Source organism: Acetobacter sp. DmW_136 (assembly GCF_008690365.1).
GTDB classification, from domain to species: Bacteria; Pseudomonadota; Alphaproteobacteria; order Acetobacterales; family Acetobacteraceae; genus Acetobacter; species Acetobacter oryzifermentans.
In genome coordinates this window covers 1-57,671 of the sequence record NZ_VHON01000017.1, presented here as the reverse complement: position 1 = coordinate 57,671, position 57,671 = coordinate 1, and the positions used below count along the sequence as shown (strand labels likewise).

Here is a 57,671-nt window from a genome sequence, read left to right as displayed (position 1 = left end):
CCATGGTGCCACCCCAAGGGCAAAAAACCTTTACAACCCCTGCATCCCTCCGTCTGGCACATGCTTTGCGGCGCGTAACAGATGGTATTGTAACAGGCACAGGCACCGTGCTGGCTGATAGGCCCACGCTAACTGTTCGGCATGTTGAAGATCACCCTGAACGCCGCCGCCTGTTGGTGGTGTGTGGCCAGGAAAAACATGCTCCGGCTGAGTGGCTGGCCAGTGTTTCAGCCGCGTTCGATGTAAGCTTCTGCCCTGATATTGCACAACTGCCATATATTCTGGCGCAAAGTGATGCGCTGTGGGTGCTGGTAGAAGCCGGGCCAACTCTGCTGGAGGCCCTTAAAACCCATAATTTGTGGGATGATTGGCTGACCATCCGTCAGGATGCTTCAGGGCAGGATCATCTTGCTGTTTCAACCCAACATGATGTCACACCTCTTTCTTTGTTTCCTGAATGGATGCGGTGTGCGCAGGAGCAGGTATGTTTTCCGGTATCATAGAATCTCTCGGTCATGTGGTTAAGGTGGAGCACAGCCCCCAGTCTCTTATGCTGGAAGTGGAAACCGGGCTGCATGATGTGGCGGAGGGTGAAAGTATAGCCGTAAATGGTGTGTGTTTAACGGCAGTCGCGCCTTCGACAACTGGCCTTGTTCGCTTTTTTGTAAGCAGCGAGACACTGGATTGCACCACGTTGGGCGCGCTTAAAGCCGGGCACCAGATCAATCTGGAACGTGCCGTTACCCCCGCTACACGTCTTTCTGGCCATATTGTGCAAGGCCATGTGGATGCCGTGGCGCGGTTTACAGAATGTACGCAGTTTGGCGATGCGCGGCGCGTGGTGTTTGAAGTGCCAGCCCAGCTACGGCGCTACATGGTGGCCAAAGGGTCTGTAGCACTTGCGGGCATTAGCCTGACGTTGAACGAAGTGGGTGAGCCAAATGGCGAGACCTTTCCCATCGAACTGATGATTATTCCGCACACATGGGAGCACACCACGCTCGGCACATTGAGGGTGGGTGATGCCGTGAATGTGGAAGTGGATATCATTGCCAAATACGTGGAGGCACAATGCCGGACCAAGTAAAAACAGCAGCCCCTGTGGCAGCTAAGGCATCGGCAAGGCTTTTGCAGGCGGTTGAAGCCGTGCGTGCTGGCCGGATGGTCATTATGGTGGATGATGAAGATCGTGAAAACGAAGGCGATCTGGTCATGGCCGCTGAGTTTATGACGCCAGAAGCCATGAACTTCATGATCACCCATGCGCGTGGCCTTGTGTGCTTGCCACTTACGCCAAAACAGGTGGATCGCCTCGGTCTGGCCATGATGGTGCGGCAAAGCGACAATACCGCTCAGTACGGCACGGCGTTTACGGTCTCTATTGAGGCGAAGGAAGGCGTTAGCACCGGCATTTCTGCGCCAGACAGGGCGCATACTGTGCGTGTCGCGGCATCAGAAAACGCAACGCCAGCAGATATCGCCACACCGGGCCATATCTTTCCACTGCGGGCCGCCCCCGGTGGGGTGCTGGAACGTATTGGGCATACCGAGGGGTCAATAGATCTGCTGCGTTTGGCCGGGTTAAAGCCAGCTGCCGTTATCTGTGAAATTCTGAATGAAGATGGCACCATGGCGCGCCGTCCTCAGTTAGAAGTGTTTGCCCGCCAGCATGATCTGCCGATTGTCTCTATTGCAGAGCTGGTAACGTGGATTAAAGCACACGGTTTGTCATCCTTGGCTGCGCAGGCCGCCGAAGCAAATCCGCAAACTGCGCCAGAGCCTGCGGTGCCAGATCTGGCGCAGGCATCCTTACCCAGTGCTTACGGTGGGGACGATTTGATCATCCATGCTTTTCAGGATGAAAACGGCGTGGAGCATGTTGCCTTGGTAAAAGGTGATGTGCGCCGCAGCGGTGCTGTGCCGCTGGTGCGTTTGCATTCTGAGTGCGTGACAGGTGATGCCCTTGGCTCCCTGCGGTGCGATTGTGGGTCACAGTTGCATGCAGCGTTGCGGGCCATAGGGCAGGCGGAATGTGGCGTGCTGGTCTATGTGCGCGGGCACGAAGGGCGTGGTATCGGGTTGGTCAACAAAATCCGGGCCTATGAGCTACAGGATGCCGGGCTAGATACGGTGGATGCCAACCATCGGCTTGGTTTTGCAACAGATGCCAGAGATTGGCGTGCAGCCTCTGGCGTATTGCGCAGCCTTGGCGTGGGCGAATTGGATTTGCTGACGAACAACCCAGATAAAGTGCGCGCACTGGAAGCACGCGGGTTTATGGTGCGCCGCCGGATTGGGCTGGAAATTCCACCTACCGCGCATAATCGTGCCTATCTGGAAGCCAAACGCCGGCGCATGGGGCATCATCTTGGGCAGTTTATTGCCGTTGATGCCGAACCGGATGCGGTTGTCTGATTTTTACATAAGTGAATGATTAAAGGTGTTTAACTAATGGGTACACGTTCCCCCGTTTCCTTGCCGGATCTCAAGGCGCTTTCTCCTGCGCCGCGTTTGGCCATTATTGTCAGCCGATTTAATGAAACTGTGACAGGTGGCCTGCGTGATGGCGCAATGGCTTGGCTGGCAGAACATAACATTGCCGTGAAAGATGGTGATGTATTTGCTGCGCCCGGTGCCTTTGAAATGCCACTTCTGGCACAGACACTCGCCAAAACAGGTAACTATGAAGGCGTTATCTGCCTTGGGTGCGTGGTAAAAGGGGATACAGCGCATTTTGAATTTATTAGCCTGGGCGCCACAATGGGTATTCTTCAGGCATCTTTGGCCACAGAAACGCCTATCGCCTTTGGTGTGCTGACAACTTATACAGAAGAGCAGGCACAGGTACGTTCTGCGGATGATATCCATAACAAAGGGCGCGAAGCCGCTGCGGCGTGTGTGGAATCTCTGGCCTTGCTGCGCCAGATCAAAGGCTGAATAAATGAGGTGTGTTAGGCTGCACCAACCGAAAGTGTAAAAGCCAAGCCAGAAAAAGGATGGAGGGAGCATGAAGCGGGTCACTCTCATTGCCGGGATTTTCGGTTTGGGGTTGACCGTATGGATGCTGGCCCAGTTTGGGGTGTCCTCCATTTTTTCTCTTGTTATGACAGGCGGTTGGGGCATTTTAGCTGTTATTGCTTTTCATAGCGTACAGGTTTTTCTTTCTGCTTCCGCTTGGCGCACCATTGCGGGCCAGACTTTTGGCCCGGTTCTGCCGTTAAGAGCCTATTTCATGCTCCGCTGTGTGCGAGAGGGCATAAATAACCTTCTCCCCGTTGCACAGGTTGGTGGGGAGGTAATGTCCTCCCGCTTGCTCGCCCGGCGTGGCTTGGGCCTAAAACATGCGGCTGCCGCGACAATTTGTGATCTGACAATAGAGTTGCTCAGCCAAGTGGTATTTACCCTCAGCGGCTTGGTTATGTTGCTGTTCTTGGTCAAGCGCTCTGCCGTTACAGACCGATTGCTGGAAAGTGCATTGGTGCTTTTGGCTATCGGCGGCGGCGTATTTATCAGCCAGTGGCTTGGGGCCGTTGCTTTCATAGAGAAATTGCTTATCCGCATAGCTGCTCATCTGGGGTGGAGCGGTGTTGATGGTATTCGCGGCCTTAATAAGGAAGTGCTTGCGCTGTATAAATCAGGCCGCAATGCGGTTAGTGGCCTGATATTGCAGTTTTGTGCGTGGGCTTTGGGGGCTGTTGAGGTGTGGTTGATTCTGCACTTCATGGGGCATGGGTGCTCTCTTGCTACCGGATTTGTGATCGAAGGTGTGGGAGAAGCAGCTAAATCAGCCGGGTTTGCCGTACCCGGGGCCCTTGGTGTGTCAGAAGGGGGCTACATTATGGTTGGTAGCCTTTTTGGTATGCCGCCTGCAGTTGCCATCGCGCTTTCTCTTATCAAACGTTTGCGTGAAATTGCTTGGGGTTTGCCCTCTCTTATATTGTGGCAATGGCTTGAGCATACATGGCGCCCTTATGCCGAGCGTCTGCGTAAAATGCCCTTTTCCCGCACGGGTCTGTAAAAAGGAAAACAGAGCCCTGCTTACATCATCACTTGCTTCTGGCTGGGGGGTTGGGCAAACCATGACAGCCCCTTCTGCTGGGGCTGTGATTATTTTGGGATCCTGTCGTTCATCATGCTGTTTGCACCCATAGGTCGTTTTATTGCGTTTTGCGCCCGCCATGCCTGGGCTGTTGTGGCGTTGTTTCTCGTGCTTTCGGGGGCAGGCGTTTACGCTGGCATGACCCGTCTGGGAGTAACGACAGATACCAGCAAAATGCTTTCTCCTCGTTTAGAGTGGAAGCAGCGTTCCGATGAAATGGGGCGCTTATTCCCCCAGAAGGAAAACCTTCTGGTAGCTGTCATTCAGGCTAAAATGCCGGAAGAAGGACAGGAAACCGCGCGAGAGCTGGCCGCCAAGATAAGTGCCGATCATAAACACTTTTCCTTTGCGCATAGGCCAGATGCCAACCCGTATCTGCTACGCAACGGCTTGATGTTTCTGGAGCCGCAGCCGCTTTCCCAGGTGCTGAATGATACAATCGCGGCGCAGCCATTTCTGGCGGCGTTATCGCAAGATCCTTCAGCACGAGGGCTGTTTGGCGCTCTTTCCCTTATGGCAGAGGGCGTAAAGCAGGATCAGGCCAATCTGTCTGGCTTTCAGGCGCCTTTGTCCGGTTTTGCCAATACGCTGGAACAAGCCGTGGCAGGGCATGCCGAGGCTATGTCATGGCAGCAGCTTTTGGGCGGCAAACTTTCTGATCTGGCTGGAAATTATCAGTTCGTTATCACCAAACCGATATTGGATTATGGGTCTTTTCAGCCGGGTGGTGCCTCTGCAGATGCCATGCGGCAGGCTATCAGTTCTCTGGAATTTGTTAAAAATGGGCACGCCAAGGTTTATTTAACCGGGCAGGTGCAGCTGGATGATGAAGAGTTTGCAACCGTGGCAGAAGGCATGGTGGCAGGGCTTCTGGGGTCTTTGGCGCTTGTTACCTTGTGGCTTACGCTTGCTGTTAGAACATGGCGCGTGGTGCTGCCTATTGTGGTCACACTTGTGGTGGGCTTGTTGCTTACCACCGGATTTGCCGCTGTAGCTGTTGGTACGCTTAACCTGATTTCCGTGGCATTTGCTATTCTGTTTGTTGGCATTGCGGTGGACTTTGCCATCCAGTTTTCTGTGCGCTTTCGGGCTCAAACACCCACACACACGGGCGAAGAAGGCATGTTTGAAGCGCTGCGCCTTACGGGTGAAGAAACCGGGCATCAGATTCTTGTAGCTGCCTTGGCAACATCCGCAGGGTTTCTGGCCTTTACGCCCACAGCTTTTCTGGGTGTTGCGCAGCTTGGTCTTATTGCTGGTATTGGCATGTTGGTTGCGTTTATCTGCACCACCACGCTTTTGCCTTCACTGCTAAAAATCTGCCATCCGCCGCTCAACTGCCCAAGCATGGGCTATGCGTTCATGAAGCCGGTGGACATTAAAATCCGCCATATGCGCAAGCTGCTTTTAGGCTTTTTTGCACTGGTGGCTTTGGTGGGTTTGGCGCTAGTACCCAGCCTACAGTTTGATGGTGACCCGCTGCATACCAAAAATCCGAACTCGGAAGGGATGCGCGCCCTTAAACTGCTGATCAACAACCCGCAGACATCTCCTTATAGTGCAGAATTGCTGGTGCATTCCCTTGCCGATGCAGAAAAAGAAACAACACGCTTGTCTAATCTGCCAGATGTGAATGATGTGATGTGGCTGGGCTCCTTTGTGCCAACCCAACAGCAGCAGAAACTGGCTCTTATTCAGGATGCGGCTTCTATTCTGTTACCAACGCTTATTGTGCCACAGCCTAAAGCTGCTCCCACAGCGGATGATCTGCGTAAATCAGCACATGATACGTCTGTTGCTTTGGCTGGTGTGCTGGATAAACTGCCTGCTCAAGACCCGCTACGCCGTATTCAGGCTGCTCTGGCCAAGCTGGCAGAAGCTCCAGATGCCACAGTGCAGGCTGCTAACACCGCATTGGTGCGCTTTTTGCCGACAGAGCTGGATCAGTTGCGCACCATGCTTCAGGCAACGCCTGTAAGCATCAAGGATGTGCCTGCTGAAATTGCAGATGATTACTTGCTGCCAGATGGCCGTGCCTTGGTGGAAGTGCATCCTAAGGGAGTGATGTCCAATTCTGGCGCGCTGCGTAAATTTGTGGGTTCTCTCCAGAAAGTAGAGCCACAAATGGCTGGTACAGCGGTTGATATTGTGGAAAGCGCACGTTCTATTGTGAAGGCGTTTGAACAGGCCGCAGGCGCAGCTATTGTTATGATTGCTGTTATTTTGATGCTGGCCCTGCGCCGTGTTAAGGATATGGCGCTGGTGCTGGCACCGTTGCTGCTTTCTGCTTTGATGACAGTTATTTTGATTGTGCTGCTGCCTGAAACCCTAAACTTTGCAAACATTATTGCATTGCCCCTGCTGCTAGGGGTTGGGGTTTCCTTCAATATCTATTTTGTCATGAACTGGCGGGATGGTGTGAAATATCCGCTGGCTTCGCCCACTGCACGTGCCGTGCTGTTTTCTGCCCTGACAACGGGCACAGCCTTTGGTTCTCTGGCGCTTTCTCACCATCCGGGCACAGCAAGTATGGGGCGGTTGCTGTTGCTTTCTTTAGGGTGCACATTGTTGGCAACACTTGTGTTTGTGCCAGCCCTGCTGCCCAAGCGACCGATAGACGATGCCTGATAACAGGCATAAGAGTGAAGTAAAAAAAGCCTCCCGAAAATATCGGGAGGCTTTTTTTATGTCTGCTTTCTGAAAAGGGGGATCAGAAAGGCCGGAACTTATTTCTTCACCCATTCCGGATGGTGCGGCATTTCAATATCCCGCCCTTTCAACATCATATCCCAGTAAACACGCGGGAATACGGTTGTCTTAAGGAACCATGCAAAGCGGCTAGGCTTGCGCTGATCGTAAGGGAAGCTGGGGGCAGGTTTGCCGCCATACAGGAATTCCGCCAGAATAATCTTGCCGTAAGCAACGGTTAGCGGGCAGGCGCCGTATCCATCGTAGCTGCCTGTTAGCGGTTTGCCATCCAGAGATGCCAGAACGTTTGCTGTTACCACTGGGGTTTGCGCACGCGCAGCGGCCATGGTTTTGGCGTTGGATGTGCCGATAACATCGCCCATACCAAAGATGGAAGGATACTTGGCATGCTGGAGCGTGCTGGGGTCTACATCCAACCAGCCGCCTTCATTCGCCAACGGACTTTTTTTGATGAAGTCTGGAGCGCTCTGTGGTGGGGTGACATGCAGCATGTCAAACTCTTTCACCACATTTGTAACTTTTCCATCTGGCTCGGTAACAGCAAAGGTTGCCTTGTGTTCTGGCCCGTTTACGGCAACCAGTGTATGCTTGTACAGCACGTTAATGCCATAATAATCTACGGCTTCCTGCAAACCGGGGCGGTAGTAAGCCACGCCAAACAGCGCATCACCTGTCATGCAGAAATCTACATTGGTGCGGTTAAGTGTGCCTTGCTTGCGCCAGTAATCAGATGCCAGATAGGCAATTTTCTGTGGCGCGCCAGCGCATTTGATAGGCATGGGCGGCTGGGTGAACAGTGCCGTGCCACCGGAAAGGGATTGGATGCATGTCCATGTATATTCCACAGTATCTTTGGAATAGTTACTGCACACGCCATTGCGGCCCAGCGTATCTGTTAGCCCTTCAATCTTATCCCAATCCAACTGGAGGCCGGGGCAAACAATCAGGCGGTTGTAAGCAACGGTGCGGCCATCTTCCAGCGTAAGCATGTTATTATCTGGCTGGAAGGATGCCGCCGCCGCACGCAACCAGGTGCAGCCTTTGGGGATAACGCCACCTTCCTGATCCAGCGTGCTCCGCAGCTTCATGACGCCTGCGCCAACCAGTGTCCAGCCGGGCTGATAGGCGTGGGTGGTTGCGGGGTCTATAATGGCAATATCCAGTGTGGCCCGTTCACGCAGTAGGCGGGCTGCTACGGCAATGCCAGCAGATCCACCACCCACGACAACAACAGTGTAGCGTAGATCTGGTGTTGTGGAGTTTTCTGTTTGAGTCATGGAAGTCTCCCTGAATCTCACGTTGACGTGGGTGTACTATCCCAAACATCTACAATTTAATAAAGTATTTAATTGTATTTGGGATATGTGTGGAGGGCAGGTCAGTCCTTGACCCACACTTCAACCGGGCCACTCAGCTTCATGGTAAGGGGGTTGCCACGCCGATCTACCGTTTTGCCCACGGCCACACGTACCCAACCTTCGCTGATGCAATATTCTTCAACGTTTGTTTTTTCTACGCCTTTAAAGCGCACGCCAATGCCCCGGGCCAGCAGGTCTTCATTATAAAAAGGGCTTTCCGGGTTTACGGAAAGGCGGTCGGGCAGGGTATCAGACATTTAGAGAGTCCTTGATATATCGGTTAAAAGTGCACCGACGTTTTAAGGGCTTTCATATTGAAAGACCATGCTCGATCCGCATTTACAGCGCAGAATGCGGGCTAGTGGTTGCCTTGGGTTGAGGTTACAACAATTTTCCCTTTGCCATCACGCTCTGTGGCTAAGGTGCCGGTGGCTTTATCCACTAAAATATTGCCTGCATTTTCAACATGCAGGGCCGCCACGGATGTTTCACCGTGAAATACAGCATCTGCCGTGCTGTTAGAGGTGATTTCCAACGCCTCCAGCTTACCTTGTTGGGTTGTAAAGGAGGCAGAACCACCAAGATAAATAGCCAGGGCAGGAGCTTGCACCTTTCCGATCATGAACGGGGCAGAAAGTGTGGAACGCAAACGTGCAGAGTCAGCCAATACAGGAATGGTGATAGCGCCAGTGGAATCAGAAGTAACATTCAGTTCCGCAGTGCGCCCTAGTGTTACGGCTCCGCTGCCAGCCTGAAGAAAAACAGGGCCTTTACGGTCATCCACCTGAATGGCTGTTCTGCCTGTGCTGGTAATAACCAACGGCATATTGGGAGGCGTGGTGAGCGTAAGCTTGGTATCTGTCTGACAGTTTTGCCCTGCAAGAGACAGGCTGCCATCAGAGTTGGTGGCAAGCTGTAGGCCTGCTGGCCATTGGCCATTTGCTGGTTCAGGCTGCGTTACGCCTTTTTGGGCGCGGATATGCAGGCTGTTCAGACAGGGTGCTACAATATTGAGTGTCGGGGTTCTGGTTTTTTCTGCCCCACAGGCAGTAGAGGGCAGAAAAACCGCCAAGCAAAGAGCCATTGCAGCGCAAAGTTCTGAACGAAAAAAAGAATACAGCATGTCTTCTTTTTGCCAGTGCCAGAGGGGTGCGTCTATCTGTTTTAATGGCGCAGCCCACTGCCGCCAGTGCCACCCATTAAGGCATCGTGCATACGATCCAGTGCTTCGGTGAGTGTATCATGCGCGCGTTTGCCTTTGCTGCCCACAACAGTCACCGTGCTGGTCATGCCAGCAGCTAACTGGGTGCCGGGGGGAATACTGTCTATCTGCACACGCACAGGAATACGCTGCGCCAGACGCACCCATGTATAAACCGGATCAACTGATGGCAGGCCCTGCGTTGCTGTGGCTGCGTTGGCGGTTGCAATGCCGCGCGTAAGGCTGACAACATGGCCCCACATAGGCTCCCGATACCCCATCAGATCCAAGCGTACCCGATCCCCAACGTGAATGGAGCGAATTTTTGTTTCCTCAAAATATCCATCCACCCAGTAGGATGAGGCATCAATAACCTCAATATTGGATTTGCCTGCTGTTGCGTAATCACCCACACGCATGATGAGGTTATTGACGTAACCTGTTACCGTGCTGCGCACATACGTACGATCAAGGTTGATTTTGGCTTGGGAAAGATTGGCCAATGCCTGCGCATAAGCAGCTTTGGCAATGTCTGCCGTGGCTTGATAAACCTGCTTTTCTTCGCGGGAGGCCGCAGCATCTGTCAGCCTATCACGCCGAAACTCCTGCGTATCTTTCAGCGCCATATCCGCCTTGCGCTGGTTGACAACAGCCGTTGCTGTGGCCAGCGCTACCTTGAAGTCAAACGGATCAATTTCGTACAGAATATCTCCGGCATGAACGAACTGGTTATCTCTTACGCGCACAGCAATAATCTGGCCTGAAACACGAGGGGCAATATCTGCAACCTGTACACGCACTTGTCCGTTTCGGGTCCAGGGGGCGGCTGTGTAATAATCCCACAGTACAAAGCAAACAACGGCCGCAATGGCAAGAATGGTCACCGTTGTGATAAACTGCAGGACGCGGCGGGCGCGCTCAAACACGGTCGGAAAGCCCTTTCACAACAAAATAGTGTAAAGGCCGATAAGGCATATAAGAATGCCAAATTCAGCCAGAGGCAGGTTCCATACCACGCGGCGGGCACGTACTTTGGATAGAACCGGGTTAAGAGCCAGCAGGGTGGCAATAGCCAATCCGGCATGGACAACAAAGGACGAAACAAGCAGCCCGCCTATATCCAGAACAGGGCGTAATTCCATGTTAGCGGGCCTTCCATTGCTGATCTGGCACAGGAACAAGATCATACAGATGCAAAGCGGAACGGTTGTGTTCCAGCAAATGTATGGCGCCAACCATGGCGGATACGGCAGCAAGGGCCGTAGCCATCTGGCCATGTGGCAGGTTGATGGAGTGATCAAGCAGAACGCGGGCTTTGCGCTTCATGCGGTAAAGTGCTGAATCCACGTTGTAGATAATGGTGGCGCGGTAGGCAGATTCCGCATCCAGCCGAATGGCGGGAATAGTGGCGGCGCGTTGCAAATGGCGGCGTGCGCGGGCCAGTTCCAAGTTCAGTTCATCTAAACTGGCAAGGCGGGAGAAAACGCGCTGTTTTGCCTTGTTGTTAGGCAGGTAGCGGTTCCATTCCAGAATGCGGCAGAGCCGATCATAATGGCGGCTGATAAGGGCGGAACCGGCTTGTTCGCCATGCCCTTCAAACTGAAGCAGCAAATCGTGCCCGATGGTAATGCCAACTCGGAAGCGCCTGCCTGTGGCAGAAGGGGGCAACAACAGCACCAGTGAGATAAAGATAATAATGGCTGCAAACAGGTACAACACGTTGCGATCTATAAACGCAGAGGGCTCATAGTTCTGTTGGTTCGCCACTCCCAAAATCACAAAGAAAAAGACACCCGCGTTAAACCCAATAGTGGCTGTTTTGGGGTTCATCAGCAGTAAGCAACCGCCAAAGATAATGGGGAGAATAGCCATTGCCAGAAAAGGCATGTCTGCACCGTGGGGCAGCACTCCAAAGTTCAGCACTGCGGCCACGGCAATAGCCAAAGGCGTACCTATAAGGGCACCCATACCAAAACCGCGTGCATTGTACGTGGTGGCGGCCAAGGTGAGGATAATGGCAACCTGAGACAGCGCGCTGTAAGTGGCGGGAATATCAGAGATAATGCACAGCCCGGCCGCGACGGAAAATCCAATCAGGGTGCGCAAGCCATTGAGTAGGGCCGCAATAACATCATGATGCTGATCAATCTTGAGTTCTGGCGCCTGTGTGCGAGCACGTTGCCCATGTTGGAGCGCATCTATGCCATCTGCTGCCCAACGCGCATCGGACAGAAGCGCCATGGAACGTTCAATCAGCCACGCTTCATCTAGCGTTGGGCCAAGAGATGCTTCCTCTGCGTGGGCTTCCTTGGCCAGATCTTCCAGATCATGCACAGCTTGAAGGGGAGATTCTACCGGAGTACCGTCTCCAAATGATGTGCGAATATGTTTGAGTATGGGGCCAGAGATGTTGCCCCGGCGCAGCACATTGGCAATGGCACGGCTACAGGTTAGCATTTCCAGCAAGGCCACCATGGCGGAGCGCGCACCTGCAAGGCGCAGCTTGGCATCAGCAAGCTCGGTTTTGGCAAAGGAAACCTGAGATGTCAGGGCAATAATTTCGCCAGCCAGCCCCGCGCATGTCATGTCATCTGGTACGCCGTGGCCTGCTATGGCATCACGCGCAATACGTTGCACCATTTCACCCGTGCGGCGCAGATTGGCTGCCAGTTTTTCAAACGCGGTGGGAGACCCAAACACATCGTTAATGGCAGCGGTGGCTGCAATGCCAACGACAATGGTCGACACACGGTTAACGGTAACATCAAAAATAGAAGCCGGGTTATCAATACAGCTAATGCCCACAATGGCTACGGTGTAGCCAGAAAGCATGGCTGCATAGGCACGGAAGTCTCGCTCCAATGTCCCCATAATGGTGCATAACGTTAACCATAGCGCCACGCCGCCCAGAAAAACCCCACGCTCTTGATTAAAGCAAGCGGTTAAAAACAGCGCGACAAATGCCCCAATAATTGTGCCAGCCAGCCGGTAAAGGGCTTTGGAGAGCACCTGCCCGCGTGTGGGCTGCGCCAAGATCATAACAGTAACAGCAGCAGAACCGGGGGAGGAAAGCTGGAGCCAGAAAGCTGTGGCAAGCGCCAGAACAGCAGACAGCCACGTGCGCAGACAAAACAGAAACCAGCCATGTGCGAAGATGCTGCGTGGCAGGGGAAGAAACAGTGTCTTCCAAGATCCCATACGGAATGCTGCCGGTGTTTCTGTTGTCATGTCTGCTCTGTCTTTAACCTCTTTGCTTCATATTAGGGGGCATGCCATTTCCGGCCAGACAAGGCGGGTGAGAGCGAATCTCGCAGTATCAGCATGCTTCTTAAAATAAAATATAATCTTTGGCGTGATGCCATGAGTGATGAGGGGGGTTGCGCTTAACGCGGGTCAGGCCAGATGGCGAGGGTGTGAATTATATCTAACCTAATGATAAGATAAGATGAAGTGAGGTTAAGGGATGGCTGCTCACGATCTGGGTATGTCATGGAAAAGTGAAATTTTTCTGCCAGTTGCGTGATGGAGTGCGCCAGAATTCATGAAATTTATCCACACATCAGATTGGCAGATCGGCAAGACATTTAGTTTTGCAGATGATGATACACTGGGTGCGTTACAGGCCGCGCGTGTAGATGTTGTGCGCACGATTGGCGCTTTGGCGCGGCAGGAAGGGGTGACCTGCGTATTGGTGGCGGGCGATATTTATGAGCACGAAACACCAGAAAGACGCACATTGCATCAACCCATGGAGCGGATGCGGCAGTTTCCCGATGTGCAGTGGCATCTTATTCCCGGTAACCATGATGCGGATACGGCAGAGGGTGTGTGGGCACGTTTAAGGCGTGAAGATGCGGTGCCAGACAATGTGCATCTGCATACATGCCCACAAGCGGTGGAAATAGATAAAACATATAGTGCGTGGTTGCTGCCTGCTGTGCTCAAGCGGCGGCATACGCTTTCTGATCTTACCGATTATATGAATGATGCGGCCACCCCGCCAGAAGCCTTGCGTATTGGATTGGCGCATGGATCTGTTGTCGGGTTTAGTAATGGACAGGAAGCCGAGCATAACCCTATTGCGCTGGATCGGGCAAAGCAGGCTGGGCTTGCCTATCTGGGGTTGGGAGATTGGCATGGCTTTTGCCAGATTGATGCGCACACCTGTTATTCTGGCACCCCGGAAACAGACCGTTTTGTAACAGGTGGCGCAGGCGGCGGAGAAACGCTGGTTGTGTCAGTAGATGGTCCATGTGCTCAACCTGTTATTTCTCGGCATCGAACGGGTAAGTATCTCTGGCGCAAACTGGAAGATATTGTGCTGACCAATGGTGAAGATATTGAAGCATTGGAAGCCCGTGTAAGAAGTATAAACCCGGATAATCCTAGTGTTGTTATGGCATGGCTGGAAGTTTCTGGCCTGCTGGGTGTGGATGATTTGCGTAAATACGAGAGTGTTATTCTCTCGCGCTTACAAAGTGCGGTGGCGTGTTTACGTATAACCGGCGCTCCCCAACTGGTTGCAGGCGCACAGGATCTGGAGCGGCTTGAAGCCTCAGCAACGGTAAAGGTGGCTGCCCAAGAACTGCTACAAATGGTTGAGCAGGGGGGTGAGGAAGGTGCCGTGGCAAGGGAGGCCCTGCAAAGGCTGTTCCTGTTCTGGCACGAAGTAGAAGGTGCCGCAGCATGATTCTAACAGATATCCAGCTTGAATGTGTGCGTCGGTTTACATCACCAGTGCGTCTGGAAGGGTTGGGCGATGGGCTGAATGTGCTGGCCGCCCCGAATGAGGCCGGTAAATCCACATTGTTGATGGCTCTACGGGCAGCACTAACCTTACGTCATGGTTCCAAAGCCCAATCTGTAAAAGACATGCAGCCCTATGGCGGCGGTGCGCCCCATATTGGCGTCGGGTTTGAATGGAGTGGTAAATCCTGCTGGTTGGAAAAACGCTTCATGAAGGGCGCGTTTGCGCGTCTTGATCTGGGGCAGGAGCGTTTTGATGGGGATACAGCAGAAGAACGCCTGAATGCTCTGCTGGAGTTGGAGAAGAACGGCAAAAGCGAAGCAACAGGTTTGTGGAATGCTCTTTTAGTACGCCAAGGGGAAAGTTTTGCTGCACCCGTTCTGAACAATGCAGGCCGTTCCAGTATTCAGAACTGTTTGGAACAAGGTATTCAGGAAGTTACCGGTATTGCTACAGCGGGGGCTATGCTGGAGCGTGTAAAGGCCCGGTTGGGGCAGTTACAAACCGCCACTACAGGCAAACCCACAGGGCGTTATAAGCAGCTTCTGGAAGATCAGGCCAAAGCAGCAGAAACGTTGAAAAGCCTGCATGCCAAGCGTGCTACGCTGGAAGAAGATCTGGTTTTACTAGAACAAACTCGCCGTATGTTGCGTGAGCAGGAAAACCCAGAACGGCAAAAACAGGAAGAACAAGAACTACATAAACTGCGGGCCGTAAGAGACCGCCTGCGAAACTTGGATGCAGAGGAAAAAGCCGCGCAGGCCAGAAAAGCCGCAGCAGTGCAGCAGTTGCAGAATATTCGAGATGAAGAGGAACGGCGGCAAGAGCACCGGGCCGAATGCGCGCGGTTAGAGCAACTCATTGCGGCCAGTAAACAAGATCTTGCAGAACTGGCAGAATACGAAAAAGTTGCCAATTTGCGGTATCAGGCTGCTCAGGCTGAATGCCTTAAGGCAGTACAGCGCCATCAGGTGCGGCGTGCTGTTTTGCATCATGGCATGCAGCAGCGCGAAGTGCAGCACATGGAAGCAGCACTTTTGCGCCAGCGTGAAAACCTAAAGCATGTGCAGGAAACTTTTGCTCAAATAGAACAGGCGCAAGCCGTTTTTGATGCGTTGCCGATGGATGAAGCCAAAATCCAGCGCGTGCGTAAAGCAGCCCAGAAAGTGGCAACGCTGGAACAACAGTTGCAAGCGCAAGCCACTGTGTTGGAAATGGATTTGCTGCCGCAAGCTTCGCAACATGTTCTGTTAAATGGTCAAGTCTGCGCATCTGGTAAAAGCCTGCTGCATGCTCCTGCTGAACTTCAGATTGAAGGCATTGGCCGGTTTATTATTACCCCTTCGATTGGGGGAAATACGGTTGAATTGCAGCAGGCTCTTCAAACAGCCCAAGCAGCATTAGCAGATATTTTGCAACAGGCTGGCTGCCAAAATGCAGAAGAAGCCGAGCAACATTACGAAAAGCGCTGCTTGGCGGAACGTCAGCTTAAGGAAGCTAAGGCCGTTTTTGCCGCTACAGTGCCCAATAAAAAGAGCGCACCCCCTGATCAGGTTCTGTTGGAATTGCGGCAGGTTCTGGCCAGAGAAGAAGCAGCATGCACACAGAAAAAACAGGCCTTGGCGCAAAATCTGGCCAGCCAGATCGGAAGTGCTGAGGAATGTGATCTTAATTGCCAGCCAGATGAAGCCGTGCAGCAGGAGCAGGATGCAGCCGTAGCGGTAGATCAAGCGCGAGAAAAAGAGCGTGATGCGCAACAGGTGCTGATAACGGCCAAAACGGAGTTGGATAAAGCCAGTGCTGCGCAACAGCAGCAGGTATCCGGGCTAGCCCGTGTGCAGCGCGAACTGGCGCTCTGGCAGGAGCGTGAGCCGGATGCAGCATTAGTCCAACGCAAGCAGGCCTGCCAGCAGGAGCAGCAAACAGCACAAGCCGCCTTGGAGCATTGTGAGCAGGCACGCGAGCAAGAACAGCCTCTTAGCCTAGTGGAAAGTGGTATTCAACGGCGTGAACAGGCCCAGAAAACGGATGGCGAAACCATAGCCCGGCTGCGTGAAGATATACGTGAACGCGAAACCCGTGTGCGTGGAGCAGAAGGTGAAGGGCTGGATGAGCGCATAGCAGAGGCAGACCGGCACCAGCAGCGCTTGAATATGGAAGAGGCCGCCTGCACGCGAGATAGATCTGCCCTTGTTTTGCTGGATCAGGTTTTAAGCAAGGCGGAGCAGGAGCAAACAGCACGCTATATGGGGCCGCTGGTGAAAACCATGCAGCCTGCATTTTCAGCTCTGTTTCCTGGCGCTGCACTGGAAATGAATGCAGATTTTGGAGTAGCTGCCCTTTCGCGCACTCAGCGGGAAGATGTGGCAGATCTTTCTGATGGCACGCGCGAGCAGATAGCTGTTCTGGTGCGTTTGGGGTTTGCTGAAATGCTGCATGCACGCGGTGTTCCAGCTATTTTGGTGCTGGATGATGCGCTGAGTTTTGCAGATTCAATGCGGCTGGAACGTTTGTTTGATGTGCTGGCAGAAGCCGCAAAGCGCTTTCAGATCCTTATTCTCACATGCCATGCGGAACTGTTCGCGCCATTGCGGGGCAGGATGTTAAGCCTGCGCCCGCAAGAAAGTTTTACATCACCACGTTGAACTGAAGGGCCATAACGGCAGCATCATGGAACACGGTGGAACCACCGGGGCGGTTGATATACTGGAAGTCCGGCTGCAAAGACATGCCATTGGCAACGTGTGCGTTATAAAACACTTCGTAGATGTTTTCGTGGGTTTGAATACCCCACACCTTGCCCCACTGGTTATCGGGGAAGGGCACGCCAGCAGCTAATGCAGCTTCCTGTTGCAGAACAGAGGCGCGGCTCATAGTCATCCACTGGAACATGGCGCCAACGCTATCATTGGGGCGGCCCCATGCTGCGCCAGTTTCTGTCATACCGGCCCATACGTGGTGAGACATGGCTGTGGTTTTACCATCAGACCACATCCAACCGGCCAGTGCGATTAGGCCATTGGTTGGGCCATCACCATTCCGCATCAGCATCTGGTCAGCCATAAACCATGCACTTGCGCGGCCTGCCTCGTATTGCGGTTGTGCGCCGGTTTGCACCCATGCATTGCCGTTTACGTCATTCAGCAGATTTTTGTATTTGGAGTTATCGTAGCCAAACCCAGCCTTATAGTGGCCCACCAGATGGTTGCGCCCGAAAGAAGGCAGCCAGCCAATTTCAACTGGGGAGGAAAACTTGCCCAAGCCATCCTGCGCCCAAGCCCAGCCAGAAATGCCGCCGTTATAAGCATGGGGGGAAACAGCAAACAGGCCCGCCATAATATAGGTTTGTTTTGTGGGCATAACGCGCGCAACAAAGCCGAGGTTACCAGATGGCCAGTCTCGCGCGCCTTCTGTGTATTTGGTGGGGGCTGGGTTCCCGCACATGGCAACGTTCATGTACATACAAAACAGCGGGGAGGCGGCAAAAAAGCTGCCAACCGGAATCCAGCCAGCGCTGATATCGATATGGTTGTGCAGAAAAGCATGTTCACCATACAGGTAAACAAGATGGGCCACCACGTTACCACGTGCACCGTAAATCTGCTGCACGCCGCCGAGTGAATCCCCAATGTAATCTGTGCTCAGGTTACGGCCATGCCCGTTTACCACCATCATGTGGGTCCAGAACCCTTTCATGATGTCGGCATTGGTGAGTTTGCCCCAGTCTACATCAAGCTCCACACCCACCTGTCCGGCATTATCCACACCTTTTCTGCGGCCGCCCCTAAAGTTGCCTGCAAGTTCTTCATGCACATCTGCCAGAATATGAATGCCGTGGTTGAGCAGCCAAGGCTGCGCGCCCCACCAGTTTCCAAAAAAATGATCCTTGCCATAGGGTGCAGAAAAAAGCGGGCCGGGATCTTCTACCTGATCGGCTTCGTTATCTACCCGCAAGCTGGGCCAAAGGCCCACGGCGCTGTTTCCACCTGTCAGCAACTGTGCATGCGCAGGTAAAACAACAAAAAAAGACAGAATAAGCAGGCAGGTCAGCCATAAAGCGCGAAAAGGAAAATGGAGGTGAAGGTGTTTAATCATGTTCCCTTGATTTTTATTTCTTTCGGCCACCTCATATTTCAGCAGAAAAAAGTGTGGCCTTGGGTTTCGGGATACTGCGGTTCCCGTTTTCTAAAGCAATTTTTATGCGATTGTAGACGCTGTTGTGCAGTTTAATGGATTTTTTATATAAAAATAGGCCATTATTACGGCCATATGGTGCAGTTCTGCATCAGAATTATGGAGATAAGATTCTCTCAATGTCTAAAATCGATACCAACCTGCCATTTCTTCCTGTTCGTATTGCAGTGCTTACCGTTTCGGATTCGCGCACGCTAGAAACAGATACCTCTGGGGCAGCGCTTGTTGCGCGGCTTGAAGGTGCGGGCCATGTGCTGGCTGATCGGGCCATTATCTCGGACGATGCAGACAAGATAGCCACACAACTGCGCAAGTGGATTGCTGATCCGCAGGTGGATGTTGTTATTACAAATGGCGGCACAGGTGTAACTGGCCGTGATGTGACACCAGAGGCTTTTGAAAGCGTGTTGGAAAAACGCATTGAAGGCTTTGGCGAGCTGTTCCGTATGTTGTCTTATCGCAAGATCGGTACATCCACCATTCAGTCTCGTGCGTTGGCTGGTGTGGCTGGTGGCACGTATCTGTTTGCGCTGCCAGGTTCTACGGGGGCTGTGAAGGATGGTTGGGATGACATTCTGGTTTTCCAGCTTGATAGCCGCCACCGCCCTTGTAACTTTGTGGAGTTGATGCCGCGTTTGCGCGAAGGCTTGAAAGGGAACGGTCATCATGACTGATGATGTCAAACTGCTGATGCTGGCAGGTGATTACGTAGAAGACTATGAAATTATGGTGCCTTATCAGGCCCTGCTGATGGTGGGGTATAAGGTGGACGTGATCTGCCCCGGCAAAAAAGCGGGCGATAAGGTGCTGACGGCCATTCATGATTTTGAAGGTGCGCAGACATATAGCGAAAAGCCCGGCCATGCTTTTGTGCTCAATGCAGACTTTGATGCCATTGATACGGATGAATATCTGGGGCTGATTATTCCTGGTGGGCGTGCGCCTGAATATCTGCGTCTGAATGCGCGGGTATTGGAAATTGTAAAAGCGTTTTCCGATAGGCCTATTGCCGCAATTTGCCATGGGGCACAGCTTTTAGCCGCTGCGGGTATTATCAAGGGGCGTGAAGTTTCAGCTTACCCAGCCTGCCGCCCAGATGTGGAACTGGCTGGCGGCACTTACGCTGATATTCCGGTAACGGAAGCCGTAACGGATGGGGAGCTTGTAACAGCGCCCGCATGGCCCGCGCACCCAGCGTGGCTGGCTCAGTTTCTTAAGGTGCTGGGTGCAAACGTAAGTATTTAAGGCCCAAAGTCTTTTCTCTCCCATCTATTTTATAGTGGGAGAGAAGTCTTTTTTAGTATTCGCAGACGGCTGGGCGGTTCAGCATTGCCATGAGTTCACGCCGTGTGTCTGAATTTTCCCGAAAAACGCCCAGCATAGTACTGGTTACCATGGAAACACCGGGTTTATGCACACCGCGTGTTGTCATGCATTCGTGGGCAGATTCAATAATAACGGCAACCCCGTGCGGTTCCAATTCATCATTGATGGTATTGGCGATCTGTGCCGTGAGCCGTTCCTGAATTTGCAGACGCTTGGCATAGGCATCCACCACGCGTGCCAGTTTGGAAATACCTACAACACGCTGGCGCGGCAGATAGGCAACATGTGCCCGCCCAATAATGGGGGCTAAATGGTGCTCGCAGTGGCTTTCAAAGCGAATATCACGCAGCAGCACAATTTCATCATACCCTTCCACTTCGGAAAAGGTGCGGCGTAACAGGGCTGCGGGGTCAATTTCATACCCGCAGAAAAATTCGGTGTAAGCGCGGGCAACACGGGCGGGGGTATCGTGCAGGCCTTCACGATCCGGATTATCGCCAGCCCAGCGCAACAGGGTGCGTACAGCCTGTTCTGCTTCTGCTTGTGTTGGGCGCTTAGATGTATCAGATGGAGGCACGCTCATGCCACACTCCAGAAAAAATAGGGATATGAATGGGGCGGATTAGTGAATCTGGCGGAGCAGAAAAGGGCTGTCCAAGCTAAAAGCAGGAATGCTGACATCAAACCGTCTGCCGCTGCTTTTATCCTGCATCAGGTAGTGTCCGCTCATAAATCCGCCCGGCGTGGTAAGGGATGCCCCGGAGGTATATTCATAAAGCGCACCGGGCTGAATAACCGGCAGTTCTCCCACCACGCCAGAACCGTGCACATATTCTGTGTGCCCGGCTGTATCCGTAATGTGCCATGTGCGTTCCAGAAGTTGCACAGGCTGGGTACCATCATTGCCAATACGGATACGATAGGCCCAGCAGTAGGAATGCTCATCTGGTTCGGATTGATCTGGCAGCCAGAACACCTGTACCTGTACGCGCACATGCTCCGTAACGGCCTCATAGACGGGCAGTGAGGAGAATAGCTCGTTCATGGCTTCTTCTGGATCTTGCAAAAGGGGAGAAGTGGCCCAGTCGGGCATGGAATATCCTGTTTATGGTACGGGATGGTGGTTGCACCTATCACGAACCCATCTGTTATGCCAAGCATTCTCCCTCCCGATCCTGTTACGGCGGAGGGGAGGGAAAATGCTGGTATTGTTTAAAGAGCCTGAAGGGCGGCAACACCGCGGGCGAGATCATCTATCAGATCTGCGCTGTCTTCCAGCCCAACGGAAAAGCGAATGGCGCCATCCGTAATGCCCAACACTGCGCGGTCTTCTGCGCTCACTTTGGAATGTGTGGTTGTGGCAGGGTGTGTGACCAGAGACCGTGCATCTCCAAGATTGTTGGAAATGGCAATCAGCTTCAAGGCATCCATGAACGCAAATGCGCCTTTCTGGCCGCCCTTTACTTCAAAGGCAATCAGGCTTCCGCTGCCGCTCATCTGGCGTTTAGCCAGTTCATACTGCGGATGATCGGCCCGGCCCGGATAGCGCACGCTTACAATACCGGGGGCAGATGCCAGATAATCAGCAACGGCTGCGGCATTGGCTGCCATGGCGTTGACGCGCAGGGAAAGTGTTTCCAGCCCCTTGAGCATGACCCATGCGTTGAAAGGAGAAAGCGCGTTGCCCGTATTACGGGTAAAAGGCTGAAGTGTTTCTGTAATCCAGTCTTTCCGGCCAAGCACGGCACCGCCGAGCACGCGGCCTTGGCCATCAATATGCTTGGTGCAGGAATAGACAACAACATCCGCGCCCAACTGGAGAGGCTTTTGGAAAACAGGGGAAGCAAACACGTTATCCACCACCACAATCGCGCCTGCCTTGTGGGCGAGATCTGAAATAGCTTGGATATCCAGAATATCAAGCATGGGGTTGGATGGGCTTTCCAGCAGTACGGCGGCGGTGGGCTTGGAAAGTGCTTTTGCCCATTCGTCCAGATTACAGCCATCTACAAAAACGGTTTCTACGCCATAACGGGGCAGAAGGTTGGCAACAATCCAGTGGCAGGAGCCAAACAGTGCGCGAGAAGCTACCACTCGGTCTCCGGCTTTAACGTGGCTTAGCAGGGCGGAGGATACAGCACCCATGCCAGTAGCCGTTGCTACGCAGGCTTCTGCGCCTTCCAGATCTGCCAGTCGGCGTTCCAAAGCTGCAACCGTAGGGTTGCCAAAGCGGCTATACTGATAGTGGTCTTCCTCACCACGGAAGGTGCGGGCAGCTTGTTCGGCATTATCGTAAACAAAGCCGGAGGTCAGAAACACGGCTTCACTGGTTTCACCATATTCCGTGCGTTCCACACCAGCATGGAGCTGACGGGTTGCGGGGCGCCACGCTTCAGAAAATGCAATCTTGTTGTCACTCATGGGTCTTTGTATCCGGTTCTGGCGTGTCAGACCAAGCAGCAGACAGGCCCATATGTGCCTGCCAAAGCAGCTCAATCTCTTAAATTGACCGTGGAAACCATGACAGCCGGCTAAATGCCGTGTCAGAGCCTCTTTAGCGCGTTTCTTTTACCTCGCCGCAAGCCGGCCTTACAAATCACGAGGGCAGGGCTCAACACCTTGCTGGCAAGCAGGGTAAGCCCGGATATCCGCTATCGTCAAGTTCTGTGCATGCAGCCTTCACAAAACAGGCTTGCGGTGATTTAACTTGGACGAATATTTCAAAAATCTGATGGATTTATGCATGTCCGCTAAGAAAGAAACAGCCACTTCTGTGCATGTAGCCAATGGGCAGGAGGTTGTGCCTGTTATTCTTTCTGGTGGTTCAGGCAGCCGTCTGTGGCCAGTTTCTCGTGGAAGTTATCCCAAACAGTTTTGGCCATTGCTGACAGAAAAAACCTTGTTACAGGAAACAGCTCTGCGTGGCGTAGCCGCCAAATTGTGCGGGCCGGTTGTGATCTGCAATGCCGAGCACCGTTTTATTATAGCAGAACAACTGCGGGATGTGGGCGTGCAGGATGCCCGTATTGTGCTAGAACCTGTTGGCCGTAATTCTGCCCCAGCCATTGCGGCGGCTGCTTTTTTGGCAGCGGAAAAAGACCCGAATGCCGTGTTGTGGGTTATGGCGGCAGATGCCGCTATAACGGATACGCAGTGTTTGTATAAGGCGCTGGAAAGTGCTGTTCAGGCAGCCCAAGCTGGATATGTCGTCACGTTTGGCATGAAGCCCTCCCGCCCGGAAACAGGGTATGGATATATAGAGGAAGGAACGCCTCTTTCCGGCCTTTCTGGCGTGTGCCGTGTCGCTCGGTTTGTTGAAAAGCCGGATGCGCAAACAGCGCACCATTTTTTAGAGAGTGGCAAGTATTTGTGGAATTCGGGCATGTTTGTTGCCCGTGCGTGCACGTTTTTGCATGAGCTTCAAACATACGAACCCGAATTATACGAATGCGTGCGCCAAGCTGTAGAAAAACGCCAGACAGATATGGATTTTGAACGCCTGGACGTGGAAAGTTTTAAAAAATCTCCTGATATTTCAGTAGATTATGCAGTTGCGGAACGCACGGATAAAGCGGCTGTGGTGCCCGCCGATTTTGGGTGGTCCGATATCGGAAGCTGGGATTCCCTGTGGGAACTCAGCACGAAGGACAAAAACGCCAACGCAGTTTATGGCAATGTGATGCTGGAGGATGTGCATGATTCCTACATCCGTACAGATGGCACCCTAACCGTTGCGCTTGGAGTTGAAAATCTGACCATTGTGGTAACGCAGGATGCCGTTATGGTTGCCCGGAAGGATCGGGCGCAGGATGTTAAAAACATTGTTGAGCGTCTGAAATCAGAAGGCCGCACAGAGGCAACGCACCATGCGCGCACATATAGGCCGTGGGGGTTTTACGAGGGTCTTACCCAAGGGGATCGTTTTCAGGTTAAGCGTATTGTGGTGAACCCGGCGCAGAAACTTTCCTTGCAAAAGCATTTCCATCGCTCGGAGCATTGGGTGGTGGTGGAAGGCACAGCTCTTGTAACCCGAGGAGATGAGGAAATTCTCGTACGGGAAAATGAAAGCGTTTACTTGCCGCTGGGTATGCTGCACCGCCTTGAAAACCCCGGCCGTATCCCCCTTACGCTGATAGAAGTGCAGTCTGGCCCCTATCTGGGGGAGGACGATATTGTGCGTGTGCAGGATTTGTATAGCCGGGAGTAGGTAGGTATTACAGAGGGCCTGTAGAGAAGGCCCAATCTATTCCTGAATGTTTAAAGCAAAGCCTGAAGCAGCGGAATAAACGGTAGATCTGCTTCGGGCATAGGGTATTTGCGCAGGTCTTGCGGCGCAACCCATGCCAGTTTCTGCCCTTCCTTAGGGATAGGTGTACCTTGCCAGCGCCGACACACATAAAGCGGCATGAGCAAATTAAATGTCGGGTAAGAATGGGATGCGAAGGTAAACGGCGCCAAACAGGCGCGGGACATATCAAGCCCCAGCTCTTCATGCAGTTCGCGCACCAAAGCGGCTTCTGGTGTTTCGCCTGCTTCTATTTTGCCACCCGGAAATTCCCACAGGCCCGCCATGCTTTTTCCTTCCGGGCGGCGGGCAAGCAAAATATGGCCTTGTGTATCAATAAGTGCTGCGGCGGAAACCAGAACCAGCTTTTTGGGGGCTGATGATGTGGTGGCGGATGCAGAGCTGCGGCGTGCATCCTGCATATGGCGCGTGGTTTCAAAAACCAGCATAGGTTGTTCGCTGCCGCGGGAGGCAAAAACTTGTTTGTCTGTTCCGATTTGCTGAAAACCGATGTGCTCCAGCACGCGGGCAGAGGCAATATTATCAACCGCTACATTTGCGCGGATACAGGAAATTTCCAGATGCGCCAGCGCCCAACTGGTGATGCGTGCCGCTGCACATGTTGCAATGCCTTGCCCCCAATAGGGGCGGCCAATCCAATAGCCCAGCACCCCAATGCGTGCTGAATTGGCTGGGGTTTGAATACCCAAGCCAATACAGCCGATAAAAGTGCCATCCTTATCCAGAATGGCAAAATGATACCCTTCACCCTTTTGCTGCATCTGCTGTGTGGAAGCTATCCAGCTATCGGCCAGTTCACGCGGGTAGGGAAAAGGCAGGCGGCTGAGCATCCGCACCACTTCCCAATCATTCACCAGATGATGGAGGGCAGGAGCATCCTGCGCGCAAAGTGGGCGCAGGTGATAGGGTGGGGCTTCCAGTTCGGTCGGGGCAGTATCAGGCATTGGGTTGAGGTGTTTGCGCTGGTTCTGGGGGAATACCGCATTCGGTCAGAAGTTCACGCAGGGCGTTAATAACGGGAAAAACCTCTACGTTGTGGTCACCGCCCAGTTCGCGCCATGCATTTTGCTCCAGTTCCACAATCTCACGGTCTTCGGCAAAAATGCGGTTGGTAAAGGCAACAAGGAAAGGCCATGCAATATCCAGCAACCCACCTATTTTGGGCCGTTTAACGGACAGCAGGCCAAAGGTGCGGTTGGTCAGCTCATCTGCGCTTTGCGGTACATAAACAATCCACAAATCCATTACCGGGTCTTCATCTCCGGTTTGGATACGCAAGGTTTGATACGGATATTCCGTACGAATGGTCATGACATCGCGATGCTGGAATTTTTCCGAAGAATCGCGGCGTTCACCAAAAATCAGCGCTTCACCAAAAGGCTGTTTACCGCCGGTGCGGGCAAAGCTGTAACGGGCTTCCACTAGCTTTGGCTCACGCTTTTGGCCCAGAAAACGGGGTTTCATCTGCCCCATTTGTTTGGAGTGCATGAACTGATGATTCATATCCATCAGATTTTCATGCATGAAGCTGTAGTGGCAACCAATGGTGGTGCCAAAGTAGCGGGTTTTGTAAGCTGGGTTGCTGGCGCGTGCCAAATGTGTAGACAGGGGCACGGTGTCTGCTTTTTCCGGATCACCGGGGAAAACAAAGATCATGCCGTCCTGTTCCCGGCAGGGGAATGTACGCACCCCGTTAGGAAGCTTGCCTTTGCCCAGATAAGGCACATCAATGCACCGGCCAGAGCGGCCATAGGCCCAGCCATGATAGCAGCATTTCACAGAGGCACCTTCCACCGTGCCTTTGCTAAGCGGCACCTGCCGGTGGGCGCAGCGGTCTTCCAGCGCAAATACAGGGCCTTCATCCGGGCGCACCAAGGCAATAGGCATGCCAGCATAACGCGTGCCAATGGTTTTGCCGGGTTTTAACTCCCGCGACCATGCAACAGGGTACCAGTAGTCCGGATTGGATCTGACGCGCCGCAGATCTATTTTACCCTTTCTGGCTTCAACAGCCAGTGCAGGGGTGGAGGAATCGGTCTGAGCGGTCTGATCCATTTCGCCTCAAATCACAAAGAATACCTGTGCGGCGCCGTTTTGATGCCGCTGTTGCGAATGCTATCTCAACTCATCGTGACGCAAGAAGCAAGACAGGAGCGCATAGCTGACAGAAATTAATGTTCTGCAAGCTCTGCCGTCAGGTCCTCAATAAACTGGAAAGCTACCCGTCCAGAGCGGCTTCCGCGTGTAATCGCCCACTCATTGGCACGGGCCATCAGGTTCTCATCATCAATGGTCAGATTACGTTCACGCGCATAGCTCCGCACCATGTCTGCAAACGTATCCTGTTCACAAGCATAAAAACCAAGCCACAGGCCAAACCGGTCTGAAAGCGAGACTTTTTCTTCTGTTGCTTCGGAGGGATTAATAGCGGTTGCGCGTTCATTTTCAATCATATCGCGTGGCATCAGATGGCGGCGGTTGGAGGTTGCATAGAACAGAACATTTTCTGGCCGCCCGGCAATACCACCATCCAGAACAGATTTAAGAGCCTTGTAATCCCGGTCTTCCTTTTCAAAGGACAGATCATCGCAGAACAGAATAAAGCGGCGCGGGTTTTCCCGCAGCAGGCTGAGCAGCAGTGGCAGGGTTGCCAGATCTTCACGCTGGATTTCAATCAGAGCAATAGCGCCTTTACCGGGGGCACACGGTTTGTCATCAACCTGATTGGCCAAGGCATGCGCGCCTTTCACCAGTGAGGATTTGCCCATGCCGCGCGCACCCCAGAGCATGGCGTTGTTGGCAGGCAGGCCACGGGCAAAGTGCTCTGTATTTTCAATCAGGATCTTGCGTTGCAGATCCACCCCGCGCAGCAGATCAACCGGTACGTGTGCAACATGCGGAACAGGCAGAAGGCGCCCACGTTCTGGCAGCCAGACAAAGGCATCGGCTTTATCCACGCCTTCCAGCGTAGCGGGGGGAGGAGAAAGCCGCTCCAGAGCAGAGGCAATGCGTTCCAGAACAGGGAGTGTTGGTGTGTCCATCTGGGTATCTATCCTGTTTGTCGCCGATATTGGTTATAAAATATGGGCGGAAGGCGTTTTCATCCGCGCAGGTGCTTGACGCACGAGGATTGAAAATTATGGTCACTTTCTCTGTTTTCGCAACACGCCTTTCAGGAAAGTCTGCTTGATGTCCAATTTCCTTATTCCCGCCGCCTATGCCCAGAGTGCCGGAGGTGTCGGTGGGGGCTCTAGCCTGATGTCCTTCCTGCCGTTTGTGGCCGTTTTTGTGATTATGTATTTTTTGCTCATCCGCCCTCAGCAAAAGCAGCAAAAGCAGCTTAAAGCAGAACTGAGGGCCCTCCGCCGTGGAGACCGGATTGTAACGGCAGGTGGCGTTGTGGGCATTGTGCAGCGTTCCAAGGATGATTCGGAAGAAGTGGAAGTGGAAATCGCGCCAAACGTGCGTGTTATGGTGCTGCGCAGCACAATTTCCACAGTGCTGACAAGCACCGCTAAGCCTGCAAACGATACCGCAACAGCAAAAAAGTAAGCTTTTTTAGGCGAAGCGCTCAGAAACGTTAGAGAAAAGAAACGGGGTCTATATCCACGTCCACTTTGGCGTTTCTGGCCAGATTTACCATACCTAGCCAGCGGCGCAGGATAGGCTGTACCGCAATATTGCGGTGCGTGCGCAATAGCAGCCGCCTACGGTGCCGCCCGCGTAATACAGCCAGCGGGGCTGGGGCAGGGCCAAGCACCTGTATGCCCTCTCCATAAGGGGCGGTGCGGCCCAGTTGGGCTGCGGCTTCATCTGCGGCAACAGGTGTATCCGCACTTACAATTAAGGCAGCCAACCGCCCGTAAGGGGGCCAAAAACCCGGCTTACGCTGTGCGGCTTCTTGCTGCATAAAGGCATCAAAATCACCCGAAAGCAGCGCCTGCATAACCGGGTGTTCCGGGGTATAGCTTTGCAGAATAACCCGACCGGGTGAGGATGCACGGCCTGCACGCCCCGCCACCTGATGCAAAAGCTGAATGGTGCGTTCCCCAGCCCGTAGGTCTGCCCCACCAAGCCCAAGGTCTGCATCCACCACCCCAACAAGGGTGAGGTGCGGAAAGTGCCATCCTTTGGCAACAATCTGCGTTCCGATAATCAGATCCACTTCCCGGCGCGAGATTTTGGCCACGGCTTCCGCTGTGGCGGCTGGGCCTCCAAGCGTATCGCTAGACATCACCAGCAAGCGCGCATCGGGGAACAACTGTCGGGCTTCTTCCGTAATCCGCTCAATACCGGGGCCTATGGCGGTCAGGCTGTGGTCTGATCCACATTGCGGGCATGCGGGGGGCATGGGTTCTGTATGATCGCAATAATGGCAGGAGAGCACCTTGCGGTTGCGGTGTTCCACCAGCCATGCCGTGCAATGCGGGCACTCCATACGGTGCCCGCAGGATCGGCAAAGGGTAAGGGGGGCATAGCCGCGCCGGTTGAGAAACAGCATAACCTGCTCCTGCCGTTCCAGCGTGGCGCCAATATCTTCCACCAGCTCGGGTGAGAGAAAAAGCCCTCTGGGTGGGGGATGGTCGCGCAAATCCAGCACGCGGGTTTCTGGCAGTTCTGCTCCTCCGTGCCGGGTGGGTAGAACCAGATGCCGATACCGGCCAGCTTCTACATTTGCCAGTGTTTCCAAGCTAGGCGTGGCGGAAACCACAACAACCGGAAAACGTGCCAGTCTCCCTCGCACTACGGCCATATCGCGGGCATTGTAGATAACGCCTTCTTCCTGCTTGAACAGGGCTTCGTGCTCTTCATCTACAATAATCAGGCCGAGGTTATGGAAGGGCAGAAATAAAGCAGAACGGGCGCCGACTATCACAGAGGCAGAGCCATCTGCTGCGCCAAGCCAGGTGAGCCTACGTGCGCGTTGCCCAATTTCGGAGTGCCACACAGCAGGTTGCACACCAAAGCGGCGGGAAAAACGTTCCATCCATTGGGCGGAAAGCGCAATTTCGGGCAGAAGAATAAGGGCTTGTTTGCCCTGTTCCAGACAGGCTGCAATGGCTTCCAGATAGATTTCTGTTTTACCAGAGCCAGTCACCCCTTCCAGCAGGGTTACGGAAAAACGGTTTTCCGTAACAGTTTGGCGCAGAGCCATAGCTGCGCTCTGTTGCTCCCCTTCTAGGATAGGCGGGTTATAATGCGCATCGGGGTGGCCAAACGGGCGTTCTGGCCCCAAGGAAACAGGGCGCAGCACGCCTGTATTGGCAAGTCCCTTCACTACGCCAGCACTTACACCTGTGGCATTGGTAATATCTGTGGTGGTGCGATGGTTCCCATCAGCAAGAAGGTCCAACACTTTTTGGCGTGCAGGCGTAAGGCGTAAAGCCTCCAAATCAGGATTTTCTGCCAAAGCCCATCCCATAGTAGGGGTAGGGGCTGCCCGCATATGCAGCCGTAAGGTCATGGCCAGCACCATACCCGGAGGGGTGAGGGTGTAAGCAGCAACCCAATCTATGAATTGGCGCAATTCAGCGGATAGTGGAGGCAGATCCAGCCGACAGACAACCGGACGCAGGCGGGCCGCATCTACCTTTTTTTCTGTGGCCGGTGGGGCCAGATCGGCAGGGAGCGAAGATGTTGTATCCCACACCACGCCGGTTTCCTGCCGCTTACCCAGGGGGGCGACAACGATATCACCGGGTTGCAGATCCATATCTACTGGTGCGCGGTAATCAAAAGGCCCAGCAAAAGGCATGGGGAGCAGCACGGAAATGCGTGTGGTGCCAGAAGTGCTGGCCGTTAAGTTGCCAGAATCGTGCAAAAGTATATGGGGAAAAGGTTTCTGCGCCATCAGGATTTGGTTGTAATGCTGCCTACAGGGAAAGAACAGGGGAGAAAAAGCGTACAAAGCTTTCTGCCCGATAGAGGAAGATCATGACTGCTGAAGAAGCTGTTCAGAAATTTCTGGAGTGGATGGCTGTAGAAAAGCAGGCATCTCCCCTGACAATTGAAGCTTACCAAGGCGATCTGGCTCGTTTTTTAGGGTTTATGACCACCCATCTGGATGGTTTGCCAGATATGGTCGGCTTGGGCTTAATCAGCTTGCGGGATTTTCGTGCATGGCTGGCTTATGAGCAAGCCGAGGCCAGTAAACCAACAGCCCGCAAAACATCATCAGATCAGGCTACCCGCACACGTGCACGCCGTGTTTCTGCCGTGCGGTCTTTCTTTAAGTATCTGGCCCGCAGGCAAGGGGTGGAAAACCCGGCTATCCAGTTGCTCAGCACACCGCGCACCAAAAAGCCTCTGCCGCGGCCTTTGGCTAAAGATCAGGCCTTGGCGGCTCCAGAAGATATTTCTGATCTGGCACATACGCCCATGGAACAGCAGCGAGATGCGGCGTTGTTTCTACTTTTATATGGATGCGGTTTGCGTATTTCCGAGGCCTTGAACCTGAATATTGCAGATCTGGACGTAATGCGCAGCAGTAACGTGCTGCGTATTTTGGGTAAAGGCGGCAAGGAGCGGCTTGTGCCGGTGCTGCCTGTTGTGCAGCAAGCGCTGGAAGCATGGCGCGGGCGGCACCCAGCCCCAACCCCAGATGCACCGCTTTTTGTGGGGATAAGAGGCAAGCGGCTCCAGCCCGCCATAGCCCAAAAAGCCATGCGAGAATGGCGGCATCTTTCTGGCTTGCCAGATTACGTAACGCCGCATGCTTTGCGCCATTCTTTTGCAACCCATCTGATGGAAGGTGGGGCAGATTTGCGTGTTATTCAGGAATTGCTCGGGCATGCCAGCCTTTCCACCACACAGCGTTACACACTGGCAGATGAGGCCCGCTTGCTGGATGTCTGGACGCGGGCGCATCCGCGTGCACAATGAGCCCAGAATGCAAAATAAGGAACACACCGGCATGATACAGGCGTTGCGTGCACCGTGGCCCGAAATCGAACCCTATGCTCATGGTTATCTGGATACGGGGGAAGGGCATCAGATTTATTGGGAGCAGTGTGGCAACCCCGATGGTGTGCCGGTTGTATTTTTGCATGGTGGCCCAGGTGGGGGGTGCTCGCCTTCTCAACGGCGGCTGTTTGACCCGGCGCGCTACCGTATTGTGCTGTTTGATCAGCGTGGATGTGGCCGTTCGCTTCCTCATGCTTCGTTGGAAGCAAACACAACGTGGCATCTGGTTGCGGATATTGAGCGTCTGAGAGAAATGTGCGGGATAGAAAAATGGGCTGTATTTGGTGGCTCATGGGGTTCTACGCTTGCACTGGCTTATGCCGAAACACATCCGAACCGCGTAACTGCGCTGATGCTGCGCGGTATCTTTACCCTGCGGCGGGCCGAATTGCTGTGGTATTATCAGGAAGGCGCCTCTTGGCTTTTCCCCGATAAGTGGGAAGATTTTCTAGCACCTATTCCGCCTGCAGAGCGGGGGGACATGATGGCTGCATACCGCAAGCGTCTGACATCAGATAATCCTGCCGTTCGTTTGGAAGCTGCTCGGGCTTGGAGCTTGTGGGAAGGGCGCACATTAACCTTGTTGCCGTGCCCGGAAATGGAAACGCAGCATGATGAGGCTGATTACGCGCTGGCTTTCTCTCGTATTGAAAACCATTACTTTGTGCATGGGGGCTGGTTGGAAGAGGGCCAGCTTATTCAGAATGTAGGGCGTATTCGCCATATTCCTACAGTGATTGTGCAAGGGCGCTACGATATGGCAACGCCAGTACGCACAGCGTGGGATTTGCATAAAGCATGGCCGGAAGCCGATTTTCAATTGATTGACGCCGCAGGCCATGCGTTGTTCGAGCCCGGTATTTTAACGGCGTTGCTGAATGCGACAGACCGTTTTGCGCGGGAGCTGGCATGAAACGCCAAATAGTTGCTTGCGCCTTAATAATAGGTGGCGGGGCCAGTGTGCCGTTTGGTGGTATTTCTTCAGCTTATGCGGCAGATGGGTGCCATAAACTGGTAGCGCGTGTGGCGTTACGGAATGATCAGGGTTTTCTGAACATTCCTGTAAGCGTTAATGGGCATGCTGTCAGCATGATTGTAGATACAGGTTCGGAGGGAAGCCTTATTTCACCAGAGGCTGCCTCACTTTTCGCCGCCCAGCGGGATAAAAGCGTGCACACGGTTGTGCGGGGCACTGGGGGAATAGGGCGGATTGTACCCAATGCGATTGTAAAATCCTTTCGTGCGCAGAATGTCGAGTTTGGGCCTGTTTCCATTCCGGTAGATACATTACCCGCAGTTCCACAAACTGAGCCTGAAGTAGAGGGCCTTATGGGGGGGGATCTGCTCTCTCGCTATGATGTGGAATTTAATGTGGCGGGCGGGACGCTGTCTTTCTGGTCCGCCACTTCCGCAGATTGCAATGGCCCAGAAGGATGGCGTTACATTTATCGGGCAGTGCCGTTACAGGCAGCAGGCCAGCGGGTGGTGGCGGAAGTTACACTAGACGGCACAAAGCTTAAGGCACTGGTGGATAGTGGGGCGCGATCTCGCATTGTCTCAATTGGTGCGGCTGAGCGTATTGGTGTTTCCCGCCAAGCCTTGGCGGCTGATCCGGGTGGGATGACAACCGGAGTAGATGGGCACCAGCAGATTTATCACTGGCATAAGTTTCATTTGTTTCAGATTGGGCAGGAACAGGAAAAATCTCCGGTTCTTACAGTTGCCCCCGTGCATGATACTGTAGATATGCTTTTAGGATCAGATTGGTTTGCCGCGCATCGTGTCTGGATATCTTATCGCACACATACTCTGTATGTGATGCCAGCACAGCAGGTACGCCGTTAATATAAAAAAGAGAGGCAGAAGATGATTTCTCCTGCCTCAAACTTTTAGATTATTCGCCTTTCAGGCGCTTGTTGCATTCGCTGTAATAGCCGCCACCTTTTTGAATCCATTTCATGTTGCCATTGGCATTGCTGGATTTGTTGGTGTGGTACTGATCCAGGCAGGTTTTCATGCGGGCCTTACCTGCGCTGAGCTTGGAATACTGAGGATCGACCGCAGAAGGGAAGGTTGCACCAGAAGCACTTACAGCAGTAGGCGCAGCCGGTTTGGTAGCTTCTGGTGTGGTTTCTGCCGGTTTGTTGGCTGCGGCTGGAGCAGCCTCTGCCGTGGTGGCATCACAGTTGGCAGCCTTAAATGCTTTAAATGTCTGGCCGTTAAGCGTGTTTTCCGCTTTGGCTTCTTTGAATTTTGCGTGGCATTCCTTAGCCGTCAGTGCATGGGCGCTAGGAGCGGAAAGAGCAGTTGCGCAACCAAGTAGTAACGCAGCCAAGCCAGTACGTGCAGAAAAGTTCATAAAATAAAACCTCATGCAAAGGGACGAATCAAAAAACGACCCGATGCCGTTTTTTATTCCCAAAAAATATTATCGCAAACTGTGGCGTTGAAATGAATGGGTGATGATATTTTTATGAGAAAAACAAAAACCCCCTCCCGAATAGCTGGGAGAGGGCTTTGTATAAAAGCTGGAATTAAAGTGTGCTTGCAGAAGGATCAGTCGTTAATGCGTTCCCCATGCAGGGACATATCCAGACCTTCCAGTTCTTCATCCGGTGTAACGCGTAGGCCGATAACCAGATCAACCACTTTTAGGATGATGAAGGACACAACCGCACACCATACAATGGTGACGAGCACAGCTTCTGACTGAACAATAAGCTGATGCACAGAGCCCGTAATGCCGGAGGGATTTGAATCCGTTGCAGAAAGCGGGCCATAAGCAAACAGGCCAGTTAGCAGGGCGCCAACAATACCGCCTACACCATGCACGCCAAAAGCATCCAAGCTATCGTCATATCCCATCATGTGCTTCAGGGATGTGGCGCCCCAGTAGCAGACAACGCCAGTAATCAGACCGATAATCAGGGCGCTACCCGGCAGAACAAAGCCAGCAGCCGGCGTAATAGCCACCAGACCACCTACAGCGCCAGAAATGACACCCAGTACAGTGGGTTTGCCGGAGCGCAGCCATTCAACCAACATCCAGGAGACACCAGCACCAGCAGCAGCAATCTGGGTGGCAGCCATGGCCATACCTGCGCGCCCATTAGCGCCCACAGCAGAACCAGCGTTGAAGCCAAACCAACCAACCCACAGTAGGGAAGCGCCAATAACGGCATATGTCAGGTTGAAGGGGGAGAGATCATCCTGCCCGTAACCTTTACGACGGCCAAGCACCAGAGCACACACCAAACCGGCAACACCCGCATTGATATGCACGACTGTACCACCAGCGAAATCTGCCGTGCCAAGGCCACCCAGCCAACCAATAGGGCTCCAGACCCAATGCGCGATAGGAGCATATACAATCAGAGACCAGATGATGGAGAACACGCACATGGCGCTGAACTTCATGCGTTCAGCATATGCACCAGAGATCAGAGCCGGGGTGATGATGGCGAATGTCATCTGGAACATCATGAAGATGCTCTCAGGAATGGTCATGGTTGTGGCGTTGGGAGAATCTGCGCCAAGCGTGAAACCAATATCCGCGCCGTTGTGAATGTTGGCGCCAATGCCATTCAGAAACATGCGGCCAAAGCCGCCAATCCACGGGGTGCCTGTGGTGAAGGTAAGGGAGTATCCAGCTACCATCCACACAATGGAGATAATGCAGCACAGAGCAAAGGATTGCATAAGCGTTGCCAGCACGTTTTTCTTACGCACCATGCCCGCATAAAACAGGGCCAGACCAGGGATTGTCATCATCAGCACAAGGGCGGTGCTGACCAACATCCATGCTGTATCACCGGTGTCGATAGAGGGAAGGGTATCTGCCGCGTAACTGGATGTAGCACCAACGTGGAAGAGGATACCGCCCCCAATAAGAGTGACCATTTTGGCCAATGGGTTTATGTGTTTTTTTGCTGTCATAGTGACATATTGCCCCGGCATGTTGATGACAGTCTCCAGATATATTGTTTTGGCGCTATGTTTGGTTAACGTAAGAATTTAATCATATCTTATCCGGAACAATATTCAAGGTAGATTCATTTTTACCGGATAGATTTTTACCGGATTAAAATTAGGGTAAGGCAGATTATAATAATTCTGTCTTTAACTATGTCCCATGGGCCTAGTTATGTAAGCCGAGTGATAGAATACGCCTTGGCCGCTTGATGAGTTGGTTCTAGCATAACAGCAGATATCAACAATATCATCGTAAGTTTTGAATATCCTGTTGGACAACCATGTATTACGTCGGCTCAAGACCCATTGATATTTTGAGTAGGCAAAGCTGTTTCAGGCTTTATAGGGAGGCTGAAGATGAGCGACCTTTACGGGCGGACGGACAAATAGGCGGATCTCTGCGCTCCTTTGTGTCAAAGAGCTACGGCAGGTCGCGCGTGCTGAGTGGTATCATTTTGCCAATCGGAATGGTCTGCGCTGGCGGGATGCATTACGAGAATATGGGTCACACAAAACACTCTGCAACTGCTGGCAGCATTGCGGAGCCATGAGGATTTTTGTGCGGATGATGGACGGTGCTTTCAGCATGGATAGCTGAACCGCAGATACGACAAGCAAAAATACAAACGTCGAAATTGTATTGAGACTATGTTCGGCAGATTGTAGGGCTGGAGACGCATCGTAAGACGCTACGGCAAATGCTTCAGCGTCATGTTCAGGCTATTAGTCCTAAGCCGAAGGAATATATTTTAAATAGTATTTATAAATACAAAGCACTCCTTGCCTGAAGTAATAATCATCAGGCAAGGAGTGTTGTGTTCACTTAGTAAGAGGGAATGGTTTTCATATTTTTGATTTTGTCGTGCACAATACTCAAAATGGCATCAGATATTTGTTTATATACCCGGCGCTCATAATGAGAACCGCCAAAACTTCCGTCTTTTGCCAGATCATTTTCAGATTTCACAAATTGATGCGCATCCAGGAAATCAACCCCAAATTCGCGGGCCACAGGTAGTGTCAGTTCGTTAATTTGACCAAAAGCAGAAAGAATACCCAAGTCTCGTCCCACTCGGCTGTTTAGGCCAACAATGATAATGGTCTTTCCAGCACGTTTTAGGCGGCTGAATAGAGTTCTCAAGTCTTTAACAAAGATATCTTTGTTAAAGCCACCAACAAATGAAAATTCTGATCTAAAAAAGTTCCACTGATCCCTGGTCGTGTTGGGAAGTTTGTCCTGAATTTCCTCATAAGGAACGGTGGTGTAATCGAACTTCTCAAACGGGCCGCCGGGCAAGTAATATGGGAGCGCGTAAGTTCCCATAGGGATAGTCATGCCTGTGGTTTTAGAACGGTAGAGCCCATGAAAAGTTTCTTGGCCAAATGTAAATACATAAACATCCGCCGTTTCATCCCAAGCGGCAGTGGCAAACCTATTTTCAGGAATACCAGGAAGTGCCGCAATAATTTGGCGGTTGATCGGACGTTCCAGTGCTTCATTGACAAGCGCAGAACGTAGGGTCGTCGCAATTTCCCAGCCTTCATACGGGTAATTGAATTCTTCTTTGGTTTCTACATCTGTCCGCAGGAAGTGCGCTGTCATCATCATATCACAAGCGCCACGCAAACAAACTGTAGGCCGCGATGCTGCGCCAGCTATACTGTTATCTGCATTGTCAATATCAGGTACAAAGCTTACCCAATCAACCAGAGGCATATCTAGGCGGCTAGCTACTTTACCTTGGATATCAATATGTTTGCGTCCAAGTTTTTGCCATACGGCTTGCTCCACGCCCATATTCATGGTGCGGCATGAGAACAGGAAGTGCTTACAAGTATCACGCTGAATGAAATAGAAACCGCAAATTCCATAGTTACCATAAGCATCAGATACTTTTACGTAACCTACATTGCTATTGAACTCTTCCTGTAATTCAGCTTCAAAAACTTTTCGCGCTTCTTCAATATCTTCCGGCCAGCGCTTTTTTGTAAAATTCAGCTGATTTGTGCGGTTTACAAGGTCATGAATACGCGGGAATTGCTGTTCAATATCCGTATGGAAACTAATGCGGATATTACTATCGCGCAAAAAGCTGATGTTATCGCCACCCATAGCAGACTTATCTTTCTGCTTTGCTTCCAGCACACGATACTGTTGAAGGCGTTTGCAAGTTGGGTCGGGCTTACCTTTAAACTTGGGGTCTGCCAATAAGGTAGGGATGATGGTTGGTTCAGCTACGTTAATGCTCGGAACAAAGTGCAGGGCTTCATTAAGGTTTGTGACATTATCATCAATAAATAAAACGCTGGCGGGACGTAGCTGAATTTGCTCAACAATGTCCTTAATCAGCGGGCCTTTAGGCCCCCATTCAATGCGCGGGAAGACAAATTCGTCCCAAACACCAAGTTCTTTTAACTTGCTTTCTACATCCGAAAAATCATTCCGAGAGCAGATGGCGTTTACAATCCCCCTGCGGTTTAATTCTTTTACAATATTAATGTTTTCTGGAATTTGGGTAATTTCACCTTCAGACAAAGTACCGGTCCAGAAGGTGTCATCTAGATCCCAGATAACCAAGCGGATGCCTTCTTCCTTAGCTTTGGGAAGGGCCAACGGCGCAATGAGCTGATAAACCAGATATTGAAAGCCTGATTGCTGGCAGCTGCCAAATAGGCGAATTTCGTCTCCTAATTTATCGGCTATATTAAATATCCAAGAACACTTGCCTTCCGCAGAAAATATTTTTAAGCCATCATTATCAAGTTTCCAGCTTATTTCTTGGGGATGATTTTCCCACCCTGTAATAAGGCCATCTGGGGCAAATCCAAATGTGGTAGATTGCACAGGATGGTTGGCTGGCCCCCAAGCCCAAGAATGACCGGTTAATTGTTCAATGGTTAGAATTTCATTTATTGGAGTAAGCATATAAGATTCTCTATAAGGAAAGATTTCTACCTTTTTCGATTATAAAATGTTTTCAGCAATTGTAAACAACACTATTTATACACTAAAAAGCAGAATGGGTATTGATCATAAAGGAGGTACTATACCAAGTATGCAAGATAGAGCATAAGTAACCTCCCATGATATTGTCACGCAGATTATTTAATATTTTAATAACATGGATCGTATTATTTCAGACTTATTAATGGAATAATCTTCCAGCCGTGTTTTGTGTAAATTACCGGGGCATCATCTGTTGTATCGTAAATAATTTCTCCAGGTTTTGCTGATGTAATTTGTTTTATTTCCTCTTTGCTCTTGGATGGTAGTTTAAGGGTGTCCCCAATGGTGACTTTGCCATTGATATTTGCATCATGTTTGGTAGTTAAAGACTGAGTAGTTAATTCACCAGTGTCTTTTACAGAAAATATTGGATTATTATTTTGAATTTTATTATTTTCTTCTGTTTTTACACGATATTGCAAGGCATGCTCTTTGCTGTCATAGCCCAAAATGTGTTTATTAAGACCAGAAGAAGTACTATCTGCGGTCAAATCTAGATAAGTGTCTGCTTGAGTTCGAGCCCATGAGTGAATACCGGGTTGAACGAATACAGAAGCGGAAGCATCAAAAACCGTATTATAAATATGTGCAGGAGCAGCAAAAGCGGCGCCAATTTCTGAGCAGGCAGGTACTTTATTTCCGTTGTAGTTCTCAGGATATGTAGGGATATGACAATTAGATGAAGCTGAAAAGGCAAGGCCGATTTGTGCTTTTAATGGACCAAGGTATAACCATTTAACCGATGCGTCGTTAATCTTGCGTGTTCCAGTAAATTCAAAACGAGGCAAAATCTCGCCACTTGTGCCGCCTTGGTCACTTACAAATAGATGTTGCATACCGGAACGCGGATCTACAACACGAATCATCTGGTGAGGGGCGAAGGGTGTATCTGGTTTCCAGAACGGCACATATTGTTCCCAAAGGCCATTGGATGCGAGTTGATTGATGCGGTGCGCTGTTTGTGCATCATAGCTCGTGGCAGCCAAATCATAACCAACAGCATTTAAGTTGTGTTCTGCTACAAACTCTACAGTTGAAAGCTGCCCGAATGATGGAGCATTGCGATCTCCGTAAGTATAATCGAGCCCTTGGGTTTCATCTAGTTCCTCAGCTGTCGCCCAAGACCAGCTTAAGCCTTTTTTGTGTAAAACATTTTGGAAAGCATAGTTTTGCTGTCCGTATCCTTGCATTCCATCATCTTCAAGAAAGTTGCTTAAGCTGCGCGTTGAAGAAATTGCCTGTGGGGTAACAACCGTATTAATATCAATATTACGTTTATTAATATGGTCTATGGAATTTCTACCATGAACTGGATCATTATTTACGTAATTAATTGAGAAAGAAGGTGCTGTATTGTCAACACGACCTTGATCGATACGGCCTAGTGTCAGAGTTGGTAAATCCCGCGGAGGAACACTTAGAGTGGGAAAACTGTCTCCAGCGTATGGAAAGGAAAGACCTGAGAACGTGGCTTGAGGAAACATGGAAGTATCTGCCTCTATCATATTGATGACGGCAGATGCTGATGTGTAGGGTGTTGTTGATTTATCTAGATAATTGGGAAGCGTAAGGGGAGGACCGTTTTCAAAAGAATAGCTTAATGTTTTATCTAAATAAAAATATGGAGAAGGTGAGGAAAAGACGAGATCAAATAGTGTTTGGATATTTTTTTGTTTTGCAGAATTTTTTACGTCAGTCATTATACTTCGAGACGTTTCTGCAGGAAGGACGTTGAGAGAAGTTGTGTTTACACGAAAACACGCAGCCTTATGGAGCGGATCTGCATCATTTTGAGCATGAGGATTAGGGCTCCAATACTGTTTTCCTTGGTAGTTTTTGAGATTTTTTGCATATTTCTTTACAATAAAATCTGCAATAGATCCGTTTTTGTTAACTTTTGTAATTTCTATAACAGAGCCATCATTATAAACGGTTGCTATATCACCAATTTGCCATCCACTGCCTGTGGCATCTTTTACCCATATACAGGGCACAATAGACGTTGTTGAATATTCCGAAACATAATGCGAGGCTGTTTGCGCAAATCCAATAGAAGGAAATAAAAAAGCACTCATAGAGATAAGAGAATTTTTGATATTCATGATGGTATCCTTTTATAAAAAATAAGAATTTTTTACTATTCGAAGTGAATATTTAAATTGCTATGTTGGAAAGCCATTTTCGCCCCAATTTTGCGCTCTAAATACTGGGGTAAGAATATCTCGCACGCCATAAGCATTCATATGATAATGCCCAGAGCCACCGGCTGCGTAGGTGTGTTCATACAAATCATTATCTGTGCGATCTGGCATATTTCTGACTGCATTTTCACTCACCACAGAAGCATTGGCAACGCAGAGATTAAAAATGCGCAATCTATTGTAGCCAGCCCATTCTAGGCGAGGGGTGAAGGGACTTCCAAATCTAATTATAGTTTCATCGCAAACATATTGATAACCTGTGCCTAGGGTATTGAGATGTTCTGGTTGCCAGTTTGTATGCGAAAGAGGCACCCATATTGAAAAGACAAGGCGGCTTCCCTTAACCATAATATTAAAAAGAGCAGGGAAAGATGGAATAGGAATATTTGTTATTCGTTTTTTATCTTCATCCGGGTGTGTGCCATCACTCCAAGAATAAGCAATACAACCGCTGTCATCGTCAAAAAAGACATGCAGTTTATTAGAGTAAGGTGGATGAAATGCGCTGGAATATCCAGAACTGAGATTGAGAGAAAGGAAAGCAGGCTTTTTTTCTAATTCGAATGCAAGCGCAAAATCTGTGCAATTATTGGCAGCAATATGATTTTCGTTTTCGCAGGTAGGGAAATCCCAATTATTATGCGGAGTTTCCGAAATGTAAGAGCCAAAGGATGAGAGGCCGGACCCTTCTTCGGGGTGCACACGTGTAAGAGTGAGTTCACAGGGGTCAAATCCATCACGCCGCATGCTATGCCAACGGTGAAAATCCAGATAACCAAATCCCTCTCGTTGCGCATATGTGCGCAACCACTTGATAATTCCGTCCAGACCTTCCTGATATTCTTGTGTCGCATAACCATTAATGGTGGATGCTTGGGAAGGATGATGCGTTAAGCCTAAAATAATTGATGGTGGTTTAGGGGCGCTTAAAAAGAAAGCGATTAATTCTTTCACATCAAGGGGGTTAAAGCTTCCAACGTCATTGCCGCCACTATGCAGAAGAAGCAGATCGGGCTGATAATATCGGACAGCTTCTTTCCAATTCATGTTTGGTGGTGGATTTATCCATTCTGGTGCTGGAGTAGCCTGTGAGTTCATATCCTTCCAAGATCGTCCCCCTGCAGCCGCATTGATAAATGTAAATCTTACATGTGGAAGGTGTTGTTGGAGTGTTTCCAGCCATGCGTAAGTAGCATTCTCTGTATGGCAAACCATATCACTTGCGGTTGCAAATATACTATCTCCCATAACCATAACGGTTGCTTGTTTTTCCCGACAAGCTTTATGGAAAGCTGTAAGATGTTCTGGTCTCACCGTAGCTGAAAACATGGATGGTGGCGCTAAATGGGTTGGATGAATACCTTTACGCCGACAGTTCTGAACCTTGGCATTTCCTTGCAAAATAAGGCGGTTTACAGAGCCCAAACCACTTCCATGCGTACTTTCAAGAATAGAAGATTCCGATGGAATTTGGAGAGTTTTTTTAGATTGTGATGATGTTTGTGAATTTTTTTCAAGTAATGAATTTAAGGATAAAGATATATTTTGGGTCATATGAATATCCATCTAGAAAAAATTCAATAAATAGTTGTTCTAGGTAGGATATTTTGATCTGCCTAGAACAACTATATAAAGTAACTTATATGTGGTCTTGGATAAGTTTTTTTATGCTTTCATTTGTCGTCTGCTCGTAATCGGCTTTTAAAGCGGCTTTCAGAACATTAAGATCAATATTCTGTCTTAGAAAGCGCATATGAATGGCGGTGGAGCTTTGCAAGAACACATCGCTTTCGTAAAAAACGGTCTGTGCAAAACGGTGCCAGAAAGGCCGATCATGATAGAGTTCCGACAATGCGGGATCCCGAATAATTTGTAGGATCAGGTCTTTGGCATCAAAAGCTCTTGCTACGGCCTGAGCGCTCCCCGCGAAGTAACGGTCTCCTACCCCTTCAATCCAGCATGCTTGTGGATCAAAGTCACATACCGCTGTAGGCGCTGATGTTTCAGCAGCAGTGGTTGTTGCCAGATTGGAAATGGAAGAATTCTCGAATAGCACATCAGGACGTATAAGTGCCATTGTGCCTATAGCCGCACCTTTTCGTTCTGTAGCTTGGTGTGTCAGATCATATAAACCCGCAATACGGTGCCACATACGCGCCTGATTTTCCACGCCCGAGCCAGCATTTTTGTAAAATGCACGGAACTCACGTCCGATATCATCCATATATTGGTTTTCTGTAGAGATATTAATGAAAATATCAGAACTATCAAAACCGCAACTTTGGGCAATTTCGTGAAGAAGTTCCAGACTTACAGTTTCATTAGAATAAGACGCTTTCTGAATGGCTTCTGCCGTGGATGGTAGAAGATTACGGAGCTCTGCCAGTGTATGGATATGATGTTCGGTTAGAATTTTCTTGATAGGTTCAGGAACCCGATGAGCAAATTCGCTTGTAGGGCTTCCATCTTCAATCTTTTTCTGCCCCGTCTGATCCCACGTAGAAATGCCGATGCTAACCGTTTTGCCTTTAGCCCGCCAATCTTGTGTATCTTTGTAGAGATATTCCATAACTTTGGAAAAGCTGCCACGTGGATCACGCATTTGGCCAAAGATACCAATAAAGAGGTGGTTTTCTCCCCCTACTTTAGGAAAAATGGCATGGCGTGGTTGCGCAAGGAATGGCATCCCCCGAATACTTTGTAGGGGCAGGCGTTTCCTGTAGCGAGAAAGAACTTCTGTTGCCCATACATTCGTGCTGAACAAGGCGCTAAAGTTAAAAGCTTTCATATCTCCTTCTACAAAATTTTTGCAGAAAGAAGATTTGAGGAATATATCAAGAATATCATTAAATTTATCTCGGTAAGAAAGGTTTTTCTGAGAAAAAATATCAAAATATTTTATAAAAAGCGGATGATAAGCAAGTTTTGTAACAATAAATTCTTCTTTTTGTAGGATAAGATCAATTTCATGCCGCTTCTCAAAGGAGACGGCTAAATGAAAGACTATGGCAGCTCTGTCAGGGTCCAAGTCCGTGATATGCGTAGCAAGAAATGCAACAGTTAAACCACCAACATCCGTGTTCGGGACGGGGGTATGCCACATAATTCTTTCGATGTGGTGTCGGAAATCGTTAGCATTTCCAGAATTGGGTCGAATAAGGCCTGCGATGAGAGCGTTAAGGGCATGAGGTTCCATATGCCATCCTGTAGAATTTGTTGCCTGCCTGTGAAGAAACTTTGTATTGATTTCCAGTAAATATTTTGTAAGCCCTTGTGTCAGACTTTCCCACAAAGGGTCAAAGGGCCACCAACTTTCACGCGGGGGGAGAGAATTATAAATTGTGCAGGCTGCGGCAGGATTATTCGTCAAGCGCAATGTTTCTGCTTGGATTATCTGGATAATGGGATCATTAAGTATTTCTGGTGGTAAACTTTTTAAAAACTGTATCTGGAAATCCAGGTCAATCTTGCGTGATAGATTAAGAAGCCCGATTTCGAGGCAAAGACGATGACTAAGGCCAAAAAAACTTATGAGGCGATTGAGAATAATGAAAATTTCACGATAGTTTTGGTCTGACGTTAGGCGGATAAGGCCTTCAATGATTTGCTCCTGAATAGCTTTAATGGCTGCAGAGTGCTGGCTATTATCTTCAGGGCAAGTATAAGAGCATTCAATTAACCGAGAAAAAGCTTCTTGTATGTTTCCTGCGTTAACAAGATCTAGAACCTCTTGTCGATTTTTTAGAACTTCTTCGTAATCCATCATACTTGCCTTTATCATTTTCTCTGTGGGATATTACGAAAATCAATGCCGTTCCGCTAGGGCCTGTTTATGCCATAACTATAATCGGCAACATAGCAAATTATTTTCGATGGTTAATAAAATTCATCAATCAGTAGTAATATTTATTTATAATATTACTACTGATTGGAGTAAAATAGAATATTTTTAAGAAGAGATATTTTTTAGAACATCATTATATTCTTTGGGAACCCCACAAAATATGATATCATTTTTATCGACTATTTCATAATGAATAGAAGATCCGCGTTCAATAAGATGATTATAAAGTGGAGCAATATAAAGTTCAGGCATAGAAGGAGATTTTTTTTCTTCCTCTAGCGCCCATAGAAAATCAGAGGCACGTGCAAAGTAGTATAAACCATCGCAACATAGGTCAGATATTGGATTTTTTTCTGTTGTGCGAATAACTCGCGGTTCACTACTATTTTTTTCTGGACCAACATAAGACCAATTTTGTCCGGTTCCTTTAAATACTTCCAGATAGCCGTCTGAATGAGCAAACCAAGGTTCAGAAGGAAAAGAGAAATTTTTGCGGAATGTGTCAATATTGAAAATAGTGAGCGGGGTTTCTAAAGGATACTGGCTCCCTACAATGCCCAGCTCAACTGTTTCTGCTTGTCCTTTTGTGGGGGCATCAAGAATGATTGTTTCAAAGTTCTTAATGCCCATTTTTTGGCATTCTTTGGCAATAAAGTTTTTTGTATCTTCTACATCGCGTGCAATAAAAACAAATTTTTCTTGTGCAAAGTAATTTTTAAAGCTTCCAACAGCAAGAGAAAAAACAGTATTATCGCCGACAGGCAGCATATATTTAGGTAATTTATACCCAGATTCTGTAAATCGACGGGATAGACCTGCCATAGGTATAACAATCATGGACAAAACTCCTTATATAAGCTGATAAAGACGGGCTGCATTGGCAATAAAAGCTTTTTGCCTATCTGGTCTGTCTGCATGTAGTGGTAGCATGCTGATAAACAACAAAACAGTTAAAGAATTGACTTCAGTTTTACTTATGTTGTTAGGGAGCCTGCGCAAGAAATCAGCTTGCACCCATTCATGATGCGGCCCTGATGGGAAGGAGATGCTGAAATTATAAGGAGTTTCAGCCTCAAAAAGATAATGGCCTGCAATAATCAGGTCATATAGCCCTCCGAATGAGTGCCATAGTTTGGCAAAGTCATATCGAATGTCGCCGAAAATGCTTGAGCCAGTAACAGGAATATAACCGCGCGGATCAATTGTACAAATACGGCGTGCACGGGAGTTGTAAAGAATATTACTAAGGCAGAAATCTCCATGCATAATAGATGCATTACGATCAGACGAAAGATCAATATTGCTGATCATTTCATCAGCAATTTGTTTAAGAGAGGGTAATTTTTTACCATCTAGTGTCAGTGGATGATTAATATCAAACCCTGTTACTTTAGAATACTGGGCAATGCGATCATAGGTTTTGTCTGTTGCAAGGCGCTTGAGAATATCATTGCCTTTGATTTCAGGCGTAGAATGCTTTTGACAAATGGCAAGAAATTCAAAGCATGATTCTAGAATACTTTCCCATGTGGCTTTGCCTATGCTGGAAAAAACAAACAATTCCGACAAGGTTGGCGCGTATTCGTATTCTATTGTGTAAGAGTTTTCAGACGTATCTAAAAGACGTGCTGTAAATGGTTTAATATCCGCCGGTACATTCTGGAGCCATGTGGCTTCATCATGCATTTTTTTACGGTCATCACTGGATTTGCGCACAATGCGATCATCAATGTAGAGAGAATTGAAGGCGCGTTGTGTTGTGACACTGCGGCGTGAGCGGAAGTAGGTTTGCAGGTGCCCAAAATCGTACCATTTCTCAGGGTAAATGGCTTTTAAGGTATGTTCCTTTGCGTATAAGGCGATACCTTTAATAAAGCTTCCTCCGGCGCGCGTAAGCGCCCGTACAAGATGGCGAGATTTGGAAAAACAGAAGTAACCACAAATAATATGCTGGGGTTGTGGTGGGGTTGCTTCTAACTGGATTGCCTGCAAGTCTGAGACAGTATTGTCTTTTTGGATGCTAACAGAAGCCCAAGCGTAATCATCACTTTCATGGTGCACTGCCAAGGCATCAACCTGTTCAAGGTCTAATCCTTCTACAAGCGTATCACCGTGGAGTAGATGCAAAGTTTCAGCTGAAGTTTCAATGTAGTTCAGTGCATAGATGATGGAATTGCCTAACGACAGATGGCTGGGAACACGCACAATAATTGCGCCCAACTCTTCCAATCGTTGCATGTCATAATGCGGAACATTAAAATCTTCAGGCAGCGTCAAATAGACAGAACCCAGTTTAGACAATGCTTTAATCTGGGTTTCGTAAAGACGTGTAACACCTATAGGTAGAAAGGAAGGGGGAATACGGCCAAATTCAATGGCCAATTCCTGGTCAACATATGCACCAGACAGGATGAGGGAAAAAGACGTCATGGATATTCCATCGGTTAATTGTCGATGTTCAGGAGTTTCCTGATTTCTTCGGAGGAATATTTCAAGAATTCATCAGGACGGATAGCTTTATCATCTACATAGAAGCCTTCAGTGCCGCACCATGGCTTGCCGACATAGATTTCATCAAAAGGGATATCATGCTTGCGCAGCCAGTCTATGATAACGGGCAGCGTGTTTGCATTTATTTTACCTACATTACCGTTATAGGTACGTACATTACGAGCAGTTTGAATAACAATTTCAAAACCTGCCTGCTTGTATTCGCGTAGTTTTTCAACAACTTCAATATTAGGTTTTTTTTCAGAGTAGGACTTAGATGCATCTGTAAGCGTTAGAGTGTCATCCAAATCCATAATTAGTCTTTTCATTTTACTAATACCTCCTCAAACTCCTGTTTCACATGGTTCTTTTGTTGTTTACCGAACCAGAAAAAGATGCAACGCTTTTTAGCCTTGATCCGTGAATTTTCTCTATAAGATAAACAGACGTTATCTAATATTGAGTTTTTATTTTAAGAAACATGCGGGCTTGTAGGGGGTAATAGGCCTGCAGGTAAATAAAATACCTCAGTACCATCTTTATGGTCTTTGGGCAGGAAACCTGCTTGCGCGTACATATTTCGGAATAAGGAAATATTGGATGTGATGGGGAGGGAGATTGTAATATCGCCTTCACCAAACTGATTGCGAATAAGTTGTGCGGCCTCAGAAAGCATAAAGTTTTCAGTGCCCATTCCATGTACGCGTGCAGATAAAATGAAACCATTTATGACATGATCATCAATAAACATGGCCGCAGAAGGGCCGTAATCAGCAAATCTGTCTTTTACTGAGAAGATTAAGAGCATTTTTTTTGAGTCTATGGATGTAAAAGAATTTACAGTTTCCTGAGTAATATTTACATCTTCTGCCTTCGATGTCAGGGAGTTTTTAATTAAAGAAGGCAGGCTTTCTAAAAGCTTATCATCAGATGAAATAATCTTATGCGGAGAAACCTTGCATTCCATAAACTGCAACATTTTTAGTGATTGTGGTGTAAAATTGCTGGCTGGAGCCTGCATTACAGCAGAAGGTGCTGGTGGTGTTTCTAGTTTTTCTGTTTTATGGGGCAAAGTTTGTTTGAAATTTGCCTGTGTTTCTGCTGCCCAAAGCAGGATACGCCTTGTAAGATAAGGGTTTTTTCCTATGGTACGTATGTCAGGAAAAGTTTCTGTAATAGCTGCTCTACGTATGGCGGAAGCATCAACCAAAACAATTTCTGCCGACTGTACAGAAAATTTTGAGCAGATATCGGGTATAATATTGTTTATGGGGGCAGAATTAATGGCAACGTAATCAAAATCTTCTAAAGCCAAAAATTTGGGTTCAATGATTTTATCCCATAGAGCTTGTATGTCTGCCTCATTCCCGTCTGCGTAAAGACAAACCTTTATGCCGAGCCCCCGCAAATACTGGATTGCTTCCCATATGCCCATTGGCCAGCCATCTTGCCTTGGCATGGGCAAAGTTTGGCCGCCAGAAGCATCCCCTGAGAGTTTTCCGCGCCATATCGTATTATCTAGACTGAAGATAACTGTTTTGACGCAGTCAGTCTGGCATAGGGTGCGCAGCCCCCATATCATCTGGCGGAAAAGGAGTGTTCCTATAGTGTTATGTTTATTGGGATAAATTGTTTGCAGATCTGGGAGAGGGCCGCCTTGTTCAAAGGGGCCAAAATCATCCCAATCCTGAAAGATGATCCCATTATGGGTGTTAAAATATATTGTATCATCTTGAATATAACGTTTACCAACAATGGAAGTGACTGTTTCTATATCCAAAATTTTTATTAAGGGATGATTATCTAATTCTGTAGAAAGTAGAATATTTAGTGTTTGAATAATGGTGGATACAGACATATCAACGCCGCGATCCCGCGAAAAAGGCCGGGGAGGGATCTGCGGAGTTAGGAAGTTTGAAACCAACAAAGGTGTGTCGGATAAAGCGGCATAATCCAGAACATGCTGAATAAAGTTTTTAAGTGTCTCTTGAGCATTCGTTAGAATATTCTGTGCAAAATTTGGCGTATTAAAACGCGCACCCCAAATAATATCATCACCTAAAATAGAGCGCAAAGAAGGCTGGAGATATACAAAATCATAATCTTCTAACGGAATAGGTAAGGCTGTAGGCAGCGGAGCTACAAATTCATAGGGTATAAAATCAAACCGAATATCTAGATATTGTTGTGTGAGTTGTTCATGGCATAAAGCACCGATACTGGAACCTATAATCAGCACCTTTTTTACTTTTGTAGGAACAATTTCTAGATTGCTGGGGAATATAAATTCAGAATCCTCTAATTCTGTAGATTCCATGCTTTGTGTGGGAAGAGCAGAATCCGTAGTTTTTTCGGGGAGGAGAGGCTTAGATGAAGGTGCTTGCTCTTCTAAAATGGCGTAAAGGTCGTGCTTTGGGGTTTCGAGAAAAATAACTAATCTTCCATCATCCCGATAATCCATGCCAGTTGACTGCCATGCAAGATCTCCATCGTTTGCAAGGATAAGGAGCTGATGGTTTTCAATCCTCCATAACCATGCGTTGGAGCTGTCGGGTTCTTTTATACGTCCTGAAGGGCTTAGAAAAAGTTGCTGGATCTGCGTGGATTCAGATTGGAAATTCCAAACTTTTTCTGTGAGCGCTGGAGATAATGAAAAAGGTAACCCACGAAAAGTTTTTGTTTCCAGCATTTTTGCCTGCACCTGACGAATGGGGTACTAAAAGTAGTTGCCCGTGAAAATCTTTACGCAGTTTTATAGCATCCAATACTTTTTATCAAAACACTGGGTTTAATTATAGCCGTATGCAAATAAAAACGGGTGAAGGGATATAATCCCTCCACCCGTCAGGCAGTTTAAAAGACTTCTTAGTTATAATGTAAGACTTAGAAGTCCATACCGCCCATGCCACCCATGTCAGGGCCGCCAGCCGGAGCGGCTTTCTTTTCCGGGCGTTCTGCAACCATGGCTTCCGTGGTGATCAGCAGGCCAGCAACAGATGCTGCATCCTGCAGAGCCGTGCGGACAACCTTGGCCGGGTCAATAATACCGGCTTCAACCAGGTTCTTGTATTCGCCAGCCTGAGCGTCGAACCCGAAGTTGTAGTCGTTATTTTCCAGCACCTTGTTTGCGATCACAGCGCCGTCTTCACCAGCGTTGTGAGCGATCTGGCGCAGAGGAGCCTGCAGTGCGCGGCGGATGATGTCACCACCAACGCGCTGGTCATCATTGTGGTAGTGCAGGCCTTCCAGCTTCAGCGTAGCGCGGGCCAGAGCCGTGCCACCACCAGGAACAATGCCTTCTTCCACAGCAGCGCGGGTTGCGTGCAGGGCATCGTCAACGCGGTCTTTGCGTTCTTTCACTTCCACTTCGGTGGAACCACCAACGCGGATCACGGCAACACCGCCAGCCAGTTTGGCCAGACGTTCCTGCAGCTTTTCACGGTCGTAGTCGGAAGACGTTTCTTCGATCTGCGCACGAATCTGCTTAACACGGCCCTTAATGTCATCGGCTTTGCCAGCGCCATCAACAATGGTGGTGTTTTCTTTGTCGATGTGCACTTTCTTGGCGGTGCCAAGCATGTTCAGGGTAACGGTTTCCAGCTTGATGCCCAGATCTTCGCTGATGACCTGACCACCCGTAAGGATAGCAATGTCTTCCAGCATAGCCTTGCGGCGATCACCAAAGCCCGGAGCCTTAACAGCAGCAATTTTCAGGCCACCGCGCAGCTTGTTAACAACCAGAGTTGCCAGAGCTTCACCGTCAACGTCTTCTGCAATAATCAGCAGCGGACGGCCGGACTGAACAACGGATTCCAGCAGCGGCAGCATGGGCTGCAGGGAAGACAGCTTCTTTTCATGGATCAGGATGTAGGGGCTTTCCAGATCCGCTGTCATCTTTTCCGGGTTCGTCACGAAGTACGGAGAGATATAGCCGCGGTCAAACTGCATGCCTTCAACAACATCCAGTTCTGTCTGGAAGTGCTTGGCTTCTTCAACCGTGATCACGCCTTCGGAGCCAACTTTCTGCATGGCTTCGGAGATCATCTGACCGATTTCAGATTCACCGTTTGCAGAAATCGTACCAACCTGAGCGGTTTCCGCCGGGGTGGTAACTTTCTTAGCGTTCTTCTTCAGCTCTTCGATAACAACGGCAACAGCCTTGTCGATCCCGCGCTTCAGATCCATTGGGTTCATGCCAGCGGCAACAGCCTTGTGGCCTTCACGCACGATAGCCTGAGCCAGAACCGTAGCCGTTGTGGTGCCGTCGCCCGCAATGTCATTGGTTTTAGATGCAACTTCACGCAGCATCTGAGCGCCCATGTTTTCGAACTTGTCAGCCAGTTCGATTTCCTTGGCAACGGAAACACCGTCCTTGGTAATGCGGGGAGCGCCGAAGCTCTTGTCCAGCACCACGTTACGGCCTTTGGGGCCCAGCGTTACTTTTACAGCGTCAGCCAGAATATCCACACCGCGCAGCATACGCTGGCGTGCGTCTGCACCAAACTTTACGTCTTTGGCAGCCATTGAATTTCTCCTGTGAAGATCGTTCTGAAATTAAATAATGCGGATCAGCGCAAAATCAGGCGGTTACCACGCCCATGATGTCGCTTTCCTTCATGATCAGCAGCTCTTCGCCATCGATCTTCACTTCTGTGCCGGACCATTTGCCAAACAGGACACGGTCACCAGCCTTAACATCAAGCGCCACAATCTGGCCCTGTTCATTCCGGGCACCCGGACCAACTGCAACCACTTCGCCTTCCATAGGCTTTTCCTGCGCTGTGTCAGGAATAATGATTCCGCCAGCGGTCTTCTGTTCGCCTTCAAGGCGACGGACAACTACCCGGTCGTGTAAGGGACGAAACTTCGTCATTATGGATCGCTCCACATTCATTTTTGGGATGGTGCCCTTAACAGAAAGCAGCCCCATCCACTTTGTCGCGCGTAACATAACGCCGCGTTACGTTAGCACTCCCACCCCGGGAGTGCCAGAAAAGGAGATAGGTCTGGCCAAAGGCAGAGTCAAGGAATGTGGATAAAGTTTCTTTTTGCTGTAACGTAAGAGCAGATAGGAGGTGCTCGCATGGGTCATATCACTACACTTCAGGCTGCGGATGGACATGAATTTTCCGCGTGGGAAACCGAAGGTAGCCATCATCCTTACACACTTGTGGTGCTTCAGGAAATTTTTGGGGTGAACCACCATATCCGGCAGGTTTGCGAAAACTTTGCCAAGGCCGGATTCCACGTTATTGCGCCAGCTTTGTTTGACCGCGTGCAACGTGGGGTGGAGCTGGATTATTCCACAGCAAGCGTGGAAAAAGGCAAGGCGCTGCGGGCGCAAATTCCGCTTGCTAAAACACTGTTGGATATTCAGGCAGCCGCCTCAGTGTTCAAGCCGCGTAAGGTGGGCATTATCGGCTATTGCTGGGGTGGTACATTGGCGTGGGAAGCTGCATGTAGAACGGATGACTATGCAGCCGCTGTTGGCTGGTATGGGGCAGGTATTGCCGCCAGCCGGAATGAGACTCCGCGTTGCCCCGTAGAGCTGCATTTCGGTGAACAGGATACAAGTATTCCGCATACTGATATTGCAGCCATTCGACAGGCGCGCCCGGAAGTTGAACTTTACGTGTACGACGATGCAGGGCACGGCTTTGGTTGCCCAGAAAGAAGCTCTTTTAATGCCAAAGCTTATCAGGAAGCGCAGGAACGCAGCATTCATTTCCTGAAAAGCAATATGAATCCGTAGTGTTATTTTCCTGTCCTCGTCATGGCCTATTATCGAATTATGATTGACAATTGTGGCTGGTCATGGGGGGATGGGGTATATCCTGAACCGCACACGGTGTGCAGCAGGACAAAACGTTGAGAAGAACAAGGACTATCCCGCTCATGCCGACCGGTACAGTAAAATGGTTTAACGCTACCAAGGGTTATGGCTTTATTGCCCCAGATGATGGCGGTAAAGATGTGTTCGTACATATTACCGCAGTGCAGGCAGCGGGTTTGCGTGGCCTGAATGACGGACAGAAAGTTTCTTTCGATCTGGTTGAAGAACGCGGCAAGCAGGCTGCAACCAATCTGAAAGTAGACTGATTTTTCAGGTAGGGCCGATCAGTTTTGATCGGCCCTTTCTGTATCTGCTAAAAAGGCAGCAAGTTCCCGTGCTGTGTCTGCCAACCCAAGGCGACGAACTTCTACGCCTTCGGGAAACGCGCTGAGCAAGCGGGTAGGGGTGCGCCTGTCTAACAGGACAAATACCCCCCGATCAGACTGGCGGCGAATAAGCCGACCAAAGGCCTGACGTAACCTCAGGCGTGCAATTCGTTCATCAAAAGATTTCGGGTCACCTCCAGAAAGGTGAATACGGCGTTCACGGTGCAGAATATCTGGCCGCGGCCACGGCACACGTTCAAAAACTACCAGTCGTAGCGCATTGCCGGGCACATCTACACCATCTCGCATGGCATCAGTGCCTAACAGGCAAGCGTGTTCTTCTGTGCGGAAAATATCTACCAACGTATTGTTATCCATCGCATCTACATGCTGGGCGTAGAGCGGGAGACCGTTTTCTTCCAATGTTGGGGCAATGCGATCATACACACCGCGCAAGCGGGAAATGGCCGTGAAAAGCCCCAAGCCCCCACCGCCGGATGCCAAGAAAAGCGTGCGAAATGCGGCTGCCAGATCCACAATGCTGCTGTTGTCTATGTCCGTTACAATATAGGCGCGTGTCTGGCGGGCATAATCAAACGGGCTGGCCAAGCTGGCACGCAGAGGTGGGGAGGGGAAGTGATTGGCCCCAGTGCGTGCTTCAGCGGCTTCCCACGCCTGTTCTGCGTTATCGCTATCCGGTTCATTGGTTTGCTGATCACGTAAGGTGGCAGATGTAATCAGCATACCCTGCGCAGGTATGGCCATGATGCCAGCAAATGGAATGGTGGGGTCTAGCCAGTGGCGATAGAGGCCCACATCCTGCTCCCCCATTCTCTGTTTTTCGCGCCGCTCAACCCGGATGAAGTGCACGTGCGAAGGGGTGGTATCAGGCTCAGGTGGTGTGTCTAGTGCGCTCAGCATGGCAATCCACGCATCTAGCCGAGAGATAGCCCTGCGGCGCAAGGCGCGTGTCATGGCCTCTATGCGCCCGCGTGTTGTGGAATCCAGCGTTTCGGCATCTTCTTCCAGGCGGGCGTGCAGGCGTTCCACCAAGGTGCGTAAAGGTTCAACAAGGCGCGTTAAGGCGCGGGCCAGAAGATGTCCGGCTTCTGCCAAGTCTGGCACCAAAGGGTGCAGATCACATTCAAGGGCTGCATAAACGTGCTGTTTTCCACCTTCCTGTGTTCTGGCAAGCGCTTGTTGGCGCAGGAGCCGCAGAAAAACTTCTGTGGGGTTTTCCAAAACCGGTTGAGGCGCTTCTGGTTCAAGCGGAAAGAGCCCGATATCTTCTGGAGGTTCAGGCGGCGGGGGTTCATCCGCCTGTTCTTGCCCTAAGCGTGAAGACCAGCCGGGAGCAGGAAGTGCTGTTGCTGCCATAAGGGCGGCTTCCAAAGGTGTTTCTAGTTTTGGGTGGCCCACAACCAGATCATCCAAGCGCCGTTTTAAGCCGCGCGCGCGGGAGCGCCTACCTTCTGCACCTAGGAGCCAACGCCGTAACTCGGCTGCTTCCAGCCCGGAAAGCTCGGCCGAAAAGGCACTATCTGCGGCATCGGCTAGATGGTGGCCTTCATCAAATACATAGCGGGATGGAGCCGAGGGATCATCCGTTTCATCGGCATCATCGCTCATGCCAGCCTGTGCGTAGGCGGCCTGCGCCATAACGAGAGCGTGGTTGGCAATCACCAGATCTGCTTCGCGCGCGCGGCGGATGGAATGTTCAACAAAACAATGCTGGTAATGGGCACATGCACCGTGAATACATTCGCCGCGTCTGTCTGCTACGCCTATCAGATTCCCTTGGCCGAACAGATCCCCAAACCAGCCGGGCAAGTCTCCGCCAAATAGGTCTCCGTCTGCGGTGGCTAAGCCCCAGCGGGCCAGCATGATAAGGGCAATGGTAATACCCGCAGGGCGAGAGGATGCAGTATTAACAGCTTCTTCCATATTCAGCAGGCACAGATAGTTTTCCCGCCCTTTGCGCAATACAACGCGCTGCCGGTGCGTGGTTTGATCTGGGTAGAGCCTACGGGTTTCTTGTTCAATCTGGCGTTGCAGGTGGCGCGTATAGGTGCTGACCCAAACAGCCCCTTTATTCCGCTCGGCCCAAAGGCTGGCAGGGGCAATGTAACCTAAGGTTTTGCCTGTTCCTGTACCAGCTTCTGCCAGCACAATGGCGGGGTCTCCACGCACGTTGCGTGGCTCAAAAGCCCCTGTGGCAACGGATGCAAAGTCGGCTTGCCCAGTGCGGATTTCGGCATCTTCGCCCAGCATCTTGGTAAGCTGCTCGCGCGCCTCTACAGGGGAAATAGGGTGAGACGCAGGAGGCGGAGGAAGAGGCGTTTCCTCCCATTTTGGCAAAAAACGCCAGATACGCAGCGCATCCCCTGGTTGCAGCATGGTTTCGGGCAATTTGCCTTGCGGCGTTAGTTTTTCATGCAGCCCTAAGGTTTCGGCAACTGTACCGCTCCAGATCCATCCTGCTTGGCCAAGCCGTAAAGTCAGGGCAGCAAGATGTTCTGCTGTTGTGCCATTGTTCTGGCGTGCCAGATTGGTGAGCAGTAGAGAAAGAAGGCGAGGGAGTAGATCGGCTTCTGCGGCGCCTATATCCTCATCTTGCATTCCCAAGGCCAGTGCTAACCCGCGTGGGGTAGGGGCAACAGATGTGGCTGGGTGCACAAAGGCAAACAGTTCTAACAGATCTAGCCACGGGGCAGGCTGCCCCGGATGGGGTAAATCTAGCCGCCGCGCCAGTGCGGGCGCATGGATAACAAGCGGGCAAGGCATGTTTTGCAGGTTTTGCTTAACATCCTGCGCAGACAAATGGAGAACCTCTCCATCTTCCGTAAGAAGGGAATAGGCTCCCTTATATGCAACCAGTGCTGGGGCATCGTAAGCGGAGGGGAAGGATGTCTGCATGATAAATACTAGATGATCCATTCCAGCGCGGAATGCCAGAGCTAGAAATCAAAAAGCAACATATGAAGAACAAAAAAGCCCACCTCATCAGAATGAGGCAGGCTTTTTAGGTGGTAATCTGGGGCAGAAAAGTTAGTTGCCGTCTTTAAGGCTATCTGCCACCACTTCCAGAAGTTTGCTGTGCAGATTGCCGTTACCAGCAACAATCATGACATCATCAGGTAGATCATCCAGATCAACGCCTGCGGGGTCTGTTGCCTGGCCGCCAGCTTCACGCACGATAAGGGCGCCAGCAGCACAATCCCACGGTTTAATGCCGAATTCCCAGTAACCTTCGTAACGCCCGGCAGCTACCCATGCCAGATCCAGCGCTGCGGCACCGAAGCGACGCACACCGGCTACGCGCGGCATAAGAGAACCCAGCACGCGTGCAAATGGCAGACGCATACGCGCAGGCACTTTGGCGAATGGAATGCCAGTAGCAAACAGAGATTCCTGCATGTCACGCCGTGCGGATACACGGATACGCCGTTCGTTCAGATAGGCGCCGGTGCCTTTTTCTGCCCAGAACATTTCACCCGCAGCCGGGTTATAAACCAGCCCTGCTGCCAGTTCGATACGCCCATCTGGCAGGCGGCGCTGCAAGCCAATGGAAATAGCCCAGTGCGGAATACCATGCAGGAAGTTGGTGGTGCCATCCAGCGGATCTACCACCCAACGCCATGTCCAGTTATCGCCGCCAGATTTACCGGATTCTTCCATAAAGAAGGCATAGCCGGGGCGGGCGCGTTCAAGCTCTTCCCGCAGGGTCTGTTCTGCGCGCAGATCAGCTTGGGAAACAAAGTCTCCCGGCCCTTTGATGCTGACTTGAAGCTGCTCGACTTCATTAAAATCGCGCAGGAGACGCTTGGCTGCCTTCTGGGCTGCTGTTTGCATCACCATCATGACGGGGGAGAGACGCATGGCCACTGTAGTTTTGTCCTGCTCTGGAGAGAAAAACGGAAGGGATTAGTCTTTGGCGCGTTCGACGTAGGAACCGTCTTCCGTCCGAACCACAATACGTTCACCCGATTCAATAAAGGGCGGCACCATGGTTTTTACACCATTGGAAAGTTTTGCAGGTTTGTAGGAGGAAGAGGCTGTCTGGCCTTTTACAACCGGATCTGCTTCCACAACTTCCAGCGTAACCTGCGGTGGCAGATCAATACCCACCGGGTCACCTTCAACCAGATGCAGGTTGATGGTCATGTTATCCTGAATGAACGGGGCCTGATCACCCAGAAGATCCACAGGAACTGTCAGTTGGTCATAGGTTTCTGGGTCCATCAGAACCAGCAGTTCGCCATCGGTGTAGGAATACAGGTATTCCTTGTCTTCCGTCATCAGGCGTTCAACGCTATCAGCGGTCCGCCAGCGTTCGTTGGTTTTATTGCCGGTTTTCAGGTCGCGCATTTCAACCTGAATAAAGGCTCCGCCCTTGCCGGGGGTGATGATCTGCTGCTTCAGCACCGTCCAGCGGCGGCCATCATGCTCAATCACCTGACCGGCGCGGATCAGGTTTGCCTGCTGTTTCATAATTCGTCCCTGAAAGGAATGTCTATTAAGGATGGGGCTTGTACAAGCCTGACGCACGAAGAGCAAGTTTGCTGCACTTGATATATCGTGTTTTCTCCCGCTGGACAGGGTGGCCATATCCTGTTTATAAGGCGGCAGGTCCTCAGATGGATGACATGAGGATGGGTGTCCGAGTGGTTTAAGGAACTGGTCTTGAAAACCAGCGTGCGGGGAACCGTACCGTGGGTTCGAATCCCACCCCATCCGCCATAAAAAGAAAGACTTTTCCATAAAATCAATCTGTTAAGATATTAAACGTCTGACAGACCGCATCTTGCGCATGTGATCGCAGAGTCTAAAAGCCTTAAAAAATGCTCTGTGAGTTTTTATTGAAAAATGGATTTTTCTAGAAAATTACGTGGCAATTTTTGCATTATGAAAATATCGACGGTACTAATTAAGCATATAAATTATCTTGACCGTTTGCTTAAGCCGTTCTGAAGCGGAAATGAAGCGAACTCTTTCCTGGACTTATCAGCAAGATAACCGGGTATGACTTTTTACATTGCACGGAGCGAAAAGAGAGTATGGCTCGTTTTCTGGTAACCGGTGGCGCTGGGTATGT

Annotated in this window: 46 protein-coding genes, 1 tRNA gene, 1 pseudogene and 1 riboswitch (1 of these 49 running past the window's edge); of the genes and pseudogenes, 18 read left to right on the top strand and 30 right to left on the bottom strand. The window is 50.3% G+C overall.

Annotation, left to right across the window (positions count from 1 at the left end; genetic code table 11):
• The 6 genes from ribD to FKW31_RS07035 form a co-directional block, all read left to right on the top strand.
• Positions 1-503, top strand: the 3' end of a protein-coding gene (gene ribD, locus FKW31_RS07060; RefSeq protein ID WP_150178178.1) for a bifunctional diaminohydroxyphosphoribosylaminopyrimidine deaminase/5-amino-6-(5-phosphoribosylamino)uracil reductase RibD. The gene continues 550 nt to the left of window position 1, outside the view; 503 of the gene's 1,053 nt are visible here — the last part of the coding sequence; its start codon lies off the left edge, out of view; its stop codon occupies positions 501-503.
• Positions 485-1,087: a riboflavin synthase gene (locus FKW31_RS07055; protein ID WP_150178177.1), complete on the top strand. Its 603-nt coding sequence runs from the start codon at positions 485-487 to the stop codon at positions 1,085-1,087. The genes ribD and FKW31_RS07055 overlap by 19 nt, the downstream gene beginning before the upstream one ends.
• Before the next feature lie 14 nt (positions 1,088-1,101).
• Complete coding sequence (gene ribB / locus FKW31_RS07050; RefSeq protein ID WP_150178185.1) at positions 1,102-2,415, top strand: 3,4-dihydroxy-2-butanone-4-phosphate synthase; 1,314 nt, start codon at positions 1,102-1,104, stop codon at positions 2,413-2,415.
• Positions 2,416-2,451: 36 nt separating this feature from the next.
• The gene (gene ribH / locus FKW31_RS07045) at positions 2,452-2,937 is read left to right on the top strand and encodes a 6,7-dimethyl-8-ribityllumazine synthase (protein ID WP_150178176.1); all 486 of its coding nucleotides are present in this window, start codon (positions 2,452-2,454) and stop codon (positions 2,935-2,937) included.
• A 70-nt stretch (positions 2,938-3,007) separates the two neighbouring features.
• Complete coding sequence (locus FKW31_RS07040; RefSeq protein ID WP_150178175.1) at positions 3,008-4,018, top strand: lysylphosphatidylglycerol synthase domain-containing protein; 1,011 nt, start codon at positions 3,008-3,010, stop codon at positions 4,016-4,018.
• A gap of 114 nt (positions 4,019-4,132) precedes the next feature.
• On the top strand, positions 4,133-6,727 hold the full coding sequence (locus tag FKW31_RS07035) for an MMPL family transporter (RefSeq protein WP_150178174.1): 2,595 nt from the start codon (positions 4,133-4,135) through the stop codon (positions 6,725-6,727).
• A 98-nt stretch (positions 6,728-6,825) separates the two neighbouring features.
• Here FKW31_RS07035 and FKW31_RS07030 read toward each other — a convergent pair whose 3' ends face one another.
• The 6 genes from FKW31_RS07030 to FKW31_RS07005 all read right to left on the bottom strand — a co-directional run bounded on the left by FKW31_RS07030 (position 6,826) and on the right by FKW31_RS07005 (position 12,595).
• Positions 6,826-8,085 (bottom strand): FAD/NAD(P)-binding oxidoreductase, encoded by a 1,260-nt coding sequence (locus tag FKW31_RS07030; protein ID WP_150178173.1) that lies wholly within the window; start codon positions 8,083-8,085, stop codon positions 6,826-6,828.
• A 101-nt stretch (positions 8,086-8,186) separates the two neighbouring features.
• The gene (locus FKW31_RS07025) at positions 8,187-8,423 is read right to left on the bottom strand and encodes a DUF3297 family protein (RefSeq protein WP_003624557.1); all 237 of its coding nucleotides are present in this window, start codon (positions 8,421-8,423) and stop codon (positions 8,187-8,189) included.
• A gap of 101 nt (positions 8,424-8,524) precedes the next feature.
• On the bottom strand, positions 8,525-9,289 hold the full coding sequence (locus tag FKW31_RS07020) for a hypothetical protein (RefSeq protein WP_089179312.1): 765 nt from the start codon (positions 9,287-9,289) through the stop codon (positions 8,525-8,527).
• Between the two features lie 41 nt (positions 9,290-9,330).
• A complete protein-coding gene (locus tag FKW31_RS07015; RefSeq protein ID WP_006116409.1) occupies positions 9,331-10,293 on the bottom strand; it encodes an HlyD family secretion protein in 963 nt (320 codons plus the stop codon).
• 15 nt (positions 10,294-10,308) lie between these two features.
• Positions 10,309-10,509, bottom strand: coding sequence for a DUF1656 domain-containing protein (locus FKW31_RS07010; RefSeq protein ID WP_003624554.1), 201 nt, complete (start codon positions 10,507-10,509; stop codon positions 10,309-10,311).
• A gap of 1 nt (position 10,510) precedes the next feature.
• The gene (locus tag FKW31_RS07005; RefSeq protein WP_150178172.1) at positions 10,511-12,595 is read right to left on the bottom strand and encodes an FUSC family protein; all 2,085 of its coding nucleotides are present in this window, start codon (positions 12,593-12,595) and stop codon (positions 10,511-10,513) included.
• A gap of 313 nt (positions 12,596-12,908) precedes the next feature.
• On the opposite strand from FKW31_RS07005, the gene FKW31_RS07000 reads away from it, so the two are divergent.
• On the top strand, positions 12,909-14,057 hold the full coding sequence (locus FKW31_RS07000; RefSeq protein ID WP_150178171.1) for a DNA repair exonuclease: 1,149 nt from the start codon (positions 12,909-12,911) through the stop codon (positions 14,055-14,057).
• Positions 14,054-16,759 (top strand): GTP-binding protein, encoded by a 2,706-nt coding sequence (locus tag FKW31_RS06995; RefSeq protein WP_150178170.1) that lies wholly within the window; start codon positions 14,054-14,056, stop codon positions 16,757-16,759. Before FKW31_RS07000 ends, FKW31_RS06995 begins: the two co-directional genes overlap by 4 nt.
• Here FKW31_RS06995 and FKW31_RS06990 read toward each other — a convergent pair.
• Positions 16,743-18,209: a carbohydrate porin gene (locus FKW31_RS06990; RefSeq protein WP_150178169.1), complete on the bottom strand. Its 1,467-nt coding sequence runs from the start codon at positions 18,207-18,209 to the stop codon at positions 16,743-16,745. The genes FKW31_RS06995 and FKW31_RS06990 overlap by 17 nt on opposite strands.
• A gap of 134 nt (positions 18,210-18,343) precedes the next feature.
• On the opposite strand from FKW31_RS06990, the gene moaB reads away from it, so the two are divergent.
• Both moaB and FKW31_RS06980 read left to right on the top strand, forming a co-directional pair.
• A complete protein-coding gene (gene moaB / locus FKW31_RS06985; RefSeq protein WP_193562055.1) occupies positions 18,344-18,982 on the top strand; it encodes a molybdenum cofactor biosynthesis protein B in 639 nt (212 codons plus the stop codon).
• A complete protein-coding gene (locus tag FKW31_RS06980; protein WP_150178168.1) occupies positions 18,975-19,553 on the top strand; it encodes a DJ-1/PfpI family protein in 579 nt (192 codons plus the stop codon). Before moaB ends, FKW31_RS06980 begins: the two co-directional genes overlap by 8 nt.
• A 52-nt stretch (positions 19,554-19,605) precedes the next feature.
• Here FKW31_RS06980 and folE read toward each other — a convergent pair whose 3' ends face one another.
• The 3 genes from folE to metZ all read right to left on the bottom strand — a co-directional run bounded on the left by folE (position 19,606) and on the right by metZ (position 22,055).
• Positions 19,606-20,217: a GTP cyclohydrolase I FolE gene (gene folE, locus FKW31_RS06975; RefSeq protein WP_006116416.1), complete on the bottom strand. Its 612-nt coding sequence runs from the start codon at positions 20,215-20,217 to the stop codon at positions 19,606-19,608.
• A gap of 39 nt (positions 20,218-20,256) precedes the next feature.
• Complete coding sequence (gene apaG, locus FKW31_RS06970; protein ID WP_006116417.1) at positions 20,257-20,727, bottom strand: Co2+/Mg2+ efflux protein ApaG; 471 nt, start codon at positions 20,725-20,727, stop codon at positions 20,257-20,259.
• A gap of 119 nt (positions 20,728-20,846) precedes the next feature.
• Complete coding sequence (gene metZ, locus FKW31_RS06965; RefSeq protein WP_150178167.1) at positions 20,847-22,055, bottom strand: O-succinylhomoserine sulfhydrylase; 1,209 nt, start codon at positions 22,053-22,055, stop codon at positions 20,847-20,849.
• A 112-nt stretch (positions 22,056-22,167) separates the two neighbouring features.
• A riboswitch (SAM riboswitch) is annotated at positions 22,168-22,247 on the bottom strand.
• A gap of 94 nt (positions 22,248-22,341) precedes the next feature.
• Between metZ and FKW31_RS06960 the strand changes: the two genes are divergently transcribed.
• Positions 22,342-23,841, top strand: coding sequence for a mannose-1-phosphate guanylyltransferase/mannose-6-phosphate isomerase (locus FKW31_RS06960; protein WP_150178166.1), 1,500 nt, complete (start codon positions 22,342-22,344; stop codon positions 23,839-23,841).
• Positions 23,842-23,891: 50 nt separating this feature from the next.
• Here FKW31_RS06960 and mutT read toward each other — a convergent pair whose 3' ends face one another.
• The 3 genes from mutT to FKW31_RS06945 form a co-directional block, all read right to left on the bottom strand.
• Complete coding sequence (gene mutT / locus FKW31_RS16600; RefSeq protein WP_150178165.1) at positions 23,892-24,884, bottom strand: 8-oxo-dGTP diphosphatase MutT; 993 nt, start codon at positions 24,882-24,884, stop codon at positions 23,892-23,894.
• Positions 24,877-25,995 (bottom strand): aromatic ring-hydroxylating dioxygenase subunit alpha, encoded by a 1,119-nt coding sequence (locus FKW31_RS06950; RefSeq protein WP_150178164.1) that lies wholly within the window; start codon positions 25,993-25,995, stop codon positions 24,877-24,879. Before FKW31_RS06950 ends, mutT begins: the two co-directional genes overlap by 8 nt.
• A 116-nt stretch (positions 25,996-26,111) precedes the next feature.
• Positions 26,112-26,981: an ATP-binding protein gene (locus FKW31_RS06945; protein ID WP_150178163.1), complete on the bottom strand. Its 870-nt coding sequence runs from the start codon at positions 26,979-26,981 to the stop codon at positions 26,112-26,114.
• A gap of 145 nt (positions 26,982-27,126) precedes the next feature.
• On the opposite strand from FKW31_RS06945, the gene yajC reads away from it, so the two are divergent.
• Complete coding sequence (gene yajC, locus FKW31_RS06940; RefSeq protein ID WP_193562054.1) at positions 27,127-27,492, top strand: preprotein translocase subunit YajC; 366 nt, start codon at positions 27,127-27,129, stop codon at positions 27,490-27,492.
• Between the two features lie 28 nt (positions 27,493-27,520).
• Here the strand turns inward: yajC and FKW31_RS06935 are convergent, their stop codons facing one another.
• Positions 27,521-29,791 (bottom strand): primosomal protein N', encoded by a 2,271-nt coding sequence (locus FKW31_RS06935; RefSeq protein ID WP_150178161.1) that lies wholly within the window; start codon positions 29,789-29,791, stop codon positions 27,521-27,523.
• A gap of 83 nt (positions 29,792-29,874) precedes the next feature.
• Here FKW31_RS06935 and FKW31_RS06930 point away from each other — a divergent pair, with 83 nt between their 5' ends.
• From FKW31_RS06930 to FKW31_RS06920, 3 genes are read left to right on the top strand one after another with little or no spacing between them, the layout of a single operon-like run.
• A complete protein-coding gene (locus FKW31_RS06930) occupies positions 29,875-30,822 on the top strand; it encodes a tyrosine recombinase XerC (RefSeq protein ID WP_006116425.1) in 948 nt (315 codons plus the stop codon).
• 7 nt (positions 30,823-30,829) lie between these two features.
• Positions 30,830-31,816 carry a prolyl aminopeptidase gene (gene pip, locus FKW31_RS06925; protein ID WP_150178160.1) on the top strand — a complete coding sequence of 329 codons (987 nt, stop codon included), beginning with the start codon at positions 30,830-30,832 and terminating at the stop codon, positions 31,814-31,816.
• A complete protein-coding gene (locus tag FKW31_RS06920; protein WP_150178159.1) occupies positions 31,813-32,748 on the top strand; it encodes a pepsin/retropepsin-like aspartic protease family protein in 936 nt (311 codons plus the stop codon). The genes pip and FKW31_RS06920 overlap by 4 nt, the downstream gene beginning before the upstream one ends.
• A 49-nt stretch (positions 32,749-32,797) precedes the next feature.
• Here the strand turns inward: FKW31_RS06920 and FKW31_RS06915 are convergent, their stop codons facing one another.
• From FKW31_RS06915 to groES, 13 genes and pseudogenes are all read right to left on the bottom strand, one after another.
• The gene (locus FKW31_RS06915) at positions 32,798-33,325 is read right to left on the bottom strand and encodes a hypothetical protein (protein WP_006116427.1); all 528 of its coding nucleotides are present in this window, start codon (positions 33,323-33,325) and stop codon (positions 32,798-32,800) included.
• A gap of 134 nt (positions 33,326-33,459) precedes the next feature.
• A complete protein-coding gene (locus FKW31_RS06910) occupies positions 33,460-34,803 on the bottom strand; it encodes an ammonium transporter (protein WP_304512204.1) in 1,344 nt (447 codons plus the stop codon).
• Positions 34,804-35,041: 238 nt separating this feature from the next.
• Positions 35,042-35,166: pseudogene (locus tag FKW31_RS16665) on the bottom strand (IS630 family transposase); the annotation flags it as partial.
• 532 nt (positions 35,167-35,698) lie between these two features.
• Positions 35,699-37,801: an HAD-IIIC family phosphatase gene (locus FKW31_RS06900; RefSeq protein ID WP_238332766.1), complete on the bottom strand. Its 2,103-nt coding sequence runs from the start codon at positions 37,799-37,801 to the stop codon at positions 35,699-35,701.
• Between the two features lie 206 nt (positions 37,802-38,007).
• A complete protein-coding gene (locus tag FKW31_RS06895) occupies positions 38,008-39,984 on the bottom strand; it encodes a hypothetical protein (RefSeq protein ID WP_150178157.1) in 1,977 nt (658 codons plus the stop codon).
• A 60-nt stretch (positions 39,985-40,044) separates the two neighbouring features.
• Positions 40,045-41,649: an SGNH/GDSL hydrolase family protein gene (locus tag FKW31_RS06890; RefSeq protein ID WP_150178156.1), complete on the bottom strand. Its 1,605-nt coding sequence runs from the start codon at positions 41,647-41,649 to the stop codon at positions 40,045-40,047.
• Between the two features lie 73 nt (positions 41,650-41,722).
• A complete protein-coding gene (locus FKW31_RS06885; protein WP_238332765.1) occupies positions 41,723-43,849 on the bottom strand; it encodes a hypothetical protein in 2,127 nt (708 codons plus the stop codon).
• 183 nt (positions 43,850-44,032) lie between these two features.
• On the bottom strand, positions 44,033-44,764 hold the full coding sequence (locus FKW31_RS06880; protein ID WP_150178154.1) for a glycosyltransferase family 2 protein: 732 nt from the start codon (positions 44,762-44,764) through the stop codon (positions 44,033-44,035).
• A 12-nt stretch (positions 44,765-44,776) separates the two neighbouring features.
• Positions 44,777-46,357 (bottom strand): phosphotransferase, encoded by a 1,581-nt coding sequence (locus FKW31_RS06875; protein WP_150178153.1) that lies wholly within the window; start codon positions 46,355-46,357, stop codon positions 44,777-44,779.
• 14 nt (positions 46,358-46,371) lie between these two features.
• Positions 46,372-46,746 carry a hypothetical protein gene (locus FKW31_RS06870; RefSeq protein ID WP_006116435.1) on the bottom strand — a complete coding sequence of 125 codons (375 nt, stop codon included), beginning with the start codon at positions 46,744-46,746 and terminating at the stop codon, positions 46,372-46,374.
• 143 nt (positions 46,747-46,889) lie between these two features.
• The gene (locus FKW31_RS06865) at positions 46,890-49,106 is read right to left on the bottom strand and encodes a hypothetical protein (protein ID WP_150178152.1); all 2,217 of its coding nucleotides are present in this window, start codon (positions 49,104-49,106) and stop codon (positions 46,890-46,892) included.
• 194 nt (positions 49,107-49,300) lie between these two features.
• Positions 49,301-50,941 (bottom strand): chaperonin GroEL, encoded by a 1,641-nt coding sequence (gene groL / locus FKW31_RS06860; protein WP_150178151.1) that lies wholly within the window; start codon positions 50,939-50,941, stop codon positions 49,301-49,303.
• Between the two features lie 55 nt (positions 50,942-50,996).
• The gene (gene groES / locus FKW31_RS06855) at positions 50,997-51,290 is read right to left on the bottom strand and encodes a co-chaperone GroES (protein WP_026019247.1); all 294 of its coding nucleotides are present in this window, start codon (positions 51,288-51,290) and stop codon (positions 50,997-50,999) included.
• Between the two features lie 210 nt (positions 51,291-51,500).
• On the opposite strand from groES, the gene FKW31_RS06850 reads away from it, so the two are divergent.
• A complete protein-coding gene (locus FKW31_RS06850) occupies positions 51,501-52,169 on the top strand; it encodes a dienelactone hydrolase family protein (protein WP_150178150.1) in 669 nt (222 codons plus the stop codon).
• 143 nt (positions 52,170-52,312) lie between these two features.
• Positions 52,313-52,516, top strand: coding sequence for a cold-shock protein (locus FKW31_RS06845; protein ID WP_003625755.1), 204 nt, complete (start codon positions 52,313-52,315; stop codon positions 52,514-52,516).
• A gap of 18 nt (positions 52,517-52,534) precedes the next feature.
• Here the strand turns inward: FKW31_RS06845 and FKW31_RS06840 are convergent, their stop codons facing one another.
• The 3 genes from FKW31_RS06840 to efp all read right to left on the bottom strand — a co-directional run bounded on the left by FKW31_RS06840 (position 52,535) and on the right by efp (position 57,067).
• Positions 52,535-55,513 carry an ATP-dependent DNA helicase gene (locus FKW31_RS06840; RefSeq protein ID WP_193562053.1) on the bottom strand — a complete coding sequence of 993 codons (2,979 nt, stop codon included), beginning with the start codon at positions 55,511-55,513 and terminating at the stop codon, positions 52,535-52,537.
• Between the two features lie 111 nt (positions 55,514-55,624).
• Entirely contained in the window at positions 55,625-56,455 is an 831-nt protein-coding gene (locus FKW31_RS06835; protein ID WP_150178183.1) for an inositol monophosphatase family protein, read from the bottom strand.
• Positions 56,456-56,500: 45 nt separating this feature from the next.
• Positions 56,501-57,067: an elongation factor P gene (efp, locus tag FKW31_RS06830; RefSeq protein WP_003625750.1), complete on the bottom strand. Its 567-nt coding sequence runs from the start codon at positions 57,065-57,067 to the stop codon at positions 56,501-56,503.
• 159 nt (positions 57,068-57,226) lie between these two features.
• On the opposite strand from efp, the gene FKW31_RS06825 reads away from it, so the two are divergent.
• Positions 57,227-57,316, top strand: a tRNA-Ser gene (locus tag FKW31_RS06825).
• Positions 57,317-57,671: the final 355 nt, after the last annotated feature.

Excerpts from the sequence above, each read along its gene's own strand:
- FKW31_RS07055 (WP_150178177.1), top strand. The coding sequence starts at position 485 with ATGTTTTCCGGTATCATAGAATCTCTCGGTCATGTGGTTAAGGTGGAG.
- ribH (WP_150178176.1), top strand. The coding sequence starts at position 2,452 with ATGGGTACACGTTCCCCCGTTTCCTTGCCGGATCTCAAGGCGCTTTCT.
- FKW31_RS07040 (WP_150178175.1), top strand. The coding sequence starts at position 3,008 with ATGAAGCGGGTCACTCTCATTGCCGGGATTTTCGGTTTGGGGTTGACC.
- FKW31_RS07035 (WP_150178174.1), top strand. The coding sequence starts at position 4,133 with ATGCTGTTTGCACCCATAGGTCGTTTTATTGCGTTTTGCGCCCGCCAT.
- FKW31_RS07030 (WP_150178173.1), bottom strand. The coding sequence starts at position 8,085 with ATGACTCAAACAGAAAACTCCACAACACCAGATCTACGCTACACTGTT.
- FKW31_RS07025 (WP_003624557.1), bottom strand. The coding sequence starts at position 8,423 with ATGTCTGATACCCTGCCCGACCGCCTTTCCGTAAACCCGGAAAGCCCT.
- FKW31_RS07020 (WP_089179312.1), bottom strand. The coding sequence starts at position 9,289 with ATGCTGTATTCTTTTTTTCGTTCAGAACTTTGCGCTGCAATGGCTCTT.
- FKW31_RS07010 (WP_003624554.1), bottom strand. The coding sequence starts at position 10,509 with ATGGAATTACGCCCTGTTCTGGATATAGGCGGGCTGCTTGTTTCGTCC.
- FKW31_RS07005 (WP_150178172.1), bottom strand. The coding sequence starts at position 12,595 with ATGACAACAGAAACACCGGCAGCATTCCGTATGGGATCTTGGAAGACA.
- FKW31_RS07000 (WP_150178171.1), top strand. The coding sequence starts at position 12,909 with ATGAAATTTATCCACACATCAGATTGGCAGATCGGCAAGACATTTAGT.
- FKW31_RS06995 (WP_150178170.1), top strand. The coding sequence starts at position 14,054 with ATGATTCTAACAGATATCCAGCTTGAATGTGTGCGTCGGTTTACATCA.
- FKW31_RS06990 (WP_150178169.1), bottom strand. The coding sequence starts at position 18,209 with ATGATTAAACACCTTCACCTCCATTTTCCTTTTCGCGCTTTATGGCTG.
- moaB (WP_193562055.1), top strand. The coding sequence starts at position 18,344 with ATGGATTTTTTATATAAAAATAGGCCATTATTACGGCCATATGGTGCA.
- FKW31_RS06980 (WP_150178168.1), top strand. The coding sequence starts at position 18,975 with ATGACTGATGATGTCAAACTGCTGATGCTGGCAGGTGATTACGTAGAA.
- folE (WP_006116416.1), bottom strand. The coding sequence starts at position 20,217 with ATGAGCGTGCCTCCATCTGATACATCTAAGCGCCCAACACAAGCAGAA.
- apaG (WP_006116417.1), bottom strand. The coding sequence starts at position 20,727 with ATGCCCGACTGGGCCACTTCTCCCCTTTTGCAAGATCCAGAAGAAGCC.
- metZ (WP_150178167.1), bottom strand. The coding sequence starts at position 22,055 with ATGAGTGACAACAAGATTGCATTTTCTGAAGCGTGGCGCCCCGCAACC.
- mutT (WP_150178165.1), bottom strand. The coding sequence starts at position 24,884 with ATGCCTGATACTGCCCCGACCGAACTGGAAGCCCCACCCTATCACCTG.
- FKW31_RS06950 (WP_150178164.1), bottom strand. The coding sequence starts at position 25,995 with ATGGATCAGACCGCTCAGACCGATTCCTCCACCCCTGCACTGGCTGTT.
- FKW31_RS06945 (WP_150178163.1), bottom strand. The coding sequence starts at position 26,981 with ATGGACACACCAACACTCCCTGTTCTGGAACGCATTGCCTCTGCTCTG.
- FKW31_RS06935 (WP_150178161.1), bottom strand. The coding sequence starts at position 29,791 with ATGGCGCAGAAACCTTTTCCCCATATACTTTTGCACGATTCTGGCAAC.
- FKW31_RS06930 (WP_006116425.1), top strand. The coding sequence starts at position 29,875 with ATGACTGCTGAAGAAGCTGTTCAGAAATTTCTGGAGTGGATGGCTGTA.
- pip (WP_150178160.1), top strand. The coding sequence starts at position 30,830 with ATGCAAAATAAGGAACACACCGGCATGATACAGGCGTTGCGTGCACCG.
- FKW31_RS06920 (WP_150178159.1), top strand. The coding sequence starts at position 31,813 with ATGAAACGCCAAATAGTTGCTTGCGCCTTAATAATAGGTGGCGGGGCC.
- FKW31_RS06910 (WP_304512204.1), bottom strand. The coding sequence starts at position 34,803 with ATGGTCACTCTTATTGGGGGCGGTATCCTCTTCCACGTTGGTGCTACA.
- FKW31_RS06900 (WP_238332766.1), bottom strand. The coding sequence starts at position 37,801 with ATGCTTACTCCAATAAATGAAATTCTAACCATTGAACAATTAACCGGT.
- FKW31_RS06895 (WP_150178157.1), bottom strand. The coding sequence starts at position 39,984 with ATGAATATCAAAAATTCTCTTATCTCTATGAGTGCTTTTTTATTTCCT.
- FKW31_RS06890 (WP_150178156.1), bottom strand. The coding sequence starts at position 41,649 with ATGGATATTCATATGACCCAAAATATATCTTTATCCTTAAATTCATTA.
- FKW31_RS06885 (WP_238332765.1), bottom strand. The coding sequence starts at position 43,849 with ATGATGGATTACGAAGAAGTTCTAAAAAATCGACAAGAGGTTCTAGAT.
- FKW31_RS06880 (WP_150178154.1), bottom strand. The coding sequence starts at position 44,764 with ATGATTGTTATACCTATGGCAGGTCTATCCCGTCGATTTACAGAATCT.
- FKW31_RS06875 (WP_150178153.1), bottom strand. The coding sequence starts at position 46,357 with ATGACGTCTTTTTCCCTCATCCTGTCTGGTGCATATGTTGACCAGGAA.
- FKW31_RS06870 (WP_006116435.1), bottom strand. The coding sequence starts at position 46,746 with ATGAAAAGACTAATTATGGATTTGGATGACACTCTAACGCTTACAGAT.
- FKW31_RS06865 (WP_150178152.1), bottom strand. The coding sequence starts at position 49,106 with ATGCTGGAAACAAAAACTTTTCGTGGGTTACCTTTTTCATTATCTCCA.
- groL (WP_150178151.1), bottom strand. The coding sequence starts at position 50,941 with ATGGCTGCCAAAGACGTAAAGTTTGGTGCAGACGCACGCCAGCGTATG.
- groES (WP_026019247.1), bottom strand. The coding sequence starts at position 51,290 with ATGACGAAGTTTCGTCCCTTACACGACCGGGTAGTTGTCCGTCGCCTT.
- FKW31_RS06850 (WP_150178150.1), top strand. The coding sequence starts at position 51,501 with ATGGGTCATATCACTACACTTCAGGCTGCGGATGGACATGAATTTTCC.
- FKW31_RS06845 (WP_003625755.1), top strand. The coding sequence starts at position 52,313 with ATGCCGACCGGTACAGTAAAATGGTTTAACGCTACCAAGGGTTATGGC.
- FKW31_RS06840 (WP_193562053.1), bottom strand. The coding sequence starts at position 55,513 with ATGGATCATCTAGTATTTATCATGCAGACATCCTTCCCCTCCGCTTAC.
- FKW31_RS06835 (WP_150178183.1), bottom strand. The coding sequence starts at position 56,455 with ATGCGTCTCTCCCCCGTCATGATGGTGATGCAAACAGCAGCCCAGAAG.
- efp (WP_003625750.1), bottom strand. The coding sequence starts at position 57,067 with ATGAAACAGCAGGCAAACCTGATCCGCGCCGGTCAGGTGATTGAGCAT.